At 67.4% G+C, this 57,671-nt stretch carries 44 protein-coding genes, 1 tRNA gene and 1 riboswitch; of the genes, 14 read left to right on the top strand and 31 right to left on the bottom strand.

What is annotated here, in order from left to right; all coding sequences use genetic code 11:
* Positions 1–59 precede the first annotated feature (59 nt).
* The 10 genes from recJ to FPV16_RS02340 form a co-directional block, all read right to left on the bottom strand.
* Positions 60–1,859 carry a single-stranded-DNA-specific exonuclease RecJ gene (gene recJ, locus FPV16_RS02385; RefSeq protein WP_227435853.1) on the bottom strand — a complete coding sequence of 600 codons (1,800 nt, stop codon included), beginning with the start codon at positions 1,857–1,859 and terminating at the stop codon, positions 60–62.
* A gap of 41 nt (positions 1,860–1,900) precedes the next feature.
* The gene (locus FPV16_RS02380; RefSeq protein WP_227435852.1) at positions 1,901–2,692 is read right to left on the bottom strand and encodes a VOC family protein; all 792 of its coding nucleotides are present in this window, start codon (positions 2,690–2,692) and stop codon (positions 1,901–1,903) included.
* Positions 2,693–2,945: 253 nt separating this feature from the next.
* Positions 2,946–4,343, bottom strand: a complete 1,398-nt coding sequence (locus tag FPV16_RS02375; RefSeq protein WP_227435851.1) for an NAD(P)(+) transhydrogenase (Re/Si-specific) subunit beta — start codon at positions 4,341–4,343, stop codon at positions 2,946–2,948.
* 4 nt (positions 4,344–4,347) lie between these two features.
* A complete protein-coding gene (locus FPV16_RS02370) occupies positions 4,348–4,788 on the bottom strand; it encodes a proton-translocating transhydrogenase family protein (protein WP_018044342.1) in 441 nt (146 codons plus the stop codon).
* Positions 4,789–4,805: 17 nt separating this feature from the next.
* On the bottom strand, positions 4,806–5,948 hold the full coding sequence (locus FPV16_RS02365) for a Re/Si-specific NAD(P)(+) transhydrogenase subunit alpha (RefSeq protein ID WP_227435850.1): 1,143 nt from the start codon (positions 5,946–5,948) through the stop codon (positions 4,806–4,808).
* Between the two features lie 94 nt (positions 5,949–6,042).
* A complete protein-coding gene (locus FPV16_RS02360) occupies positions 6,043–6,336 on the bottom strand; it encodes an aa3-type cytochrome c oxidase subunit IV (protein WP_018044344.1) in 294 nt (97 codons plus the stop codon).
* 170 nt (positions 6,337–6,506) lie between these two features.
* Entirely contained in the window at positions 6,507–7,871 is a 1,365-nt protein-coding gene (locus tag FPV16_RS02355; protein ID WP_227435849.1) for an ABC1 kinase family protein, read from the bottom strand.
* Between the two features lie 121 nt (positions 7,872–7,992).
* Positions 7,993–8,379 (bottom strand): type II toxin-antitoxin system death-on-curing family toxin, encoded by a 387-nt coding sequence (locus tag FPV16_RS02350; protein WP_227435847.1) that lies wholly within the window; start codon positions 8,377–8,379, stop codon positions 7,993–7,995.
* The gene (locus FPV16_RS02345) at positions 8,376–8,600 is read right to left on the bottom strand and encodes an AbrB/MazE/SpoVT family DNA-binding domain-containing protein (protein WP_027172933.1); all 225 of its coding nucleotides are present in this window, start codon (positions 8,598–8,600) and stop codon (positions 8,376–8,378) included. The genes FPV16_RS02350 and FPV16_RS02345 overlap by 4 nt, the downstream gene beginning before the upstream one ends.
* A gap of 60 nt (positions 8,601–8,660) precedes the next feature.
* Complete coding sequence (locus FPV16_RS02340) at positions 8,661–10,502, bottom strand: M3 family oligoendopeptidase (RefSeq protein ID WP_413629160.1); 1,842 nt, start codon at positions 10,500–10,502, stop codon at positions 8,661–8,663.
* Between the two features lie 330 nt (positions 10,503–10,832).
* On the opposite strand from FPV16_RS02340, the gene FPV16_RS02335 reads away from it, so the two are divergent.
* From FPV16_RS02335 to FPV16_RS02320, 4 genes are all read left to right on the top strand, one after another.
* On the top strand, positions 10,833–12,326 hold the full coding sequence (locus FPV16_RS02335) for a sigma-54-dependent transcriptional regulator (protein WP_227435843.1): 1,494 nt from the start codon (positions 10,833–10,835) through the stop codon (positions 12,324–12,326).
* Positions 12,327–12,506: 180 nt separating this feature from the next.
* Positions 12,507–14,588, top strand: a complete 2,082-nt coding sequence (locus FPV16_RS02330) for a L,D-transpeptidase family protein (protein ID WP_227435841.1) — start codon at positions 12,507–12,509, stop codon at positions 14,586–14,588.
* 223 nt (positions 14,589–14,811) lie between these two features.
* Positions 14,812–16,365: a DUF882 domain-containing protein gene (locus tag FPV16_RS02325; protein ID WP_227436007.1), complete on the top strand. Its 1,554-nt coding sequence runs from the start codon at positions 14,812–14,814 to the stop codon at positions 16,363–16,365.
* 123 nt (positions 16,366–16,488) lie between these two features.
* Positions 16,489–16,560: riboswitch (Fluoride riboswitch) on the top strand.
* A 72-nt stretch (positions 16,561–16,632) separates the two neighbouring features.
* On the top strand, positions 16,633–17,925 hold the full coding sequence (locus FPV16_RS02320; RefSeq protein WP_227436005.1) for a voltage-gated chloride channel family protein: 1,293 nt from the start codon (positions 16,633–16,635) through the stop codon (positions 17,923–17,925).
* A gap of 37 nt (positions 17,926–17,962) precedes the next feature.
* On the opposite strand, the gene FPV16_RS02315 is transcribed toward FPV16_RS02320, so the two are convergent.
* The 3 genes from FPV16_RS02315 to FPV16_RS02305 all read right to left on the bottom strand — a co-directional run bounded on the left by FPV16_RS02315 (position 17,963) and on the right by FPV16_RS02305 (position 18,923).
* The gene (locus FPV16_RS02315) at positions 17,963–18,241 is read right to left on the bottom strand and encodes a hypothetical protein (protein ID WP_227435839.1); all 279 of its coding nucleotides are present in this window, start codon (positions 18,239–18,241) and stop codon (positions 17,963–17,965) included.
* A 24-nt stretch (positions 18,242–18,265) separates the two neighbouring features.
* Complete coding sequence (locus FPV16_RS02310; RefSeq protein ID WP_018044356.1) at positions 18,266–18,532, bottom strand: DUF2312 domain-containing protein; 267 nt, start codon at positions 18,530–18,532, stop codon at positions 18,266–18,268.
* Positions 18,533–18,614: 82 nt separating this feature from the next.
* Complete coding sequence (locus FPV16_RS02305; protein WP_227435837.1) at positions 18,615–18,923, bottom strand: DUF1244 domain-containing protein; 309 nt, start codon at positions 18,921–18,923, stop codon at positions 18,615–18,617.
* A 356-nt stretch (positions 18,924–19,279) separates the two neighbouring features.
* Here FPV16_RS02305 and FPV16_RS02300 point away from each other — a divergent pair, with 356 nt between their 5' ends.
* Positions 19,280–19,552, top strand: a complete 273-nt coding sequence (locus tag FPV16_RS02300; protein ID WP_227435836.1) for a hypothetical protein — start codon at positions 19,280–19,282, stop codon at positions 19,550–19,552.
* A gap of 84 nt (positions 19,553–19,636) precedes the next feature.
* Here the strand turns inward: FPV16_RS02300 and FPV16_RS02295 are convergent, their stop codons facing one another.
* Entirely contained in the window at positions 19,637–20,383 is a 747-nt protein-coding gene (locus tag FPV16_RS02295; RefSeq protein ID WP_227435833.1) for an N-formylglutamate amidohydrolase, read from the bottom strand.
* Positions 20,384–20,588: 205 nt separating this feature from the next.
* Between FPV16_RS02295 and FPV16_RS02290 the strand changes: the two genes are divergently transcribed.
* Positions 20,589–21,917, top strand: a complete 1,329-nt coding sequence (locus FPV16_RS02290) for a glycerate kinase (RefSeq protein ID WP_227435831.1) — start codon at positions 20,589–20,591, stop codon at positions 21,915–21,917.
* Between the two features lie 124 nt (positions 21,918–22,041).
* Positions 22,042–22,389, top strand: a complete 348-nt coding sequence (locus FPV16_RS02285) for a DUF1036 domain-containing protein (RefSeq protein WP_264483666.1) — start codon at positions 22,042–22,044, stop codon at positions 22,387–22,389.
* Here FPV16_RS02285 and FPV16_RS02280 read toward each other — a convergent pair.
* Positions 22,358–23,851: a glycosyltransferase family 61 protein gene (locus FPV16_RS02280; RefSeq protein ID WP_227435828.1), complete on the bottom strand. Its 1,494-nt coding sequence runs from the start codon at positions 23,849–23,851 to the stop codon at positions 22,358–22,360. The two genes, FPV16_RS02285 and FPV16_RS02280, sit on opposite strands and share 32 nt — an antisense overlap.
* Positions 23,852–24,410: 559 nt before the next feature.
* Between FPV16_RS02280 and pyk the strand changes: the two genes are divergently transcribed.
* Positions 24,411–25,847, top strand: coding sequence for a pyruvate kinase (gene pyk, locus FPV16_RS02275; protein WP_227435826.1), 1,437 nt, complete (start codon positions 24,411–24,413; stop codon positions 25,845–25,847).
* Positions 25,848–25,854: 7 nt separating this feature from the next.
* Here the strand turns inward: pyk and FPV16_RS02270 are convergent, their stop codons facing one another.
* The 5 genes from FPV16_RS02270 to FPV16_RS02250 form a co-directional block, all read right to left on the bottom strand.
* Entirely contained in the window at positions 25,855–26,868 is a 1,014-nt protein-coding gene (locus FPV16_RS02270; RefSeq protein WP_227435825.1) for an alpha/beta fold hydrolase, read from the bottom strand.
* Between the two features lie 6 nt (positions 26,869–26,874).
* Positions 26,875–27,501, bottom strand: a complete 627-nt coding sequence (locus FPV16_RS02265; RefSeq protein ID WP_227435823.1) for a hypothetical protein — start codon at positions 27,499–27,501, stop codon at positions 26,875–26,877.
* An 82-nt stretch (positions 27,502–27,583) separates the two neighbouring features.
* On the bottom strand, positions 27,584–27,709 hold the full coding sequence (gene ykgO / locus FPV16_RS02260) for a type B 50S ribosomal protein L36 (RefSeq protein WP_003601867.1): 126 nt from the start codon (positions 27,707–27,709) through the stop codon (positions 27,584–27,586).
* 231 nt (positions 27,710–27,940) lie between these two features.
* A complete protein-coding gene (locus FPV16_RS02255) occupies positions 27,941–29,284 on the bottom strand; it encodes an HlyD family type I secretion periplasmic adaptor subunit (RefSeq protein WP_227435822.1) in 1,344 nt (447 codons plus the stop codon).
* Positions 29,284–30,966 (bottom strand): type I secretion system permease/ATPase, encoded by a 1,683-nt coding sequence (locus FPV16_RS02250; protein ID WP_413629148.1) that lies wholly within the window; start codon positions 30,964–30,966, stop codon positions 29,284–29,286. The genes FPV16_RS02255 and FPV16_RS02250 overlap by 1 nt, the downstream gene beginning before the upstream one ends.
* A gap of 495 nt (positions 30,967–31,461) precedes the next feature.
* On the opposite strand from FPV16_RS02250, the gene FPV16_RS02245 reads away from it, so the two are divergent.
* Positions 31,462–31,875: a PilZ domain-containing protein gene (locus tag FPV16_RS02245; protein ID WP_227435819.1), complete on the top strand. Its 414-nt coding sequence runs from the start codon at positions 31,462–31,464 to the stop codon at positions 31,873–31,875.
* A 30-nt stretch (positions 31,876–31,905) separates the two neighbouring features.
* Here FPV16_RS02245 and FPV16_RS02240 read toward each other — a convergent pair whose 3' ends face one another.
* From FPV16_RS02240 to FPV16_RS02230, 3 genes are all read right to left on the bottom strand, one after another.
* On the bottom strand, positions 31,906–33,141 hold the full coding sequence (locus FPV16_RS02240) for a DUF1501 domain-containing protein (protein ID WP_227435818.1): 1,236 nt from the start codon (positions 33,139–33,141) through the stop codon (positions 31,906–31,908).
* Positions 33,142–33,163: 22 nt separating this feature from the next.
* Positions 33,164–34,606 carry a DUF1800 domain-containing protein gene (locus FPV16_RS02235; RefSeq protein ID WP_227435817.1) on the bottom strand — a complete coding sequence of 481 codons (1,443 nt, stop codon included), beginning with the start codon at positions 34,604–34,606 and terminating at the stop codon, positions 33,164–33,166.
* A gap of 295 nt (positions 34,607–34,901) precedes the next feature.
* Positions 34,902–34,976: transfer RNA gene (locus FPV16_RS02230), tRNA-Val, on the bottom strand.
* A 696-nt stretch (positions 34,977–35,672) separates the two neighbouring features.
* On the opposite strand from FPV16_RS02230, the gene FPV16_RS02225 reads away from it, so the two are divergent.
* Both FPV16_RS02225 and FPV16_RS02220 read left to right on the top strand, forming a co-directional pair.
* Complete coding sequence (locus FPV16_RS02225) at positions 35,673–43,079, top strand: type I polyketide synthase (RefSeq protein WP_227435816.1); 7,407 nt, start codon at positions 35,673–35,675, stop codon at positions 43,077–43,079.
* 55 nt (positions 43,080–43,134) lie between these two features.
* Entirely contained in the window at positions 43,135–44,508 is a 1,374-nt protein-coding gene (locus FPV16_RS02220) for an aminotransferase class I/II-fold pyridoxal phosphate-dependent enzyme (protein WP_227435815.1), read from the top strand.
* A 163-nt stretch (positions 44,509–44,671) separates the two neighbouring features.
* Here the strand turns inward: FPV16_RS02220 and FPV16_RS02215 are convergent, their stop codons facing one another.
* The 3 genes from FPV16_RS02215 to FPV16_RS02205 form a co-directional block, all read right to left on the bottom strand.
* Positions 44,672–45,841 carry a polysaccharide biosynthesis/export family protein gene (locus FPV16_RS02215; RefSeq protein WP_227435814.1) on the bottom strand — a complete coding sequence of 390 codons (1,170 nt, stop codon included), beginning with the start codon at positions 45,839–45,841 and terminating at the stop codon, positions 44,672–44,674.
* Between the two features lie 234 nt (positions 45,842–46,075).
* The gene (locus tag FPV16_RS02210; protein ID WP_227435813.1) at positions 46,076–47,569 is read right to left on the bottom strand and encodes an LTA synthase family protein; all 1,494 of its coding nucleotides are present in this window, start codon (positions 47,567–47,569) and stop codon (positions 46,076–46,078) included.
* Positions 47,566–49,089 (bottom strand): capsular biosynthesis protein, encoded by a 1,524-nt coding sequence (locus FPV16_RS02205; RefSeq protein ID WP_413629156.1) that lies wholly within the window; start codon positions 49,087–49,089, stop codon positions 47,566–47,568. The genes FPV16_RS02210 and FPV16_RS02205 overlap by 4 nt, the downstream gene beginning before the upstream one ends.
* A gap of 271 nt (positions 49,090–49,360) precedes the next feature.
* Between FPV16_RS02205 and FPV16_RS02200 the strand changes: the two genes are divergently transcribed.
* The 3 genes from FPV16_RS02200 (at position 49,361) to FPV16_RS02190 (ending at position 52,407) form a co-directional block, all read left to right on the top strand.
* The gene (locus tag FPV16_RS02200; RefSeq protein WP_227435812.1) at positions 49,361–50,668 is read left to right on the top strand and encodes a capsule biosynthesis protein; all 1,308 of its coding nucleotides are present in this window, start codon (positions 49,361–49,363) and stop codon (positions 50,666–50,668) included.
* Positions 50,669–50,785: 117 nt separating this feature from the next.
* Positions 50,786–51,556, top strand: a complete 771-nt coding sequence (locus tag FPV16_RS02195; protein WP_227435810.1) for an SDR family NAD(P)-dependent oxidoreductase — start codon at positions 50,786–50,788, stop codon at positions 51,554–51,556.
* Entirely contained in the window at positions 51,553–52,407 is an 855-nt protein-coding gene (locus FPV16_RS02190) for a formyltransferase family protein (protein WP_227435808.1), read from the top strand. Before FPV16_RS02195 ends, FPV16_RS02190 begins: the two co-directional genes overlap by 4 nt.
* Positions 52,408–52,537: 130 nt before the next feature.
* Here the strand turns inward: FPV16_RS02190 and FPV16_RS02185 are convergent, their stop codons facing one another.
* The 5 genes from FPV16_RS02185 to FPV16_RS02165 all read right to left on the bottom strand — a co-directional run bounded on the left by FPV16_RS02185 (position 52,538) and on the right by FPV16_RS02165 (position 57,244).
* On the bottom strand, positions 52,538–53,404 hold the full coding sequence (locus FPV16_RS02185; protein WP_227435806.1) for an outer membrane protein: 867 nt from the start codon (positions 53,402–53,404) through the stop codon (positions 52,538–52,540).
* Positions 53,405–53,796: 392 nt separating this feature from the next.
* Positions 53,797–55,449 (bottom strand): energy-dependent translational throttle protein EttA, encoded by a 1,653-nt coding sequence (gene ettA, locus FPV16_RS02180; protein ID WP_227435805.1) that lies wholly within the window; start codon positions 55,447–55,449, stop codon positions 53,797–53,799.
* A gap of 301 nt (positions 55,450–55,750) precedes the next feature.
* The gene (locus tag FPV16_RS02175; RefSeq protein ID WP_227435804.1) at positions 55,751–56,035 is read right to left on the bottom strand and encodes a hypothetical protein; all 285 of its coding nucleotides are present in this window, start codon (positions 56,033–56,035) and stop codon (positions 55,751–55,753) included.
* A gap of 19 nt (positions 56,036–56,054) precedes the next feature.
* The gene (locus tag FPV16_RS02170; protein WP_227435803.1) at positions 56,055–56,969 is read right to left on the bottom strand and encodes a DNA/RNA non-specific endonuclease; all 915 of its coding nucleotides are present in this window, start codon (positions 56,967–56,969) and stop codon (positions 56,055–56,057) included.
* Positions 56,966–57,244 (bottom strand): hypothetical protein, encoded by a 279-nt coding sequence (locus FPV16_RS02165; protein WP_227435802.1) that lies wholly within the window; start codon positions 57,242–57,244, stop codon positions 56,966–56,968. Before FPV16_RS02165 ends, FPV16_RS02170 begins: the two co-directional genes overlap by 4 nt.
* Positions 57,245–57,671 lie beyond the last annotated feature (427 nt).

The raw sequence follows: 57,671 nt of genomic DNA, 5'->3' as shown, positions 1-57,671 counted from the left end.
CCTTATGGTGAGGGCTTGCGCGGGTGTCAACACGTCCCGTGCAGGCACTCGCGCAAAGTTCAGGGTGTCGCGAGATCGCCGACGCGCAATTGCACCCGCTCGCCGCCGCGCCAGGTATCGATGGCGAGGGTTCCGGCCACATGGAATTCCTGCCCGATCCCGCCCAGCAGCGCCTGCCCCAGCGGCCCTTGAGCGGAGCGGAAGGCGATGGCGCCGATGGCTTGGCCGTCCCGGCTCCTGAAGCGCGCGCGGATATGGCCGTTGCCGACGATCGCCGCATCGACCAGCCGGTGATACGGCAGGGCGAAGACCGGTTCCGGTGCTCCGGCGCCGAACGGCCCGGCACGCTGGACGAGACGAACCACCTCCGCCGTGGCGCCGCCCGCATTCACGGTGCCGTCGATGAGCAAGGCCTCCACCGCCCTCGCCTCCGATACCGCCGAGGCGAGGGCGGCCGCCAGGAAGTCGCTCAGAGGCGTGGGATCGTGGCTCGGCAGCGTGGCGCCGGCCGCCATGGCGTGTCCGCCGCCCTTGACGAGGAGGCCGGCATCCACAGCCTCGCGCACCGCATGGCCGAGATCCACCCCCGCGACGGAGCGGCCCGACCCGGTGGCGGTCCCGTCCGGGCGCAGGGCGAAGGCGAAAGCCGGCCGGCCGAAACGCTCCTTCAGCCGCGCCGCTACGAGGCCGACCACTCCCGGATGCCAGGAGGCGGAGGCGGTCACCAGGATCGGGGTGTCGGGGGCGAGCGTCAGCGCACGATCCATCTCGGCTTCGGCTTCGAGCACCGCCTGTGCCTCGATGCCCTGACGCTCACGGTTGAGGAGGTCGAGTTCGGTGGCGATGCGGGTCGCCTCCGCCGGATCTGCGCTGGTGAGCAGGGCCGCGCCGAGCCCCGCATGGCCGATGCGCCCGCCGGCATTGATGCGCGGACCGAGGAGATAGCCGAGATGCCAGGATTCCGGCGGCTCGCTCAGGGATGCCGCGTCGAACAGGGCGGCGAGACCGATCCGGCCCCGGCCCCGCATGACCTTCAATCCCTGGACGACGAAGGCGCGGTTGAGGCCGGTCAGCGGCACCACGTCGGCCACCGTCGCCAGGGCCACCAGATCGAGGGCTTCGGCGAGATCCGGCAGATCCTCCCGCCCTCCCCGCCTCAGGCGGCGATTGAGGGCCACGAGGGTGAGGAAGACGACACCCGCCGCGCAGAGATGACCGAGGCCGGAGATGTCGTCGAGCCGGTTCGGGTTCACCAGTGCCGCGACCGAAGGCAGGATCTCCGGTGCGCCGTGATGGTCGAGGACGATCACGGCGAGCCCGCGCTCGGCCGCAGCCGCCAGGGGCTCATGGCCGCTCGTGCCGCAATCGACGCAGACGAGGAGCTTCGCCCCGCCCTCCGCGAGGGCCGTCACCGCCGCCACGTTGGGTCCGTAGCCTTCCGTGATCCGGTCCGGGATGTGGATGTCGACCGTCAGGCCGAGAGCTCGCAGGTAGCCGGCCATCAACGCCGCGCTCGCAGCGCCGTCGACATCGTAATCCCCGAACACGGCGACGCGTTCGCCGGTCTCGACGGCATGGGCGAGCCGTTCGGCCGCCGCCTCCATGTCCACGAGGCGGGACGGATCCGGCATCAGGTCGCGCAGGCGCGGTTCGAGATAGGCCGCCGCCTCGTCCGGACGGACGCCGCGTGAGGCGAGGACGCGGGAAAGAAGATCGGGCAGGCCATGGGCCTGCACCATCGTCGCGGCATAGGCCTGGGCGGCGGGGTCGCCGCAGCGGTCACGCCAGGGCCGCCCTATGACGGACCGGGTGACGCCGAGGAAGGCGCGGGATGGGGCAAGGATCGGGGCGGCTGACACCTGGCCAGTCTACCCGCTCCCGGCCGTCCGACGCTACCGCGTTACGCGCTCGCCCGCGGACCGACGAGGGCGAACAGTGCACCTTGCGGGTCGAGGGCCTGGATGGTCCAGGCGCCGCCGGGCACCTGATGCGGGCCGGAGACGATCCGGCCGCCGCCCGCAATGATCCTCGATCCCGCAGCGTCGATGTCCTCGACAGTGACGTAGTAGAGCCAGAACGGGGCCGGCACCTGCGGGTTCGTCATCATGCCGCCGGTATGAATTCCAGAGCAGCCGGCATCGGGGCCCGGGGCGCCGAAAAGCTGGTAGGTTCCCATGGGGCCCATATCCACCACTTCGGTCTTCACCCAGCCGAAGAGGGACGCGTAGAAAACGAAGGCCTCCTCCCAGTCGCGGGCGTGCAATTCGTGCCAGCCGAAATGCCCGGGCGTATTGGGCGGGGGTGCCGGCGGCAGTGGCCCGTCGCCACGGAAAAGCACGAACACCGCGCCCTGCGGATCGGCGGCGACGCAGAAGCGGCCGATCCCCGGATTGTCGGCAGGTGCCCGGTGGATCGTGCCGCCGGCCTCGCTGACCTCCGCCGAGGCGGCGTCGACATCGGCCACGGCGACGTAACCCATCCAGCCGGCGCGGCCCCCCTGGGCACGGACCTCCTCGGGGAGCGTCATCATCCCGCCCACCGGTACCTGGCCGAGGCGGGCCAGGGAGTAGTCGGTCCCCGGCATGCCGGCCTCCGCGATGGCCCAGCCGGTGACATGACCGTAGAAAGTCCGTGCGGCGGGAAGATCCGTGGTCATCAGATCGTACCAGACGAAACGACCGGTCTCGCTCATTGCCCTCTCCCTGAACCGTGCCAACCGGCACGAACGATCCCTCGCGAAGACGCATCGTGCCTTTATGACGCCGGATCGCGGAGAGTGCCACATGCGGCTGCGGGGATGGCTCCGCGCGCCTGTCGTACCGGCTGGAAGCCGCGACCGGGACGTGACGACACGAGGTTCGGTCGTACCGAACGAAGAAGGGGCCGGCGCGTGATGCGCCGGCCCCTTCCTTGTGAGCGTCGTCGAGGATGGAAGGCCCCGAGTCTCAGAGGTTCTTGACGATCGAGTCCACGACCTTCTTGGCGTCGCCGAACAGCATCATCGTGTTGTCGCGGAAGAACACCTCGTTCTCCACGCCGGCATAGCCGGAGCCCATGCCGCGCTTGATGAAGAGAACCGTCTTGGCCTTCTCCACGTCGAGGATCGGCATGCCGTAGATCGGCGAGGTCTTGTCGGTCTTGGCGGCCGGATTGGTCACGTCGTTGGCGCCGATGACGAAGGCCACGTCGGCCTGCGGGAAGTCGCCGTTGATGTCCTCCAACTCGTGCACCTCGTCGTAGGGCACGTTGGCCTCGGCGAGCAGCACGTTCATGTGACCCGGCATGCGGCCGGCGACGGGATGGATGGCGTATTTCACGTCGACGCCCTCCTTCTTGAGCATGTCCACCATCTCGCGCAGCGAGTGCTGGGCCTGTGCCACCGCCATGCCGTAGCCGGGGACGATGATGACGCGCTCGGCGTTCTTCAGGATGTAGGCCGCGTCGTCCGCGGAGCCCTGCTTGACCGGTCGGGTCTCCACCGCGCCGCCTCCGGCCGCCGCGACATCGCCGCCGAATCCGCCGAGGATGACCGATATGAAGGACCGGTTCATCGCCTTGCACATGATGTAGGACAGGATCGCGCCGGATGAACCGACGAGGGCGCCGGTCATGATGAGTGCGAGGTTGCCCAGGGTGAAGCCGATGCCGGCCGCCGCCCAACCCGAATAGGAGTTCAGCATCGACACGACGACGGGCATGTCCGCGCCGCCGATCGGGATGATCAGCAGGCCGCCGAGCACGAAGGACAGCACCACGATCAGCCAGAAGATCGCCTTGCTCTCGGTGCCGATGAACACCGCGATCAGACCGATGAGGGCGATGCCCAAGGCGATGTTGATCGCATGGCGCTGCGGCAGCATGATCGGCTTGCCGGACATCCGTCCGTCGAGCTTGGCGAAGGCGATGACCGAGCCGGTGAAGGTGATCGCGCCGATGGCGACGCCGAGCGCCATCTCGAACAGCGATTCCTTATGGATATGACCGTTCTCGAGGATGCCCACCGCCTGCGGAGCGTAGAGCGTGCCCGCCGCGCCGGCCACGGCGGCGAGGCCGACGAGGGAGTGAAAGGCGGCCACGAGCTGCGGCATGGCCGTCATCGGCACCCGCTTGGCGATGACCGCACCGGCGCCACCGCCGATGCCGAGGCCGAGGAGGACGATGATCCAGGCGCCGAAACCGGCCGGCGGATGGCCGACCAGAGTGGTGAGGACGGCGAGCCCCATGCCGATCATGCCGTACAGGTTGCCCTGCCGCGACGTGGTCGGATGCGAGAGCCCCCGCAGCGCCATGATGAACAGGACGCCGGAGACGATGTAGAGGAGGGCGGAGACGTTCTGGGACATCGTCTCAGGCCTTCTTCTTGTACATGCCGAGCATGCGCTGGGTAACGAGGAAGCCGCCGAAGATGTTGACGCTGGCGAGGACGATGCCGACGAAGCCGAAGAAGCGCGCCCAGCCGGTGCCCTTCTCGATCAGTGGGACGCCGGCGGCGAGGAGCGCGCCGACGATGATGACGGAGGAGATCGCGTTGGTGACGGACATCAGGGGGGTGTGGAGCGCCGGGGTCACCGACCACACCACGTAGTACCCGACGAAGATCGCGAGCACGAAGATCGCGAGCTGGAAGACGGTGGGGTCGACCGCGCCGTGGGTGGCGGCGGCGATGCCGTGGCTGATGCCTTGACCGAGGCTGTCGGCGAGGCTCTGCGCCTGTTCGGCGGCGGTGCGCGCGGTCGCGGCGGCGGCGCGCGCCTGTTCGGCGGCCTGTTCGGGAGGAAGGGTTGCCATCTGTCTCTCCGTCGCGATCAGGCTGCTGTGGACTGGAAGGACGGGTGGACCACCTGTCCGTCCCGCGTCAGGTTCGTCGCCTTCACCAGTTCGTCGTCCCACTTGACGGCGAGGGCCTTGGACTCCTTGTCGATCAGGGTCTCGACAAAGGCGAACAGGTTGCGGGCGTAGAGGCTCGACGCGGTTGCCGCGAGGCGGCCGGCGACATTGACGTGGCCGACGATCTTGACCCCGTTCTCGGTGGCGACGATCTCGCCGGCCTTGGCGCCGGCGACGTTGCCGCCGCGCTCGACCGCGAGATCGATGAGCACCGAGCCGGGCTTCATCGAGGCGACCATCGCCTCCGAGACGAGCTTCGGAGCCGGGCGGCCGGGGATGAGCGCCGTGGTGATGACGATGTCCTGCTTGGCGATGTGCGTCGCCACCAGATCGGCCTGCTTCTTCTGGTATTCCGCCGACATTTCCTTGGCATAGCCGCCGGAGGTCTCGGCCTGCTTGAACTCGTCGTCTTCCACCGCCACGAACTTGGCGCCGAGGGATTCGACCTGTTCCTTGGTGGCGGGGCGCACGTCGGTGGCGGTCACCACGGCGCCCATGCGGCGGGCGGTGGCGATGGCCTGGAGGCCGGCGACGCCGACGCCCATCACGAAGACGCGGGCGGCGGGTACGGTGCCGGCGGCCGTCATCATCATCGGCATGGCGCGGCCATATTCGGCAGCGCCGTCGATCACGGCGCGGTAGCCGGCGAGGTTGGCCTGGGAGGACAGTACGTCCATGACCTGGGCGCGGGTGATGCGCGGCATCAGCTCCATGGAGAAGGCGCTGATCCCCGCATCGGCCATGGCCTTCAGCGCGGTCTCGTTGCCGTAGGGATCCATGATGGCGACGACGGTGGCGCCGGACTTCAGGAGCTTGAGCTCGTCCTCGTTGGGACGGCGAACCTTGAGGACGAGGTCGGCCTCCGTTGCGGCCTCCGCCGCCGTGGCGGCGATGGCGGCGCCCGCCGCCTCGTAATCCGCATCGGGAACGCCGGCCTTCAGGCCGGCCCCGGACTGGATCGTCACGTCGACCCCGAGGCCTTTGAATTTCTTGATCGTCTCGGGCACCGCCGCCACCCGCGGCTCGGCGGGGTCCGACTCTGTCAATACAGCGATGCGCATTCAGGAGATCCCCCTCGGCGATCGTTCACGATCGCCGTAGCTTAGCAGGAATATAGAGCCCGGACCCCTGGTATGCCAGCGGTCCGTGGCTACGTCACGCGAAGAAGAGGTACAGAAGCAGAAGAACGGCGACCGCAGCGGGCGCTTTCCAGCCGACGACCGGCGACAGCGCGCCCACCGTGCCCGCCACGCCCGACAGCAGGACGCCGAAGATCGCGGTCAGCCAAGCCTCGCGAATGCCACCCACGGCCAACGCGAGCACCCAACAGATCACTACGAAGGTGCCGATTTCCACGAACCGTACAAACCCACGGTAGGTCTGTTCATGGGTCTTCTCGTCCATCGCCGGGCTGTAACGTACGCCGGTCACGGTCTTCGCATCGGCCATCTTGTCGTCGTCCCCTTGGGTATCATCTTGATTGGTTCCAAGCGGATTTAGCGCATGCCTCTGTCACCCGCAATCGAGATACCGACTCGCGAAAATATGGAAAGCCGGTTTTAACCCGGAGAATGACAGTCGATCCCCGCTTGTCATGCACAGGCGGGGAATCCCCCCGATTACTCGGGAGAGGGAAGTCCCGCCGCGGCCAGCGCCGCGCCCTGCCGTTCGGTCAGAGTCTCGAGGGAGAAGCGCTCGATTTCCGCCTCGAACAGGCGATGGTAGTTCAGCTCGGAGCGCAGGTGCAGGAACACCGCGCCGAGCCCCACGGCCGCGCGGTCCATGAAGACGAATTCCTGCGGCACGGTCACGGGCCCGCGCTGCTTGAGGGCCTGATGCACCTCGAAGGCCTGGCGCCGGCCGTATTCGCCGGGCTTGACGCCATCCGCCACCGTCCTCGTGCGGTCCTCCAGGATCGGGCCGTAGATGAAGCGGGCCCAGATGTTGAGGATCTCGATCAGCTCCTTGTTCAGGTTCTTGAATCCCCACACCTCGTAGGCGTGGACGATCCGGGCGTGGTCGTTCTCTAGGAGACCACGATAGAGATCGACCACGCCGCCGACGAAGCGGGGGTGGAAGATGCGGACGCAGCCGTAATCGAGCAGGTTGATCCCGCGCGCCTCGCCGTCCTCGGAGAAGACCGTGTAGTTGCCGAGATGCGGATCGCCGTGGATCACGGCGGCTCGGCTGAACGGGTGCCACCACGCCTTGAACATCGCCCGCGCCAGCCGATTGCGGACCTCGAGGGGCTGGTCCGAGAAGCTGAGGATCCTGTCGCCTTCGAGCCACCCGAGGGTGAGGAGACGCTTGGTGGAAAGGTCGGTATGGATGGCGGGCACCCTCACCTCGGCGATGTCCTGCAGGACGGCCCCGTAGAGGGCGGCGTGCTTGGCCTCGCGCTCGTAGTCGAGCTCCTCGCGCACGCGGGCGCCGATCTCCTTGGCGATCTCGCGGGTGTCGAGCCAGGAACTGAGGCGACGGTGCAGGGCGAAAGCGATTTCGAGCTGCTTCAGGTCGGCCTCCACGGCCGATTGCATGTCGGGATACTGGAGCTTGCAGGCGAAGGGCGTTCCGTCGAGGCCGGTCGCACGATGGACCTGGCCGAGGGAAGCGGCAGCGGCGGGCTTGAGATCGAAGGAGCCGAACCGCTTCTGCCAGTCGGGGCCGAGTTCGGCCATCATCCGGCGCTTGACGAAGGCCGCACCCATCGGCGGGGCGTCGGCCTGGAGTTTCTGCAGTTCGGTCGCGTATTCCGGCGGCAGCAGGTCCGGCACGGTGGCGAGGAGCTGCGCCACCTTCATGATCGGGCCTTTCAGCCCGCCGAGCGCCTGGGCCAGAGCGGCCGCGTTGGTGGGCGCTTCTCCCTTTCCGAACAGCTTGGCGCCGGCCATCCGCGCGGCGACTCCTCCGACATTGGCGCCGACACGGGCATAGCGGCTGGCGCGTGCCGAGAAGCGGTTGGCTTCGTTGTCGTAATCGGCCATCGGGTCCATTCTGCGCGACGAAGAGGTATCATCACGAGATAGGCGCCTTCCCCGAGGGTACCAGGGCCATGGGCCCATGGGTCGCGGAACTTGGCTCGCGGAACTTGCGCAGCGGAAGGGGTTACGCCGCCGGCCAGTTGTCGCGGATCCAGCGCGTGAGGCCGTCCTCGTCGATCTCGCTCGCGGCGAGGTTCCGGATCATGACGACGGCTTCTGCCTCGTCCGCGAGGAAATCGATCCCGTTGAGACCCAGGAACGTTACGAGCGCGAGCAGTGCCGCACGCTTGTTTCCGTCGATGAAGGGATGGTTCTTCGCGATGCCAAAGGCGTAGGCAGCAGCCAATTCGGCCAAATCCACCTCGCCGTAGGCTGCCCGGTTCATGGGCCGGCCGAGAGCCGATTCGAGCGCTCCTTCGTCCCGCAACCCTGGCGGGCCCCCGAACAACTTGAGCTGACGGGCATGGATGGCCTGGACGAGATCGTTCGTCAGCCAGACGACCGTCGTCATTTCGCGAGTTCGGAAAGCGCGTTGCGGTAGGTCTTCATCGCCTTCTCGGCGATTTCCATCCCCTTCTCGAAAGTCGGATCGAGGGGCGAAAGCCGCACCGAGCCATCCGCGTTCTCCGTCACCGAAAGCCAATCACCCTGTGAGAGGTTCAGCTTACCCAGCAGTTCCCGCGGCAGGATGAGCCCGGTGGAATTGCCGATCTTCTTGACTTCGAGCTTCATGACGGTCCGGCCTTTCGTTGTACGTTATGTACAACGAAAGGCCGCCGGCGCAAAGGAGGTCTACCCCTCCATCGCCTCCAGTTCGACGATCATCCCCTCGATCATGTTGAGGCCGATCTGCCAGAAGGCGGGGTCGCTGGCATTGAGGCCGAAGGGGGCGAGGAGTTCGCCGTAGGGCTTGGCCCCGCCTGCCGAGAGCAGGGCGAAGTAGCGGTCGACGAAACCCTCTTCGGCATTGGCATAGACGCCGTAGAGCGAGTTCACGAGGCAGTCGCCGAACGCATAGGCGTAGACGTAGAACGGAGAGTGGATGAAGTGCGGGATATAGGCCCAGAACGGCTCGTAGCCGGCGTCGAGCGAGATCGCCGGGCCGAAGCTCTCCGCCTGCACCGACATCCAGAGGCCGTTGATCTGCTCGGCGGTGAGCTCGCCCTTGGCCCGAGCGAGATGGACCTTCCGCTCGAACAGGTAGAACGCGATCTGGCGCACCACCGTGTTGATCATGTCCTCGACCTTGGCGGCCAGCATCGCCCGGCGCTGAACCGTATCGGTGGTGGCGGCGAGCAGGCGCCGGAACGTGAGCATCTCGCCAAACACGCTCGCGGTCTCGGCCAGCGTCAGGGGCGTCGGCGCCATCAGCGCACCGTTATGCGAGGCGAGAACCTGATGGACCCCGTGGCCGAGTTCGTGCGCGAGGGTCATCACGTCGCGCGGCTTGCCCTGGTAGTTCACCAGCACATAGGGATGCGCCGAGGGCACGGTGGGATGGGCGAACGCGCCCGGCGCCTTGCCGGGCCGCGTCGGCGCATCGATCCAACGGCGGTCGAAGAACGTCTTGGCGATGTCGGCCATGCGCGGCGAGAACGCGCCATAGGCGTCGAGCACCATGTCGCGCGCCTCCGTCCAGGGAATGGTGCGCTGCTCGACTCGCGGCAGCGGCGCGTTGCGGTCCCAATAGGGCAGGACGTCGACCCCGAACCACTTGGCCTTCAGTTTGTAGTAGCGGTGCGACAGGCGCGGATAGGCGGCCTGCACGGCGTCCACCAGGGCCGCCACCACCTCGGGCTCGACCCGGTTGGAGAGGTGCCGATCGTCGGCGACGTCCTTGAAGCCGCGCCAGCGGTCGGAAATCTCCTTGTCCTTGGCCAGGGTGTTGGTGATGAGGGCGAAGGTCCGCAGATTGGCGCGGAACACGTCGCCCAGGGCCCCGGCCGCTTCCTTGCGAACCGCCCCGTCCGGGTCCTGCAGCTTGTTGAGCGTCGGTTCCAAGGTGAGCATCTCGCCCTGGAGCGGGAAACGCAGGGACGCGATCGTGCCGTCGAACAGCCGGTTCCAGGCGGAACGCCCGGTCACCGACTTCTCGAGGAACAGCTTCTCGGTGCGGTCGTCGAGCTGGAACGGCTTCTCCCGGCGCAGATCCTCGATCCAGGGGCGGTAATGCGCGAGGGGGCCCTCCGCCATGGCGGCGTCCATCACGGCGTCGTCGACCCGATTGATCTCGAGGGCGAAGAATAGCAGGTGGCCCGAGGCCGTGGTCAGGCGTTCCTGGGTGTCGCCGTAGAACTTCTGGCGCCGCTCGTCCGTGGTGTCGCCGGAATAGACGAGACCGGCGAAGGACATCAGACGGCCGAGCCGATCCTCGATCGCCTCATAGGCCGCCACCGCCTCGGCGAGGCGAGCGGACGCGTCGGGTCCGCCGGCGATCTCGGCAATGACGCCGCCGTAGCGCTCTGAGAACGCACTGCATTCGCCTTCCGCCCGGATCAGGTCGGCGCGGAAGTCCGGCGAGTCGATCCCGGAATAGAGGTCGCTCAAATCCCATTCGGGAAGCGAGCCGAGGTCGAGGGCGAGAGCGGCTGCCCGCGCGACGTTCGTCCCTTCCGATCGTTGCCCGGCCGGCATCCGGGCGGCGCTTGAGAGGCTGGCATGGACGACGGCACGACTCGACATGATGTCTTTGATCCTGAACCGGCGTTTCCCCGCCGTTTCCGCTGATATCGAGCGGTGAGGCCCCGTGATCAACCGATTCGGCCCATTCCGCCGCAACGAATCTCCGGCATGGCCCTCGTTCGCCCCGGGAGTGGACCATCAGGGAAGAAAGTGGGATCGTCGTTAAGAGCAGCTTTACGCTCTTCGCTCACCTTACGGATCGAAACGAAACACCGGCGGCCGACTCGCGGACACTATCCCTGGGACAATCGCCTTTCTCAGCACACGGTCGAGGCACTCCGCATGTCGACAACGATCCTCATCGTCGACGACGATCCCGTCCAGCGCCGGCTCGCCGAAGCGATGGTGCGTCGTCTCGGCTTCGAAGTGAAGGTCGCCGAGAGCGGCGAGGACGGATTGTCCGTGCTGCGTTCGGGCGAACCCATCGACGTCGTGCTCCTCGATCTGGTGATGCCCGGCGGCCTCGACGGTCTCGCCGTCATGGCGCAGATGCGCCAGTCGGGTCTCGACACCCCCGTCATCGTCCAGACGTCCAACGGCTCCATCGATGCCGTGGTCAACGCCATGCGGGCCGGCGCCACCGATTTCGTGGTGAAGCCCGCCGGTGCCGAACGGCTCCAGGTGTCCATCAAGAACGCCCTCAAGGTCGACCAGCTCGAGGAGGAAGTCCGGCGCATGCGGCGGCGGGCCTCCGGCTCGCTGACCTTCAAGGACCTGTCCTCGCGCAGCCCCGACATGGAGCGCGTGATCCGGCTGGCCGAGCGTTCGGCCAAGTCCAACATCCCGGTATTGATCGAAGGCGAGTCCGGTGTCGGCAAGGAGGTGCTGGCGCGCGCGATCCAAGGGTCGGGCGACCGGCGCGGCAAGGCCTTCGTCACGGTCAATTGCGGGGCGATTCCCGACAACCTCGTCGAATCGACCCTGTTCGGGCACGAGAAGGGCGCCTTCACCGGCGCCACCGAGCGCCATGTGGGCAAGTTCGTCGAGGCGTCGGGCGGTACGCTGTTCCTCGACGAGATCGGCGAACTGCCCCTCGACGCCCAGGTGAAGCTCCTGCGCGCCCTGCAGGAGGGGGAAGTCGATCCGGTGGGCGCCAAGCGCAGTGTCCGAATTGACATCCGGCTCATCTCGGCCACGAACCGGTCGCTCCTCGACCTCGTGAAGCAGGGCCGCTTCCGCGAAGACCTGTATTACCGCCTCAACGTCTTCCCGATGACCCTGCCCCCCCTGCGGGCGCGCCGAGAGGATATCCCGGATCTGGTGCGTTCGTTCTGTGCGCGCTTTGCGGCCGAGGAAGGCAAGCGCGTCCGCGCGATCACGCCGGAGGCGATGTCCCTGCTCAGCCGCTACGGCTGGCCCGGCAATGTCCGCCAGCTCGAAAACGCCCTGTTCCGCGCGGTGGTGCTCGCCGATAGCGACGAGCTCACGGTGGCCGAGTTCCCGCAGATCGCCGCCCAGGTCGAAGGGTTCGACGTGCGCATTCCGGCCGCCCCGGTCCAGCCCATGGTCCATGCCGGGACCCCGGAGCCGGTACGCGAGATCGTCCGCGTGGAGGTCCGCGACCCCCACGCTATGACCCTCGTCACCGAGGAATCCGGCGAGATGAAACCGATGGACGAGCTCGAGGCGGAGATCATCCGCTTCGCCCTTCAATACTACCGGGGTCGCATGTCCGAAGTGTCGAGGCGCCTCGGCATCGGCCGCTCGACCCTCTACCGCAAGCTGAAGGACCTCGGTCTCGACGGCGACGAAAAAGGCGACGAAGCCGCGGCCTGAGACACGCGACCGTCCCTTTGGCTTCGCGCTGATTGGGGTGTGCGCCACGGCACTGCGTTTCCAGCTTCCGGCGCATGCCGGGCCCTCACTGTTGCCCCTACGCCGTTGCAAGCGGTGGTGTGAGCAGCGATTGTTTTGAGCTCAAACACGGCCGTGATGGCCGGTTCCGGGAGTTTCATCATGGGCGCTTCGCGCTCCGCCTCCGTCGCACTGGCTGCCCTGATGGCGGGGTGTGTCGGCTATGCGGTAAATGCCGAGCCCCGGCTCGATCCGGCTCCGTCCGTGGTGCAGAGCACTGCCGCACCGTCGGTCTCGCCCGAGCAGGGTCAAGGCGACACGGTGGCGACCGGGGCGATCTCTGCGTCGGTATCACCCTCCCCGGACCCGGTGAAGCCCGCTGCAGCGGGAGAGGCCGTCCAAGCCCCTGCGAGCCCACCCGAGACAGGCAAGGCGGAGACTACGAACGCCGAGGCCGGCTCCGAACCCGCCGGAGCTGTGGCCGCCGCTCCGATGCCGACCGATCCGATGGGGGCGGCACTCGCCGCCCGCCTTGCCGATCCGGCGCCTCTCCTCGCGCGCCTGAGCACCCGGGACCGGGAGGCGATGCAAGCCTTCTACGGGCTCGGCGCCTTCAAGCCGGTCTGGGTGGTCGATGGCGCCTTCACGGCTGCCGCCAAGGCCGCCGCGTCCCGTCTGTCCCTCGCGGCCGAGGACGGCCTCAACGTCCAGGCCTATCCGGTGCCCGTCATCGGCACGCAGGGACTGACTGAGGCCCAGACCGCCGAGATCGAGCTGAAACTCTCGGCGGCCATCGTGCTCTACGCCAAGGATGCACGCGGGGGGCGCATCAACCTGTCCGCCATATCCCGCCTGATCACGCCCACCCTCGACATTCCCGGCGCGGATGCCGTCCTGACGCGCGTCGCCAGCGCCGGGCCGCAAGCCGGTACCGTGCTGCAGGGCTACAACCCGGCGCAGGCCGGCTACCTCGCTCTGAAGGCGCGGCTCGCCAGCCTGCGCAATCTCCACGGCGCGCCCATGGCGGTATCGCCCGTCACGATTCCCGCCGGGCCGGTGCTCCAGGTCGGCATGCACGACCCCCGCGTCCCCGCGCTACGCCGTCATTTCGGCTTGCCGACCCGGACCGCCGGCACCCTCGACGCCGCCTCCGGTGAGCCGGATGCGTTCGATGCGAACGTGTCCGCGGCCGTGGCGAAGTTCCAGCGCGGCCGCGGCCTGCCGGCCACCGGCACGCTCACGCCGCAGACCGTCGCCGCCCTGGGTCGGACCGAGGCCTCCTCGCGCGTCGGCGACGAGGAGGCGACCGTCCTCGTCAACATGGAGCGCTGGCGCTGGCTGCCGAGCGATCTCGGTCGTGACTACGTCCTGGTCAACATCCCCGAATTCCGCCTGCGCGTGGTCCGTAACGGCATTCAGCGCGACGAGACCCGCGTCATCGTCGGCAAGGCCGAGACGCCGACGCCGGTCTTTTCGGGGATGATGGAATACGCCGTCGTCAACCCGTCCTGGAACGTGCCGCCCTCGATCCTCAAGAACGAGTTCCTGCCCGCCCTGGCCCGCGACCCGAACTACGCGGCCCGTCGCGGCTACGAGGTCGTCTATCGCAACGGCAACATCTCGGTGCGCCAGCCGCCGGGGGAGCGGAATGCGCTCGGATTCATCAAGTTCCTGTTCCCCAACAACCATGCCGTCTATCTGCACGACACGCCCAACCGCTCCCTGTTCTCCGCGTCCCAGCGGGCGATGAGCCATGGTTGCGTGCGCGTGGACGACCCGTTCCGGTTCGCCGATTCGGTCCTGCCCGAAGCATGGTCGAGCGAGCGGCTGAAGAAGCTCATCGGCAAGGGAGAGCGCACGATCCGCCTGCCCGAAAAGCTGCCGGTGCATCTGGCCTATTTCACCCTCGATGCGGACGAGCGCGGGTCCCTGCGCTCGCATCCGGATCTCTACGGTCACGATGCGCGGATGAAGATCGCCCTCGGCCTCGTACCAGGCAGCCTGCTCGTCGCCAAGGCGCCGGTGAAAGCGCCGGCCAAGGTCGCGGCACGGCCGGCGACAACGGCGCCGAGCGTGGCCGGGCCTTCGTCTCAGATTCGCCGCGCCGCGTCGCACCCCGCCGCTCCCGGCGCCAATCCCGTGCGGGCGGTCAGGGCACCGGCCGCCAGATCCGCCGAGGCGGCCCCCGTCGATCCCTGGGGGCCGGCACCGGCCCCAGCCCCGGTCTCCCGCGGCTGGTGGTAGCGCGCAGCCGTTGACGTGGCGCAAATGTCACGCGGCGGGGAATGTGCGACACCGCTCTTGCCGATGCCCAATCATGCCGGCGCGCCGGCACGATTTCGCCACGGTTGAAACCTAGCCGTTGTGTCGACCGGCGAATGGCTGAGGATCCGAGAACCTTTCGTTTACGGTTTTCGGTAACCTTGTGTTCACCATGATCCGCGCGACAACGCGTGGTCTGGCAGAGGTGAGGACGATCGTGGGCATTCCGCTGCGTGAAGAGGCCCAGCCGGCCGACCGATCCATCCAGCCGGTCTCCCGCCTTCGGGGCTATCTCCGCGACGCCTTCTCCCATCCCCGCCTGCGCCGTTCGATCGTCGTGGCGTCGGGCATCGCCCTGGCGCTCGGCGCGGGCACGCGAGGGACGCAGGACGCGATCGCCAATGGCGATACCCGCACTCTCTCGATCTACCATACCCATACGAAGGAGAGCGCCACGATCACGTTCAAGCGTGACGGGCGCTACGACCGGGCGGCGCTGGAGCAGCTCAACTGGATGCTGCGCGACTGGCGCATGGACGAGCCCACCAAGATGGACCCCCGCCTGTTCGATACGGTGTGGGAGGCCTACCGGTCGGTGGGCTCGCAGGAGCCGATCACCGTGGTCTCGGCCTATCGTTCGCCCGGCACCAACGCCATGCTGCGCCGCCGGTCGCGCGCGGTGGCCGAGTACAGCCAGCACATGCTCGGCAAGGCGATGGATTTCTACCTGCCGGATGTCTCCATCGATCAGCTGCGCGCGGTCGGCATGCGGATGCAGCGCGGCGGCGTCGGCTGGTATCCCCATGCCGGGTCGCCCTTCGTCCATCTCGATGTCGGCTCCGTCCGCTCCTGGCCGCGCATGAGCCACGACCAGCTGGCCCGCCTGTTTCCCGACGGCAAGACCGTGCATCTGCCCGCCGACAACCGCCCCTTGCCTGGCTACGAGCTCGCCCGCGCGGAGGTGCTCGCCCGTGGCGGCACCGTGCTCGGCGTGACCCAGGTCGCGATGATGGACGAGGATGACGGCCCGAGCATCAAGGGCTTCTTCGCCAGTCTCTTCGGCGGCGGCGCGAAGGCGCCCGCGGCTCAGCCGGAAGCTCCGGCCCGCGCCCGGGCAAAGCCCACCGTTCTCGTGGCCAGCGCCGATCCGGACGACCAGTCCGGCACCCGCGAGGCCCTGGCCTATGCGGCGCCGGCCGCGTCCGATGCCCTCAAGGGCGCTCTCCTGCGCCGTGACGGACGCGATGCCCAGAGCCTCCTGACCCAGGACGTATCCAAGACCCCGGACATTGCCAAGCCGGCGATCGCCGCCGAGGCGGAATCGAGTTCGATCGACGTGCCGCTGCCGCCGCGCCGGCCATCGGAATTCGCCGCCGTCGCCGCCGCCCTCACCATGCCGCTGCCGCCGCCGCGTCCCGCCATTCAGGTGGCGAGCCTCGGTCCCACCGGAATGGCCGCGACGCCGCCCGTCACCGCGACGCCCACCCGCTTCGCCCGGCCCGTCGCCGCGGATGCCGATGCACGCACGCAGCTGCGCGCCCTGTTCGAGGTCGCCGCCGCGGAGACCGCGCCGGCAAGCCGCGCCTCACCCGTTCACGTCGCCCCGGCCCGCGCCCGCGCCGATGCCGCGCCGGCCGGCTTCGTCGCCCAGGCGGAGAGCGGCGTGCGCAGCCGGTTCTCGGGACGCAGCCCCGGCGACGACCTCACCGCCGCGCGCTTCACCGGCTCGTCCACCCGCGCGGTGGCTGCCGGGCGCTGACCCTCACTCATGTGATGGTCTTCGACATGCGTCGAGGCCGACGCCACGGCGGCGGCAATGGGTTGGGTATCGTCGGACACGAGCTTTTGCCACGGGCTTGACGCGTTGCCCGCCACGCGACACGAAGGCTGCGGCAATGGATTCTGCCGGGCGCAAAGCCGAACCGCCATAAGGGCTGATGATTCCTACCCTTTTGCCACGCAGCAAGACGGTGGAACGATGCCTGTCTCTCTCAAGAACCGGATCGCCCACCTGAAGCGCGCCACGATGGTCCGCGTGGCCTCAGCGATCGCGTTCGCCCGCTGGGCGGTGATCCTCGTGCCGATGGCGGCCGTGGTGGGCTCTCTCTGCGCGGCCTTTCTCTGGTGCCTCGACGTCGCCACGAACGCCCGCTTCGCGCATCCCTGGCTGCTGTTCCTGCTGCCGGCGGGCGGCTTTGCCATCGGCCTGCTCTACCACCGTGTCGGGCGCGGCGTGGAGGGCGGCAACAACCTCGTCGTCGATCAGATCCACGAGCCCGGCGGCGGCGTTCCCCTGCGCATGGCGCCCCTGATCTTCCTCGGCACCGTGGTGACCCATCTCTTCGGCGGCTCCGCCGGCCGTGAAGGCACGGCGGTGCAGCTCGGCGCCAGCCTCGCCAGCGCCATCGGGCGCCTGGCCAGGCTCGATCCGGCAGGTACGCGCATCGTGCTGATGGCGGGTGTGGCGGCGGGGTTCGGGGCGGTGTTCGGCACGCCCATCGCCGGGGCCGTCTTCGCCCTCGAAGTCCTGGCCATCGGTCGGGTGGAATATGCCGCTCTGATCCCCTGCCTGCTCGCGGCCGTCATCGGCGATTGGGCCTGCCAAGCCTGGGGCATCCACCATTCGCTGTTCCGCATTGCCTATCTGGCGGATGCGACCGGTCCCATCGCCCTCGATCCGATCCTGCTGGCGAAAGTCGCCGTCGCCGGCATCGCCTTCGGGCTCGTGGCCCTCGTCTTCGCCGAGGCCAACCACATCCTCGGCGGGTGGTTGAAGCGCCTGGTTCCCTACCCTCCCCTGCGCCCTTTCCTCGGCGGCTTGGCGGTGATCGGCCTCGTCTATGCGCTGGGCACCCGTGACTATCTCGGCCTCGGCGTCACCGCGCCGGACGCGGCAGGCTTGAGCATCGCGAGCTTCTTTGGCCCGGAGGTCCATCCCTGGTCCTGGACCTGGAAGATCCTCTTCACCGTCGTCACCCTGGCCTCGGGCTTCAAGGGCGGCGAGGTGACACCGCTGTTCTTCATCGGCGCCGCCCTCGGCAATGCCCTTGGCGGTCTGATGGGCGCGCCCCTCGACCTGATGGCGGCTCTCGGTTTCGTGGCGGTTTTCGCGGGAGCGGCCAACACGCCGCTCGCCTGCACGCTGATGGGAATCGAGCTGTTCGGGGCGACGCATGGTGTCGCCATGGCGGTCGCTTGCTTTGCCGCCTATGCCTGTTCGGGCCATCACGGCATCTACCTGTCGCAGCGCATCGCCGTCTCGAAGGGCGGCGCCGTCGAGCCGGGTTCCACCCTGCGTGAGGCGCGGACCCGGCGTTGAAGCGGCGGAAGGCGGCCTCGCACCTCCCGCCCGATTGCTATTTCTTGTCGTGGCTATGGCCGTGTGCGTGGCCGTCCTTGTCGGAATGCAGCGGCTTCCCGTCACGCCCAACCTCCTTCGATTCCTGCACGCGCGGGGCGTCGCGATGGGCAGGGCCGCCCGATACGGTCCCGGTGTTCGGGGCCGAGACGGAGGGGTTGCTGGCGTTGCCGTGCCCGTCGATGGCCAGGGCCGGCGCTGCGTCGTACCGGCGAGCGAGGGCGTCTCGAGGGGCTGAGGCATCGTCGCTATCGCCCTGCCCTATGCTCGAGCGCATGGGCCGGCAGGTCGCGATGTCGGCCTACACCATGCCGAGGGCCTGCATGTAGAGCTCCAGGATCGCCTCTTCCTCCTGGCGCTCGGCATGGTCCTTCTTGCGCAGGGAAATGATCTTGCGCAGGGCCTTCACGTCGAAGCCGGTGCCCTTGGCCTCGGCATAGACGTCCTTGATGTCGCCGGCGAGGCCGGCCTTCTCCTCCTCCAGGCGCTCGATGCGCTCGATGAAGCTCTTGAGCTGGTCGGCGGCAACCGAGGAGGCATCGACGGCGGGTGCGGCGGAAGCGGCCATGAGCGTCTCAATTCCTGATCTGACGCGCATCGGGTCGGATGCGCCGGAGGAGGCTGGTTAAGCGATCACGCTTACCGGAAGCTTAGTGCGGCTCGGCTTGCGCTTTCGAGAACGCCGCCTGTTGCTCTGGCGTGGCCTCGGCCTGGTTCAGCCGCTTCCACTCCTCATAGGGCATTCCGTAGACGCGTTCGCGGCTCTCGTCCTTGGTGAGGCCGAGGCCGCGCTCGTCGGCGGCGTCCTTCATCCAGTTCGACAGGCAGTTGCGGCAGAAGCCGGCCATGTTCATGAGGTCGATGTTCTGCACGTCGCCGCGGTTCTGCAGATGCGCCACCAGGCGGCGGAAGACCGCTGCTTCGAGTTCGGTCCGGGTGGCGGGGTCGATCTCGGACATAGGGGGGGATCCTCTTCATGGGGCTGGCGGTGAGGCACCGCCGCGTCCGCTGCAGACTACACCATCGCTCATCTGCGGTCCCGTTTTCGTCCGGTGGCGATCGTGGCCCTCGGGCCGGCAGAACGGCGCCATCACCCGCGTCAAACGCCTGCCGTCGATGGCCACGGCGGTCCCGGTCGACGCTGCGTGCATTCCGTGCAGGGCGAGGCGTCTCATAGGTGCTGGCCAGTCGCCTCGTGCATGGGGGTGCCAAACCGCACGACATTGCGACGGTGGTCGTCCTACATCAGGCCTACACAAGAACTCACGGCCCACCGCCCTATGACGGAGACCGCGAAACCTAATAGGACTCAGTCATGAACACCCGTCTTGCTTCCGCCGTCGCTGCCGTCGTTTTGAGTGCGGCTGCCGTTGCTTCTCCCGCTCTTGCCCAGAGCTACACGGCGCCTGCCGGTATCTCGGCCCATGCGGCTCCCGGCTATGCGGGTCGGCAGACCGTCGTGGACGACGATCTGACCACGGGCTCGATCGTCGCCCGGCGCGACAGCGACTCCGCTCGGGAAGGCAATGCCGAGCAGAACAGCTTCCCGGTCTGGCAGTACGGCCGCACCTCGGGCGGCCCCCGCTAGACCCGGCACCACGGCGATGACGAAGGCGGCGGGGCGTGAGCTCCGCCGCTTTCGTTTGTGGTCCCTGTCGCTTCCCGACGAAGGTCAGCCGCGTATCGGTATCAACGGCCGAAGCAGCTTGGCGAAGCGTGCAGCCCATTCGATCTGGCCCGGCTCCAGGGCGATGAGGTCCTGCCGGATCTCCACGAGGGCGTTGGGCAGGCCGCGCGCGATGGCGTGGCGGTCGATCGTATCGCCCGGCAGGCCGCCGCCATAGGGTTCGTTGTCGCCCACCGTCAGCCCGGCGGGATCGGCGCGCAAGCCGGCGATGAGCGGCGCGCTCATCCGGTCGTCGCCGTCCCACAGGATGCCCACGTGCCAGGGCCGCAGGTAGCCGCGCCACGACGCGGTGAAGCTGTGCATGGTGACGATGATGGGCGGTGCGCCCGCCTCCGTGGCCTGCGCGACGGCCGCATTCACCGCCTCGTCGAACGGCACGTAGAATCGGCGGATGCGCTCGTCCTTGCCGGCCTCGTCGATGCGGGCGTTGCCCGGCACCACGGCGCCATCCGACAGGCGCATGACCAGGGTCGGGTCCTCGCGCCCCCGGTTGGGATCGATGACGAGGCGCGAGAACCGCGTGAGGATGGCCGGCGCGCCGAGATGCGCCGCCAGACGTCGCGTCACTTCGGCCGCGCCGATATCGTAGGCGATGTGCCGCGCGAATTCCCGCTCGGGCACCCCGAGCTGTGCCAGATCCTCCGGGACGTGATTCGAGGCGTGCTCGCAGATGAGGAGGAGTCCGGAGGCGGGATCGCCTGGGATCGTCTCGACGGGATGCGGCGGAAACATGAGGCGGGCACGGTCCTTCGGGGCCGATGGGGAGACAATCCCCCTGGGCAGGCAGGAAACACGCCGCCGGTCGCGTCATCGCACGCTTGCCGAGGCGGCAGGGCTCGGGCACAGCACGTATAGGCGATCGCGCCGCCACGGCAATAATCCGGCGGACAAGCAATCCGGCCCGCGCGATCGGACCTTGATGAGACACGGACACGCCATGACCGCGCCTTCACACGCCTCGCCCGATTCTTCTCCTTCGTCCCACGATGCCGCTCGCGGCCTTCTTCTCGGTTTCCTCGACGAGGCGATCGCCGCCGCGCATCCGTCCCGCTGTCTGGTGCCACACCTGCCCGCCCCCGGAACCGGACGGCTGATTATCCTCGGTGCCGGCAAGGCCGGCGGCAGCATGGCCGCCGTGGCGAGCCGGTTCTACCGGGAGCAGCACGGTGTCGATGAGAGCCGCATCGTCGGCCTGGCGGTGGCCCGCCACGGCTACGGCGAGGATGCCCCGATGATCCGCATGGTCGAGGCCGGGCACCCGGTGCCAGACCAGGCCGGCATCGACGCCACCATCGACGCCCTGAAGATCGCGGCCGATGCCGGTCCGGAGGACGACGTGCTGGTGCTTCTGTCGGGCGGCGGCTCGGCCAACTGGATCGCGCCCGCCGGCGACCTCACCCTCACCGAGAAACAGGCGGTCACCAAGGCGCTGCTGCGCTCGGGCGCGCCGATCAACGAGATCAATGCGGTGCGCAAGCACCTCTCCCGGATCAAGGGCGGACGTCTCGCCATGATGGCCCGCAACGCCCGCTCGATCCTGACGCTGGCCATCTCTGACGTGCCGCACGACGATCCGGCGGTGATCGCGTCCGGCCCCACTGTGCCCGATCCCTCGACGCTCGCCGACGCGCGCGAGATCTGCGAGCGCCGCAACATTCCCCTGCCGGAGGCCGCCAAGGCGCTCCTCAACGATCCGGCCAACGAGACCCCGAAGGCGGGCGACCCCTCCTTCGCCCGCGCCGAGTACCGCATCATCGCCCGTCCGATCGACGCCCTGAACGCGGCGTCCGAAGCGGCCAAGCGCGCCGGCTACGAGGTCGTGATGCTCGGCCCCGACGTGGAGGGCGAGGCCCGCGAGGTGGCCGCGGAACACGCCGCTCTCGCCAAGGAGATGAAGGCGGCCGGCCGCAAGGTGGCGATCATCTCGGGCGGCGAGCTCACCGTCACCATCGTCGGCGAGGGCCATGGCGGTCCGAACCAGGAATACGCCCTCGCTCTCGCCATCGGTCTCGACGGCGAATCCGGCATCCTCGGCATCGCCGCCGATACCGACGGCACCGATGGCGGACGCGGCGAGGCCACCGATCCGGCCGGCGGTCTCGTCGATCCGACGACGCTGGCGCGTGCCCGTGCCGCCGGCCTCGATCCCGCTGCGATGCTCGCGGACAATGATTCGACGAAGTTCTTCGCCACGATCGGCGATCTCGTCCAGCCGGGTCCCACGCGCACCAATGTCAACGATTGCCGCATCATCCTCGTCGGTTAACGGCGTGATCCGTCACCGTACGGCCCCCTCCCCGCTGCGCGCGGGGAGGGGGAAGGTTCTCTGGCTCGCCTCCCCGCTGGTCGCCCTCTTTCTCACCGCCTCGCCCGCCCACGCCGATCTGCGGATGTGCAACCAGACCGCAAGCAAGGTCGGCATCTCGCTGGGATATCGCGATACGCAGGGCTGGGTGACGGAAGGGTGGTGGGACGTGGCGCCCAAAGGCTGCGAAACCCTGTTGCGCGGCGCCCTGGCGGCGCGGTTCTATTATGTCTACGCGGTCGACTATACCCGCGGCGGCGAGTGGAACGGCCGCTCGCTGATGTGCACCCGCGACACCGAATTCACGATTCGCGGCGTCGAGGATTGTCTCGCGCGAGGCTACGACCGCAACGGCTTCTACGAGGTCGATACCGGCGAGCAGAAGAGCTGGACGATCCAGCTCACCGACCCGAGCCAGCCTGCGGGGCCTTGAGAGTCTTCTTGAGGAACGTCGTGAAGGCCGGCATATCGACTGTCCATGCATCGAAGCCAGGATGTTGGGGTTCGAGCCACGCAGAATATCGATGGCCCTTGACGATCGAAAGTCGAGCGTAATTGAAACGCAGTTGGTACGTCCCATCCATGATTGGAAGGATTTCGATCACTTGAAGGCCGGGTTTCGCGACAATGATGTGAGATAGTCCAGCGCCGTGAGGGGACATGATGACCGAGGCATGCCGGGCGATAGCGAATTGGTGCCAGAGAGGGATCTTGGAGAACTCCATCACTGTGAATCCGAGCTTTCTTGCTACGGCTTCCACATCGGCTTCATTCTTCATCACACGCCGGGCGGCGTCTCGTCGTGTCACGTAGACACGATCTGGTAGTTCAGCGTTGTTGCTTGCGGCCAAGGTGCTCGCGCGTTCACCAAGTTCTTCGTAGATGCTATCTAGATGGCGCCATCCTGACATGCCACGGAAACCGACCCGCGCGACCAACAGGCGTTCGACGAAGACCGATCTGTCTAGCTTTTGAACTGCATTTCCAATATCGAGCATCTCAAGAGTATCTTGCTCGAAGCCGGACCGCGCAGCGTTAAGAAGGATCTTGCACCCCTCATTTTCGATCAAACCACTGCTTTTGAGCCATGCTAGTCTCGGAAGATAATCAATGAGCCAATGATATATTCCGCGGCTTCCACGATTGAGACCAAGCGCGAGCGGTATGTTCTCCGTCTGGGTCCTGTCGGTGACATCGAGGGGGAACCCCTTCGAGACGACGATCGCTTTATTCTCGGTCCAAATTTGCCCGGATGGATGGGTAAAAACGTTCTTGTACTCGGAAACTGTGGGTTTCAGGGGGCGTGCAATGAGTCGAATGAATACTGCAACTTCGCGTTTCAAGCCCTTGAGGTGATGCGCATCAGTGTTGGATGAAGCAACGAGCTTGACGCTGCCGAAAACTTCCTGAACGGGCTGAGGAGCGAAAGTCAGTTCGGATACCGTTGGTTTTATCGACGACCCGCCTCCACTCACCTTCGCAACCAGATCAAGAAGCTCGCGTTTGAGCGTGGCGTCACGCAGGTGCTTAAAAACGAGGCCAGTCGACTTGAGGAAACGTGTCGTATCGTGAAGGGATGGCGTGTCCATGAGCAGGCGGGCCGCCAGATGTGCGCGCTTGTTAACAGCAAGTTGCCTCGCAGTCGCAAACTTTACCGCTTGCGGAAGCGCTGAGTTGGGAAGATCTTTTAACATGCAGCCGATAATATCGTCGTCGGCAAGGATGAAAGCAGCCTGCAAGCGTTGAAGAAGCAGCTGCGGTTGTTGTGTGATCAGTTCGGAATTGTCAGTAATCGCTATTACTTGTTCCCAGCGATTGGCTGCCGCCTCTTCGCGGCAGATCCTTACTGCATCTCGTGCGCGGCTAATAAGTGTGGAAGGGGCGCCAAATAGCACTGATCACTAATCCTGTTCTTAACCGAAGGTTTAGCCGAGGAAATTCAGGATTTTCCTGCATCTGATGTGCGGCTAGCAATACGCTTCTGTTTCCGTTCCGCCTTCCGAGTCTCAATGTGAGAGTCCTTGCGCACCTTTATGCGGGCCTGGCGCTTCATTTGGGCTTTTTCCGAACGAGGAGGGGTATGCTGCTCGTTCATCGAACTCACTCCTGTCAAATCTCGACCCAAACCCGATCGGGCGACCGGCCTCGCACATGCGAGGTACAGCATGCCGGACAATTCTGTAACCCCGAACACCTTCGCGCAGCAGGTGATTTTGCGTTGGCAAGATTCGAGTGTGGAGCTCATGATTCCTGGGTATCGTCTCCCAGCTTGCGAAGCTGGCGACCGTGCCCTTCACTCACATTGGCTTCATAGGCGGCAACCACCCCCTCGGTTGGGCCTGAGAGAACAAGTCTCAGCAGCTTGACGTGTATGCCGTCGCAGTGCTTCTGGCCCCCTACCCACAATCGGCCGTTCGAATCCGACGGGTATCCTCGGAAAAACTGGAGACCGGAGTGAAACGCTCGCGCCGCACGAAGATCATTGCCACCCTCGGTCCGGCTTCCGACACGCCGGAGATGATCGAGAAGCTGTTCCGCGCCGGTGCGGACGTGTTCCGGCTCAACATGAGCCACCTTCCGCGCGAGAAATTGCCCGAGAAGATCGAGGTGATCCGCACCATCGAGCGTGAGTTGCGCCGGCCCATCGCGGTCCTGGTGGATCTCCAGGGGCCGAAATTGCGGGTCGCCGCCTTTGCCGAGGGCAGCGCCATCCTCGAGAACGGCGCCTCCTTCGTCCTCGATTCGGATCCGACGCCGGGCGACAGCCATCGTGTCTACCTGCCGCATCCCGAGATTCTCTCCGCGCTGGAGCCCGGCCACGTCGTCATCATCGATGACGGAAAGCTGCGCCTCGTCGTGACCGATGTCTCCGAAGGACGCGCGGTGACCGAGGTCGTCATCGGCGGCAGGATTTCCAACCGCAAGGGCGTGTCCCTACCCGACACCGTGATCCCGGTGGCGGCGATGACCGAGAAGGATCGCGGCGATCTCGAAGCCGGATTGAATGCCGGGGCGGACTGGATCGCGGTCTCCTTCGTCCAGCGCCCCGAGGACGTGGCCGAGGTGAAGAAAGTCGCCGCCGGCCGCGCCCTGGTCATGGCCAAGATCGAGAAGCCGCAGGCCCTCACCCGCCTCGACGAGATCATCGAGATCTCCGACGGGATCATGGTCGCGCGTGGCGATCTCGGCGTGGAGATGCCGCTGGAGCAGGTGCCCGGCGTGCAGAAGCGGATCACCCGTGGTGCCCGGCGTCTCGGCAAGCCCGTCGTCGTCGCGACGCAGATGCTCGAATCGATGATCACCGCACCGGTCCCGACGCGCGCCGAGGTCTCGGACGTGGCGACCGCCGTCTACGAGGGCGCCGATGCGGTGATGCTGTCGGCCGAGAGCGCGTCCGGCGCCTTCCCGATCGAGGCGATCTCGATGATGAGCCGCATCGCCGAGCAGGTGGAGCGCGACGCCCTGTACTGGACGATCCTCACGGCGCAGCGTTCGGAGCCCGACGCCACCGCATCGGACGCCATCGCGGCGGCCGCCCATCAGATGGTCGACGCCCTCGGCCTCACCGCCATCATGGCCTGGACGCATTCGGGATCGACGGCCCTGCGGCTCGCCCGCTCGCGGCCCAACGCCACGATCATCGCGCTGACCCCGAAGCGCGAGACCGCCCGGCGCCTGGCGATGTGCTGGGGCACGCACCCGATCGTCACCAACGACGCCAGCGATGTGGACGACATGGCCTTCCGCGCGGCGAAATTCGCCGTGCGCGAGCGCTTCGCCGAGATCGGTGATCGCGTCATCGTGGTGGCCGGCGTGCCGTTCGGGACACCGGGAGCCACCAACCTCGTGCGGATCGCCTTCGTCACCCGCGATCACGCCGCGAGAGCCTGACCGACCGTCAGGGCGCGACGGGCTCATGTCCTGTCGCGTCGATCCGGCTGGCGAGGCCCTCGACGGCATCCACCAGCGCGTCCGTCGCCATGTAGGGCACCATGTGGCCGATGCCGGGCAGGAGGACGAGGCTGGCGCCGGGAATGGCTTTCGCGAGGGGGATCGCGTGACGCGTTGCCGGAACGGCGGCATCCGCATCGCCGGAGACGATCACCGTCGGCGTGGCGATCGTCCCGTAGCGCAGAGCCTGAGCCGCCAGGGCGGCGGGCAGGCCGATCAGGTCTTCGAGATTCGCAAGCATCGTCGAAGGGCGCAGCACCAGGGCTGAGCGGCTCCGCTCGAGATAGTCCCCGGGGATTTCCTGCGGCCGGAAGGCCGCACGGCCCGCGCGTTCCAGATAGTAGAGGCCGATCGGCGTCGCGACGGTGCGGCTGAGCAGCCATGCGACCGGGGGCTTCAGCGCGACACGGTAGTACCATGGCAGAGGCGCCATGGCGGGAAACGGCATCGCCACCGGCGCCACCAGCACCAAGCCCGAGACCACCTCCGGATGGTCGAGGGCGATGGCACTGGCCAGGGCGCCGGACCAGGAATGGCCGAGCAGGATCACGGGGCCGGTCCCCATCCGCGCGATCGCCTGCGCGATCACGTGGCCCTGCGCCGCCGGGCTCGCCCCATCACGGCCGCCGAGGCGGTCGCTCCAGCCGTATCCGGGCCTGTCGAAGGCGATGACGCGAAAGCCGTTCTCGGCGAGCCTGCGGCCGACGCCTTCCATCGGGTCGGCCGCGTTGGCGGAGGCTCCGTGCAGGAGCACGACGGTCCCCTTCGGCGACGTCTCCGGGCCCGCCTCAATGGTGGCGAGCTGTCCGCCGTCCACCTCGATGAAAGGCCCTTGCGGTGGGAACCGGGTGCTGACCCGCAAAGTGACGATCAGGGTCACGAGGGCTCCGGCTGCGAGCACGCTGACGATCAACCCGAGCATCGCGCCCGCGATCAGTCCTAGCCAATGCAGAATTATCATGTCCGGCTAGAGATCCCGCCCGTCGATCTCCGGCGCCAGCCGATCGATGGCGCTCTGAAGCTTCTCCATGCGCGGATAGATGGCGGAGGCGCGGCGGAAGGCGTCCAGCGCGCGACGCTTGTCATCCATGGACAGGTAGATCCGCCCCAGCGCGGCCCAGGCCTCGTAATGTCGTGGTTCCAGCACCAGCGTCCGCTGCAGATCGGCGACGGCGTTGGTCTGGTCGGTGAGCAGCCAGAACACCGTAGCCCGACGGTTCCATCCCTCCGCCCATTGCGGTTCGAGATGGGTGGCGCGGTCCATCAGCTCGACGGCGAGGGCATAGTCGCGGCCCGACATCGCCTGACGGGCACGTTCGGTGAGGAGATCCGCCGTGGCGCTGCCGGAGCGGCCGAGGCGCTGCTCGATCAGGCGGGAGATGCCCTTGGCCTCGGCATCGTCCTCGGACGCCTTCAGCCTCGCATAGAGATCCTCGAGGCTCGGCGCCTGCACCTTCTTGGGTGCATCCTTGCCGTTTTCCCCGCCCTGGCTCGGGGGCGGCAGGGCGTCGGCTGACGACACCCCAAACGAAAAAACCGCCGCGCTCAGGAGCGCAGCGTTGAACAGAATGCCGAGGTGCCGGGACAGCGTCATGATAGCGAGCTTCCTCGCCCTTCATGCCGCCGTCAACAGGCAGGCTTGACGCGGCTGCCCGTGTTCCGGGCAGCCCGCAATCTCAGCCCTGGCGGGCCTTGAAGCGCTTCTGCGTCTTGTTGATGACGTAGACGCGGCCCTTGCGGCGCACGAGCTGGTTGTCGCGGTGACGGCCACGGAGGGACTTGAGGGAGTTGCGAATCTTCATCGGTCTCACGTCGGCCGGGTTTGAGCCCGCCGCCTGTCCATAGGGTCTCGGGGACGAGGCACCTTGGAAAGGCGTCCTCGGCGATGGCAGTTCACGCATCGCGGAAAGGCGGTTGCCATATCAGGCTTGAGCGCCTGAAGGCAAGGTGCAACCGACCTGCCAGGGATGCGGATTCTTCAAACTCCCGCCCCGGCGCATGGCCGGGGCCTTGTCGTCCGCCGTTCGAAGCCCTCAGCGTTCGCGCCAGGCCTTGGCGATCTGGTCCGTCAGGGGCTTCGTCAGGTAGGAGAGGACCGAGCGGTCCCCGAGCTGCATGTACGCCTCCACGGGCATGCCGGGCACGAGCTGGACTTTGCCGAGGCGCTCCACCTGATCCTCCGTCATGCGGATGCGCGCGGTGTAGTAGGTCATGCCGCTCTTGGGATCCTGGGACACGTCCGCCGAAACCCGGCTCACGATCCCGTCGATCTCGGGCGTCACCCGCTGGTTGAAGGCCGGGAAGCGCAGGACGGCGCGCTGATCCACACGCACGTTGTCGATGTCCTGCGGCTGGATCCTGACCTCGACGATCAGCTTGTCCGCATCGGGCACGATGAGCATCGCCGGCTCGCTGGGAACCACCAGGCCGCCGATCGTATGCACCGTCAACTGGTGGACCGTACCGTTCTGGGGCGAGCGCATGTCGATCCGCTTGAGCTGATCCTCGGCGGCGATGCGCTTCTCCACATACTCCGACCAGCGGCCACGGATCTCAGCGAGCTCCTTGCCGGTCTCGGTGCGCATGTCCTGGTCGATCTGGAAGATCTGCAGCTCGATCTCGGTGATCTTGCCCTTGGCCGATGCGGTGGAGGCAATGAGCTGCCCGCGCTCGCCCTGCAGCCGGGCGCCGTCCCGTTCCAGGGCAGTGACGCGCGAGAGCGGCACCAGGTTCTTGCCGTAGAGCTCGCGCACGCCCTTCAGCTCGGTTCCGATCAGGGCCGTTTCCCGCTCCTTGGCGGCGGCCTGTTCGGTGAGACCCTTGATCTCCTCGCCGAGCTGGGAGACGCGCTCGCGCAGCTGCGCCTTCTGGCCCTCGCGGCCGGCGACGCGGGCTTGGAACAGGCGGGTTTCGCTCTCGACCAGATGGGCGACGGACGGATCCTGTGCCTTGCGGGCCAGGAGATCCGGCGGGAACGTGATCTCGGACGCGCCGTCGCGCTCGGCCTCGTCACGCGCCCGACGGGCCGCGAACTCATCGAGCGCCTTCAGGATGATGTCGAGATTGGCGCGGGTCTGGGTCTCGTCCAGGCGAATCAGGATGTCGCCGGCTTTCACCCGCGCGCCTTCCTTCACCCGCAACTCGCCGACGACTCCGCCGGTGGGGTGCTGGACCTTCTTTACGTCCGATTCGACCATGAGCTGGCCCGGCGCGATCACGGCCCCCGAAATCATCGTGAAGGTGGCCCAGCCGCCAACCCCGATGACGAGGACGGCGCCGACTCCGATCGCCGCGGCGAGATGACGGCGGATCGACCCGTTGGCGGTGGGGCGGATTTGAGCCGCGGGGAGTCCGGTGGGCGACAGTGCGATGGCCATCACGCGCTCTCCTGCAGGGTGGCGACGTTCGCGCCGGTTCGTTGTGCGGCGACGGGCTCGGCGGCGGGAGCCGGCGTCGACCGGAGGACGCGCTTGAGCACCTCGTCCTTGGGGCCGAAGGCCTGGGCACGCCCGTCGGCCATCATCAGGATCATGTCGACGGCCGCCAGAGCGCTGGGGCGGTGCGCCACGACGATGCAGATGCCGCCGCGCTGCCGCACCCCGACGATGGCCTGGGTCAGGGCGTTCTCGCCCTCCCCGTCCAGATTCGAGTTCGGTTCGTCGAGCACCACGAGGAAGGGGTCGCCATAGAGCGCCCTTGCCAGTCCGACCCGCTGGCGTTGACCCGCCGACAAGCCCGCCCCGCCCTCTCCGATCCGGGTGTCGTAGCCTTCCGCCAGGCGCAGGATCATCTCGTGGATGCCCGCTGCCTTGGCGGCCGCGATGACCGCGCCGGACTGGGCATTGGGATCGAACCGGGCGATGTTCTCGGCGATGGTGCCGGCAAACAGCTCCACCTCCTGCGGCAGGAAGCCGATATGCGGCCCGAGATCGGCGCTCGACCATTGGTCGATGGCCGCGCCGTCGATCCTGACCTTGCCGCGCACGGGCGGCCAGACGCCGACGATGGCGCGGACGAGGCTCGACTTGCCCGAGGCGCTCGGTCCGATGATTCCGAGCCCCTGCCCCCGCTGCAGGGACAGGCTGACATCCTGCACGACGATGCGCTGGGTTCCCGGCGGTGCGAGGGTGACGTTCTCGGCGACGAGGCTCTGCGAGGGAGCGGGCAGAGCATGGGGCTGTTCGACGGCGGGCAGGCGGGCGAACAGCTCCGAGAGCCGTGCCCAGCTCTGGCGCGCCTGAACGAATCCCTTCCAGTTGGCGATGGCGAGTTCCGCCGGAGCCAGCGCCCGGGCGACGAGGATCGACGAGGCGATGATGACGCCGGCCGAGGCGAGGTTGTTGATGACGAGCCAGGCGCCGAGAGCGAGCACGCCCGATTGCAGCGCCATGCGGAACACTTTCGAGCCTGCGCCGAACCCGCCCGCGACGTCCGAGACGGTCATCTGGGACTGCATGTAATCGCGGTTGGCACCACCCCAGCGATCGGCGAAGCGCCCCTGCATCCCCATGGCGGCCAGCACCTCGGCGTTGCGGCGCCCGGCTTCCGCCAGGCCGTTGCGACGCATGCCGTGGGCGGTCGCGGTCTGGGTCGGGGCGCGGGTCGACCGATCCGTGGTTAGCGCCAGGACCGCCAGGACCGCCGCGCCCACGAGGGCCGCGATCCCGATGAGGGGGTGGAACAGGAAGCAGATGAAGACATAGATCGGCATCCACGGCAGATCGAAGAAGGCCGAGGGACCCGTGCCGCCGAGGAAGGCGCGCAACTGGTCGAGGTCGCGCAGGGGCAGCAGCCCGTCGCCCGGAGTGGCGCCCTTCAGGGGAGCCCGCACGACGATGTCGAACACCCGCGCAGAGAGGGCCTCGTCCAGCGACGCGCCGACGCGCGCGAGGATACGTGAGCGGATCGTCTCAAGGACGCCCTGAAATCCGTAGAGGACAAGGGCGAGGATGACGAGGCCGACCAGTGTCGGCACGCTTCGGCTCGGAATGACGCGGTCGTAGACTTCTAGCATGAAGAATGAACCGGTCAGATACAGGATGTTCACCAGCCCGCTCATCACCGCGACGCCAATGAACGCCGTTCGGCAACTTGCCAATGCCGAAATGATCTCGGCCGATTCCCGCCCCTTAGCCACTGCCGCCCCCGCCGTCGCGTTCGATTGTCAAGTTTAGTTCGAATGGTAGTCTGCGATACCGTTTGGGAACGGCGGCCCGACACTCGCCTCCTTTATAAGAAAAGCGTGAAGTCGAGAACTCGAAAACACGCTGCTGCGGTTGGATTATGGCCGCTCGTGTCCGACGGGTCCGTCTCTCGGTGCGGTTGCCCCCGGTTCTCGCGCCCTCGAGGGGGCGATGAACCGTTTCATCGGCCCGGGACAGGGCGTTCGTATTCGGAATAGGACACTGATGCGGTCGGCACGGGTGGGTGGCCGATGACTGGCCTGCGTGGGGCGGCTGCTGAGTCCCCGTGAAGAAACCCTGAGCAAGCATGGTCCGTAAACGTTCTCGGCTTATGCCGGTGTGAGAAACGGTGAAGCACCGGAGCATCTTACGTGCGGTCGGACAAAGAAACTGATGAGGCACCAGAGCCGGTATCACGGCGCGAGGACCGGAACTCGACCAACTGGATTGCCAACATCCGGCTTCCCGATGGCCAAGAGATCCCGTGCACCGTAAAGGACGTCTCGAAATCCGGCGCCAAGCTCGGTATCCCGGACTACCACGCGTTGCCCGACTCGTTCCTGCTCCGCATCATTGGCCGGGACTTCGTCTGCATGGTGAAACTCGCCTGGAGGCGCGGCAACTATGCCGGCGTCAGGATCGAGCGCGTCGGCAAGGTGGCGCCACCGCGCGTCCAGGTCGCGGCGCCGCAGCCGGTCGCAGCCTCCCTGGACCAGCCGCAGACGATCGACGCGTCAGGCGGCGTCGGTATTCCTTCGCGCAGGCGGAAACCATCGCCCTTCTGACATGGAACCGACGCGGTCTCCGTGATCGCGTCAGGCCCGGATCAGGTCCCTCATGCCGGGCGCCTTTTCGCTGCCGGGGAAAACCTTCTCGGAGAGGACCTTCTCCTCGAAGCCGAACTGGTCGATCAGCAGCCCCTTCATCACGGCGCGCAGATCCAGCGTCGGCGCGAGGTCGCGGCCTTCGAACAGAGCGCTCTCCTTGAGGCTCGGCCAGTCGGCAATCACCCGTCCCCCGGCCACAGCTCCTCCGACGAGGAAGGCCACCGTTGCCGTGCCGTGATCCGTGCCGGAGGAGCCGTTCACATGCACGGTGCGGCCGAATTCCGTGACGATCAGAACGGAGGTCTGTGCCCAGGAGGCGCCGAGTCCCTCCTTGATCGCCGCCATACCGGCATCGAGGGAGGCCAGGTTCTTGGCGAGACGTCCCTCATAGGGGCCCTGGGACGAGTGGGTGTCCCAGCCGTCGAAATTCATCACGGCGATGCGGGGACCGGTCACCGGGGCCATGAGCGAAGCCGCGGAGCGGGCGGCCGAGGCGAAGCTGTTGGGGCCCCTCAACGGCTGTTTGCCCATCGCCGCCATGCTCGGATCGGAGGCGATGAAATCATCGACCTGCACGCCCTCGCGCAGGGCATTGGCCAGGGCCTGGTCCTTGTCGTCGTAGAGCGCCTGGAGGCGCATCAGCGTATCGGCCGCCGCGTAGGGCAACGTCTGCGGCTGCCATGTCTCCACCTGCGCCGGACCACGCAGGATCAGGGGCGTCGTCGCGCTGACGGACAGGGCCTTGGCCGGCCGCAACTCGATGCCCTTGGCCTTGGGGATGAGGGAGAGCGCCCGATTGAGCCAGCCGGTATCGATCCTGGAACTGGCGCTCGCCATCCCGTTCTCGAGAACCTGCTGCGCGTCGAAATGCGAGCGGGCGCGGTAGGGAGTGGCGACGGCGTGGAACAGCGTGGCCTCGCGCTTGGCATAGAGGTCCGCCAGGTTCGGCATCGCCGGGTTGAGCGAGAACAGCGGGTCGAGCCGGAACGGCGTATGCGTCGGGGATAGCTTGAAGTCGGAGCGGATCGCGGCGAATTGCGGATCGCCCACCGGCATCACCGCCGAGAGGCCGTCGAGGCCGCCGCGCAAAACCACGACGAGAAAGCGCGGGTCGCGGCCGGAGGCGGCCCAGACCTTGGGCACATAGGGCCATGCGAAGAGGGCGCCGGCACCGAGCAGCAGGTTGCGGCGCGTCGGCAGGTGGGCGTGTTCCTGAGGGTTCATGGGGTCATCGCCTCTCGACCGGCTAGCGCCGCTGGAATTCCGGGCTGAGCAACAGCAGGGCCAAGGCCTGTTCGGGGCTTTCCCCCTGCCGGATCACGCGCCGCGTCTCGTCCGAAAAATAACTGCCGATCCGGTCGTCCACGAGCTTGCGGATGTCGACGTGATCCCCGTTGAGCGTCGCGCATTGCTGGGCCCAGTCGATCCGGCTCTTGATTCCGTCCGAGGTCACCCAGGCATCGTCCTCCTCGGCCCACCCCTTCGGCGACGGGGCGGCTAGAAACGGCTGGCCCATCGCCAAGAGAGAGGCGTTCGGCGAGGGCTTGACCGGAGCCTGCCCCAGAATACGGCCGGTCGCTGCGAGGAACTCCATCGGGGGGCGCAGCTTCACGGGGTCGGCGGTCCAGGCCTCGTCGCTCTGGACCAGAGCGGCGGTCACAGCCTTCAGGTCGCCGTCACTGTCCTTGAAAGCCTTGGCGAGGCTCTTCTGCAGCGAGTCCGACGCCTTTTCCGAGACGAAGGCGCGTGCCATCCGCCGTGTCACGTAACGTGCCGTGGATGGGTGACGGGCGAGGTCGGTCAGGACGGCGAGGAACTCATCGGCTCCCGCCTCGGCATAGCGCTTGCCGAGGATGGTCTTGGGCCCCGGCTGATGCTGGCGTTCGCGGAACACCACTTTGCCGAAGGTGTCGGAATGCGGCTTGAGATCGACGGTCCAGCCCGTGAGGACGGAGGCCAGCGCCGTGACGTCGGCCTGACGGTAGCCGCCATCGACGCCGAGGGTGTGAAGTTCGAGGACTTCGCGCCCGAGATTCTCGTTGAGGCCGGATTTCTTGATGCGGCCGACCCTGGACTCGGGGCCCGTCGAGGCCGTGTTGTCCAGGTAGTAGAGCATCGAGGGGTGCAGGATCGCCGCTTTGGCCATGTCGTGGAAGCGGCCAAGAATGAACGGCCGGATCGCTTCGCGCTGGAATGCCCCGGCGGTGAGGCTCCCCTTGCCTTTGCCGGTCGATACCGTGAAGTGGTTGCTCCAATGCAGAAATAGCCGCTCCTGCAAGGGGGCTTTCGTCGTCGCGGCCAGCCTCAGCCAGGCGATCAGTTCGTCGGGATTCTTCGTGACCGGACCCAGCGTCACCTGGCTCTCGCCCTCGTTCTCCATCATGCCGCCGCTCATCGACGGTTCAGCGCGGGGCGCCATGGCCATGGCGCCATCCTCCATCGCGCCGCCCTGCTTCACCTTGGCGCCGCCGGATCCGGCATCCGCCATCGCCTCGCGACGCTGCCGCGCGATCTGACGGCGTTGCATCAATGCCTGCAGCTGGTCGCTGCTGGACATCAGTTTGGCCTCGAACGCCGTCAGCGGCAGGTCGAGTTGTGCTCGAACGTAGCCCCGCGGATCGTCGACGGCCGGTAGATCGATGGCGCCGCATCCGAGACCGAACCGTCCGACCGCATTCGAGAATGCCAAGTTTCGGCTCATCATCATCTCCGGCATTCGGGACCGCTGGCCGAGATGCCCGCTGCCGAATGAACGCGCTCGTCTTACACGATCTGTCTGAGGCGGTTCTGTGACCGGGCCGGTGGCTCACGCAAGCGTGACGGTGGCGTGCAGACGGCTGCGACCATTCGCCGGTAAGGGGGCGTTGGGCGAGGGGGCTCTCTTGAACAAGCAAGCCGTGCACGAAAGCCGAGGGTCTGCCACAACGAGAAAAGGCTCCGTTTCCGGAGCCTTTGTTCTCTCATCCATTCTACCGAAAGGAGAATGGTGGGCGCGACAGGGATCGAACCTGTGACCCCTACCATGTCAAGGTAGTGCTCTCCCGCTGAGCTACGCGCCCCGGCTGAAGCGTTTCCGCTGCAGCGAGGAGCGGCGTATAGCTTTCGGCTTGAACGGGCGTCAAGGGCTTTTCGTCGGAAAGCGTGCGTTCCGTTCGCTCAAACCCTTGTTAGTCCTGGCGTCCATGTTGCGCTGCAGCGACGCAGTGCCAAAAAGCGGCGGGCTCGGTGGGAAGATGAAGCCGGGCCTGATGGCTTGAAGGTTCGAAAACAGAGTATAAAAATTATTCTTGGGCATAGATCAATGCGATTTACAAATATTATTGTCAAATACCATGTATTTTTGTAGATAATAATGGGTTATTATAAGTATATTAACAAATTGTGATGTGAGTAGACTTTAGTATGGCAGACAAATCAATCAGAAATTTTGTTTTCGAATAAAACGCGTTAACTGATGGCGGGATATATCTGGTCTTTTGGTGAAAAATTTGTATCGAACAAAATATTTCTGAGATCATTCTTGGATGTGTATGAATAAAAGCAGTGATATTGGGTGGTCAGGGTATGTGTTGGCTTGCCAGCTGTGAATTGCGACGGCATCCGGGACTGCCATTGGTGAGAAACTCGGCCCGTCTTCGTGCTGCAGCAAAGCTGCCACGGGTTGGACACGGTTCCGGCTGCATACTATGCATCTTAGGGTCGCCCGTTCGCTGCAGGACGGTGGTTCCTCGATCAAGAGCGTGTGCGAATCGAACGTGATCAAGCGTACAGACATAGCGATCGTCGGCCGTTCGTGCCGGTTACCCGGCGCTGCCAGCGTCGATGGCCTCTGGCAGCTTCTGAGCGAGGGACGGTGCGCCGTTGGTCGCATCCCTGAAGATCGCTGGTCGCTGGAACGGTTCGGTCACCCGCGCGCTCAGGAGCGTGGCAAGAGTTACACTTGGTCGGCGGGCGTTCTCGACGACATCTGGTCGTTCGATCCCGGCGTGTTCGGCATCTCGCCACGCGAGGCCGAGCAGATGGACCCGCAGCAGCGGCTTCTCCTCGAACTGACCTGGGAGGCCCTGGAGGATGCGGGCCTGCGTCCCTCCGCCGTGGCCGGGTCGCAGATTGGCGTGTTCGTGGGCGCTTCGTCCCTCGATTACGGCAACCTGCGCGTCCTTGATACGTCCTCGGGCGATGCCTATGCCGCGACCGGCAACACGCTCTCGATCCTGTCCAACCGGATCTCCTACATCTACGACCTGAAGGGGCCGAGCTTCACCGTCGATACCGCCTGCTCGTCCTCTCTCGTGGCGCTCGATGCCGCCGTCGCGGCGATCGACAGCGGCCGGATCGATACCGCGGTGGTGGCGGGCGTGAACCTGCTCGCGAGCCCGTTCAATTTCATCTGCTTCTCCAACGCGCAGATGCTGTCGCGCACCGGGCTTTGCCAGGCCTTCTCGGCCAATGCCGACGGCTATGTCCGGTCCGAGGGCGGTGTCGTTCTCGTACTGAAATCGGCGCGTCAAGCGGCCCGCGACGGCGATACCGTACGCGGCGTCATCGCGGCGAGCGGCGTGAATTCCGACGGCCGGACCACCGGCATCTCCCTGCCCTCCGGCTACGCGCAGGGCGCCCTGCTCGAACAGGTCTATCGCGAGGCCGAGATCGATTTCGACGCGGTGGCCTTCGTGGAGGCGCACGGCACCGGCACGGCTGTGGGGGATCCGATCGAGGCCAGCGCCATCGGCGGCAAGATCGGACGGCCCCGCAAGGAGCCCCTGCCGATCGGCTCGATCAAGAGCAATATCGGCCATACCGAGCCGGTCTCGGGCCTCGCCGGCCTGCTTAAGGCGAGTCTCGCCCTGGAGCACGATCTGCTGCCGCCCTCGCTGCATGCGGAAGTGCTCAATCCCGATATCCCCTTCAGCAAGCTCAATCTCTCGGTGGTCACCGCACCGCTGGCGCTCGCGCGTGGTCGCGGCGAGCGTTTCGCCGGCGTCAACTCGTTCGGTTTTGGCGGCACCAACGCCCATATCGTCCTCACCGACGGAATGCCGGCCCTCGCCGCGAGCGATGCCGGGCGTGCTCCCGAACTGCTGCTCCTCTCGGCCCAGAGCCGCGCTGCCCTCAACGAACTCGCCCTCGATTACGCCGAGCGGTTCGAGCAGGCCGATGAGGCCCAGACCGTGCGCATCGCCGCCGCCGCCGCTCATCGGCGCGAGCGACTGTCCACCCGGCTCGCCATGCCCCTCGATGCCGACCTGCCCGCGACCTTGCGCGCGGTCGCCGATGCCGAGGAGACCGACATTGCCCGGGTCGGCACTGCCGTCGACCGCAATGCGGAGGTCGCCTTCGTCTATTCCGGCAATGGCAGCCAATGGGTCGGGATGGGCCGCGAGGCGTATGAGCGCAGCGCCGCGTTCCAATCGGCCTTCGACCGGATCGACGTCCTGTTCGCCGCGATCTCCGGCTGGTCGCTGAAGGAAGCCCTGTTCGCCGAGGATCTCGCCGAGCGCATGGTCCTCACCCGGGTCTCGCAGCCGCTGATCTTCGCGATCTCCAGCGCCTCGACCACGGCCCTGAAGGCCGCCGGCCTCGTCCCCTCCTTCGTCCTCGGCCACAGCGTCGGAGAGATCGCGGCCGCCGAGGGGGCCGGCATCCTGAGCCTGGAACAGGCGGTGAAGGTCATCTTCTACCGCAGCCAGCACCAGGAGACGACGCGGGGCCTCGGCACCATGGCGGTGCTGCTGGCGCCGGTCGAGGAGATCGAGATCTTCCTCAAGGATTATCCGAGCCTCGACATCGCCGCCTACAACAGCCCGAAGGCCGTCACCGTGGCGGGCCCCGTCGCCGATATCGATGCGGCGATGAAGGCGCTGGCGCGCAAGCGCCGCCGCGGCCGCAAGCTCGACCTCGCCTACCCCTTCCACGGTCGGCTGATGAACCCAACCGAGAAGCCGCTGCTGCGCGATCTCGCCGGGCTCAAGCCCCATCCCGGCGCCATCGCCATGGTGTCCACCGTGACCGGCACCGTGCTGCCGGGCGGGGAGTTCGACGCCGGCTATTGGTGGCGCAACATCCGCGAGCCGGTGCGCTTCTCCGATGCGGTCCAGGAAGCGACCCGCAAGGGCGCCCGGATCTTCGTCGAGGTGGGTCCGCGGGCGACCCTGCTGCCGCATATCGGCGATTGCATCGAGCCCCTCGGCATCGAGAACGCCACGGTGGGCGTCCTCACCAACAAGCCCGTCGGTGCCGACCCGTTCGCCCGCGCCCTCGCCTCGGCCCTCGTCCACGGTGCCGCCGTCGACGAGGCGGTGGTCTTCGGCGAGAATCCGATGGGCGACGTCGCCCTGCCCTCGTATCCCTGGCAGCGTCGTCCTTTCCGCCTGTCCGAGACGTCGGAGGGCGTCGGCGCGGCGACCGCCCGTGCCTATCACCCGCTCTACGGTTCGCGGCTGTCGCCGGACGGGCTCGAATGGCTCGGCCATGTGGACATCGCCACGGTGCCCGACCTCGACGATCACCGTATCGACGGCCAGGCGATCCTGCCGGGTGCGGCCTTCATCGAGATGGCGCTGGGCGTCGCCCGCGAAGCCATGCGCAGCGACGACGTGGTGCTGGCCGAGTTCGAGATCCAGTCTCCGATGGTCTTCGCCGAGGAGGCCCTCCGCGAGGTCGCCGTCCGGCTCTCCGGCAGCGGCAACCAGATCCAGATCCTGAGCCGCCCGCGCCTGACCCAGGCGGGCTGGCAGCTGCACGCCTCCGCCAAGGTCGTGGATGGCACCTTCGCGGCCCGTCCGCGACAGGACATCGAAATTCCGGCCGAGAACGCCGTGGAGGGGGCCGGGCTCTATCGCCTCGCCGCCGCTTCCGGCCTCGATTTCGGGCCGAGCTTCCGGCAGGTCGCACTCAGTGCACGCGTCGACGAGACGACCATCGTCTCGCAATTGAAGCCGGCCGAGGCCGACCCACGCTTCGGCCTCGTGCCGGCCCGGCTGGACGCCTGTTTCCATGGCCTGATCCTGCTCTTCGCCGACCTGATGGGCGAGGGCTCGACCAAGGCCTACGTCCCGGTGCGCTTCGGCGAGATCAGGCTGATCCGTCCCGGCGCCGTCATCGCGCGGGCGATGATCCGCACCCGGCGCTGCAACGAGCGCAGCATCCTGGCGGACTTCACCCTGGTGGACGAGGCGGGCGAGGTGATCGCCACCCTGCGCGAAGGCCGCTTCCAGGCCCTGCGCACGAAGTCCGGTCAGGATCTCGCCGCCTATGCCATCGCGCAGCGGTCCGAACTCGCCACCGAACCCACCGCGATTCCCCTCGACCGGCGTGCCCGCATCGCCGATGCCGTCCGCCCCGGCATCAAGGCGGCTCTCGCCCCGGCGGATGCGGCCCTCTCGCCGGGCCATCTGCTTCTCGAAGGCTGGGCCACCTCGCTGGCCTACCGCATGGCCGAGGGGCTGCAGCGCTCCGGCAAAGTCGCCATTGACGAGCGCGTGCCGGAGGCCATGCGGCCCTGGCTGCTGAACGCCCTCTACGCCCTCGAGAGCAGCGGGCTCGCTACCCTCGACGGAACGCGATGGACCCTGCGCAAGGATGTCACCCTGCCCGCGCCCGACGAGATCATGCGCTGGATCGCGGCCGACCATCCCGAACTCTCCGCCGAACTGGTGCTCACGGCGGATCTCGGCGCCGTCGTCGCCCGCCTCCTGGCCGGTGACCTCGCGACCCTGCCGACCTTGTCGCAGAACGCCCTCGATGCCTTCGTCCTGCGTAGCGCCACCGCCCGCGCATCGTCCGACGTCATCGCGGCGATCTGCGAGGGAGCGCGTGCGGACCTGCCGAAGGACCGCGCGCTGCGCCTCCTCCAGGTCGGGTTCGGGCCGCTCTCGGCGCAGGCCGCCGCCATCGCCGACGGCATCGCCGCCCAGCTCACCGTGTTCGAGACCGATCGGCGCCTCGCCGAGCGCGCCCGCCTCGCCCTGCCCCGCGGCGTCACCGTGATCGAGGAGGAGGCGGACCTGACGGAGGGCGGCTTCGACGCGATCCTGGCGAGCAACGTCCTGCACCGGTCCGAGCGCGGACTCCTCGGCAAGGTCGCCGATGCCCTCGCCACCGGCGGCTTTCTCCTGGCAGTGGAGCCCGGCGCGTCGCTGTTCCGCGATCTCGTCTTCGGCCTGATGCCGGATTGGTTCGAGAGCGTGGACGGGATGCCGCTGGGGCGCCTCGACGACATCACCGGCTGGCAGCGTTCGCTCAGCGATACCGGCCTCGTCCGCATTGCCGTCGACCGGGCCGCCTCGGCCAATGGCGACGATCTTCTCTTCCTCGCCGAGGCGCCGGTGCGGGCCAAGGCCTCCACCGGCCAGACCTTCACCTTCATCATCGGCTCGCAGGATCCCTTCGCGGCCGAAACCGCCTCCTCGCTGGCAACGCTCCTCGTCGCCGCCGGCGTCCATGTCTCGATCATCCTCGATTCCGAGCAATCCCTGCTCGAACTCGAACGCGAGACCCCCGACACGGTCGTGTTCCTCGCCGGGGCTTTCGGCTCTGGCGGTGAAGCCGCCGACCGGCTGCGCGAGCGCTGCCTTGGCCTCAAGCGCTGTGTCGAGCATCTCGGGACGCGCCAGACCCGGCTCTGGGTCGTCTGTCCCGGCGCGACGCGCCACGACGGCGCGGGCGCGGTGGAAGCCGGTCTCTGGGCCTTCACCCGCACCCTCGCCAACGAGGTCGCCAATCTCGACATCCGCCGCATCGACCTCACCGAGGCGATGCCGACCAAGATTGCCTCCGAGCGCCTGCGCGACGTGATCCTGTCGGGAACCCCCGAGACGGAAATCGTCCTCGACGTCGATGCCACCCGCGTGATCCGGTTCGCGCCGGGACAGCTCTCGCGCCGCCCGGCCGTCGATGCCGTGGCCGCGCCGGCCGCGCAGCTGGAGCGCAGTGCCACGGGGGGCCTCAACGACATGCGTTGGGGACCGGCCGAGCGGCGCGTGCCCGGACGCGGGGAGGTGGAGATCGCGGTGGAGGCCACCGGCCTCAACTTCCGCGACGTGCTCTGGGCGCTGTCCATGCTCCCCGAGGAGATCCTCGAGGATGGCTTTGCCGGGCCGCGCCTGGGCCTCGAGGTCGCCGGCCGCGTGGTCTCGGTGGGCAACGGCGCCGCAGCGTTCAAGGTCGGCGATCGCGTCGTCGCCTTCGCTCAGTCGGGCTTCTCGACTCACATCGTCGTGCCCGAACTCGTCGTGGCGCCGAGCCCTCCCGGTCTCGATCCCCAGGCGGCGGCCACGGTGCCGGTCGCCTTCCTTACCGCCTATTACAGCCTCGTCAGCTGCGCCCGCCTGCGGCGCGGCGAATGGGTGCTGGTCCATGGCGGCGCCGGCGGCGTCGGGCTCGCCGCCCTGCAGATCGCCAAGCTGAAGGGCGCGCGCGTCATCGCCACCGCCGGCTCGCGCGAGAAGCGGGCGCTGGTGAAGGCGCTGGGGGCCGAGCACGTCCTCGATTCGCGCTCGCTGGCCTTCGTCGACGAGGTCCGCCGCATCACCGGCGACGGCGTCGGCGTGGTGCTGAACAGCCTGTTCGGCGAGGCGATGGAGCGCAGCCTGAACTGCCTGAAGCCGTTCGGCCGCTTCATCGAACTGGGCAAGCGCGACTACGTCGCCAACACCCATATCGGCCTGCGGCCGTTCCGCCGGAACCTCTCTTATTTCGGCGTCGATCTCGATCAGGTGCTCCAGCACCAGGGCGAGGATGGAGCACGCCTGTTCCGCGAAGTGATGGCCCTGTTCTCGGAGGGCGGCCTCAAGCCCTTGCCGTTCCAGCCCTTCACCGCCGACGAGGTCTCCGACGCGTTCCGGCTGATGCAGCAATCCGGACATGTTGGGAAGATCGTCATCGCGCCGCCGAAGCCCGGCAGCATCGTGGTCGAGCGCAAGTCCGATTTCCGGGTCTCGGCGGAGGGCGTGCACGTCATCACCGGCGGGCTCGGCGGCTTCGGCATCGAGGCTGCCCGGTGGCTCGCCGACCGGGGAGCCCATCACCTCGTCCTCGTCGGGCGAAAGGGCGCTTCGAGCCCGGAAGCCAAGCAGGTGGTGGCCGATCTCGCGGTCCGCGGCGTCAGCGTCGCCGCGATGGCCTGCGACATCACCAGCCGCCAGGCGGTGGACGACCTCCTCGAAGAGGTCGAGAGCGGCGGCCGCAAGCTCGCCGGGGTGATCCACGGGGCGATGGTGCTGCAAGACGGCCTCATCGCCAATCTCGACGCCGCCTCCCTCGACGCGGTGATCCGCCCGAAGGTCGTCGGGGCCGAGCATCTCGATGCCGCCACCCGCGGGCGGCAGCTCGATTACTTCGTCCTGTTCTCCTCGGCCACGACCTTCATCGGCAATCCAGGCCAGGGCGCCTACGTCGCCGCCAACGGCTTCATGGAGGGCCTCGCCCGCCGTCGCCGCGCGCTGGGACTGCCCGCCCTTGCGGTCGCCTGGGGCGCCATCGGCGATGTCGGCGTGCTCGCCCGCAACCGCGCGGTGATGGAGACCCTGGCAGGCCGCGTCGGCGTGACGCCGATGGATGCCCGCCGCTCCCTCGACCTCATGGCCGAGGCACTGGAAGGACAAGGCTCGTCACCCGACAACGCCGTCCTCGCCATCGCCTCAATGCACTGGGGCAAGGCGCGCGAGCGCCTCGCCACCATGCGCTCCCCGAGCTACGGCGACCTCGGTTCGGACCAGCAGGCGGAAGCCGGCACGGTGGCCACCATCGACATCGGCGGCCTGCTCAAGACCGAGGATCTCGATGCCGTGCGGAAAACCGTCTCCGACGCCATCGTCGAGGACATCGCCCGCATCCTGCGCCTGCCCAAGGACGATATCAGCCGCGTGCGCCATCTCTCCGAGATCGGCCTCGATTCGCTGATGGGCGTGGAACTGGGCGCCAGCCTGCAGGAGCGCTTCGCCCTCGACGCGCCGCCGTCGGGTATCTCCTCGGGATTGACCGTGGTCGAACTGGCGGAGACCTTGATCCAGTCCGTGGCCGCGCCCGTGGACGAAGCGTCGGCGGCGGTGATGAGCCTGGCCCAGCGCCATGCCAGCGAGGGCGTCGACGTGCGCACACTCGAGCCGTTCCACGAGCTCGTCGAGCAGAACAGCCTCCAGATCAAAGAGATCCTGCCGTAAGGGAGGGCTGGTTTTGACCAGCCCTCGTGATCCGCAACCGGAAGACTTTATCGGTATGTCCAACCCACCCCGACCCGACGGTGGCCGCGCGGCACTCGCGGGCTTCGTCACCAATCGTCTCGGCCGCAACGCCAGCCGGCCGGCCGCCCAGCGTCCGGAGGCGAAGGCGACAGACGCCTCGGTCCAGAAGTTCGAGTCCCTTCCCGGCTACCGGGAATTGCGGCTCCAGCGTTCGGCCGCCGACCTGATCGGCCTCGGCAATCCGTTCTTCCGGGTCCACGAGACCAGGGCCGGGGCCACCACGCGCATCGCCGGCAAGGGCTTCATCAACTTCTCGTCTTACGATTATCTCGGCCTCAACGGGCACCCGGACGTGAGCGAGGCGGCGCGCCGCGCCATCGACGAGTACGGGACGTCGTCCTCGGCGAGCCGAATCGTCGCGGGCGAGCGGCCCGGGCATCTCAGCCTCGAACAGGCGCTGGCCGACCATTACGAGACGGAAGCCTGCGTGGTGATGGTGAGCGGGCACGCCACCAACGTCACCACGATCGGCGCCCTGCTCGAACCCGGCGACGTGATCTTCCACGATGCGCTGAGCCACAACAGCATCGTCACCGGGGCGCAGCTCTCGGGAGCCCAGCGCCGCTCCTTCGCCCATAACGACCTCGACGCCCTGGAGACCCTCCTCGGCGCCACCCGGCATGAGCACCGCCGCGCGCTGATCGTTGTGGAGGGCCTCTACAGCATGGACGGCGACGCGCCGAATCTCGCCGGCCTCGTCGCCCTGAAGCAGCGCTACGATGCTTGGCTGATGGTGGATGACGCCCACGGGCTCGGCGTTCTCGGCCGGACCGGGATCGGCCTCGCCGAGCATTGCGACGTCGATCCGCGCCTCGTCGACATCTGGATGGGTACGCTATCGAAGACGCTGTCGTCCTGCGGCGGCTATATTGCCGGCCCGGCTGCGCTGATCGAGTATCTGAAATGCACGGCCGGCGGCTTCATTTACAGCGTCGGCCTGTCCCCGCCGCTGGCCGCCGCCGCCGAAGCCTCGCTCGCCCTGATGCATGCTGAGCCGCACCGGGTCGAGCGCCTGCGCCAGAACGGTCACCTGTTCCTGTCCTGCGCCAGGAAGCACGGGCTCGATACCGGCACGAGTCTCGGCCTCGCGGTCATTCCCGTCATCGTCGGGGATTCGCTGAAATCGGTGACCCTGTCGGACCGTCTGTACAAGCGCGGCATCAACGTTCAGCCGATCATCCACCCGGCAGTGCCGGAGCGCTCGTCGCGCCTGCGCTTCTTCATCACCTCCGAGCACACGCCCGAGCAGATCCGCGAGACCGTGGCGGCCGTCGCCGAGGAACTTGCCGAGATCGAGAAGGGCGGCTCGTTGATCGAGCAGCTCATGGCCAAGCGCGGCAAGCCCTGAGACCACCTTGCCCTGAGATTATCCTGCCGTCGCGGCCGAGCCGGTGGCGCGGCATCGCCCGCGATGAGTGCGATGCCGACGCCGCCGCCTCACGGGGGCCGCGCTGGACGATCGGGGCGATCCGCCGACTTGCCGCGATAGGCCCCCGGTCGTCTCTCCGCCCTCAGAAAGCGCCGCCCACGCGGATGCCGGTCGTGATCGGCTGGGACGCGGCGGCGAAGACCGAGAGGACTTTCTTGATCTCGGTGAACGGCGCATTCGAGACATAGATCATGTCGCGGTTGCGCATGCGGAACGCCTGGGTGAGGAACAGGCTGTTGGGGTCGCGCATGTCGAAGCGATAGACCACCGGTACCAGCGGCGTGCCGAGGAGCGGGCTTCCCGGCTTCAGGCGGCGCACCACCGGGGCTGGCTCGAAGCGGAACAGGAACGTGCCGGTGGGATCGGCGTCTGCGTCGCTCTGCCCGCGTGCCTTGGCGAGCGCCTGCGCCAGGGTGATGCCCTCGGCCTGGAACGGAATCTCGTTGGAGGTGCCCAGCGCGCCGATGGCCAGGAAGGTCTGGGGATCGCGCACCAGGGTGAGGTTGTCGTTGGGGCGCAGGTAGATGTTCTCTTTGGGGTTCGACACCACGGTCGTCAGCGGCACCGTCGCCGTCCTGCCGTTGCGCGACAGGCGCACGAAGGTCTCGCTGACCGGGGCCCGCAATCCACCTGCGGTGGCGATAACGTCGAGGATGCGATCGCCCTGGGTGCCGAGGGGAACGCGGGCGCCGCCCACCGCTTCCCCGCCCACGGAGACGGATTGGGAGACCGGCCGGGTCACCGTAACGATGACCTGGGGCTGGATCGCCTTGCCGGAGAGTTCGGTCTCGATCAGCGCCTGCACATCCTGGGCACGCCGTCCCGCGACCTTGACCCGGCCGGCATAGGGCACCGAGATGGCGCCATCGCGCGAGACGACCTGCTCGGGCAGTTGTGCGGCTTTCGAGCCCGCCGACATCGAATTGACCGTGAGCGGTCCTGAGTAGAGACCGCCTGAGCCCGCCTCGAACACGGAGACGGCGACGGCGTCGCCGATGCCGATCACCGGCTCGGCGGGCATGCGCCCATCGCCGAAGGATGAAAGCAGGCTGTCGAGGGGACGGCCGCGCAGGGCCTCGACCACGGCGGAATTCACCTCGATGAACTCATAGCGGGCGAAGGTCCCCTCGCTCGTCGCCTGGTCGCTCCCGTCCACCACGGCCGAGGTCGACGGACCGGCGGCGGGCAGGAAGGCGTTGCAGCCGGACACCGTAACGGCGATGGCGATGGCCAGCGTGGCTTTGGGAAACATCGAACTCTCCTCAGACCCGCCCCCACGACGAGTGTCTTGTCGGATCACGTGTCGGTCGGCGGATACGAACCGTCCGTCAGCGCCGGTCTCGGTCGCCAGCCGTGGCGGCCGGTGCGAGGCCGGTCGTCACGAACGGTCCACCCTTGATAGCGCCAAATCTCTTCGATCGTTTAACGATCGTTCCACTATCGCATTGTCGGAACGTTGCACGGGGTCGCCTCGGTCACGTTCGTGTCAGCACGATGGTGAGCCGATAGCCGATCTTGGCAGTTCTGCCGAGCACCCCGCGATGACTGACCGGAGGAAACGACCGAGCTCGGGGGCGGCGGCATCGGCCCGGTGGGGATCGTTCCTGAAAGTCCCGAACCCGAAGACGGCATAGTCCGTGGCCGTGTCGCCGAAGCCCGGCCGGCAGTTGGGCAGGGACGGGGCGTGATCGCCATAGACGCACAGGATCGCATCGCGCCCCTCGAGGCCGGCGATCAGGCGTTCGACGGCGCGGCCGGTATGGGCGACATGGTGAAGATACTGCGCCAGCGGCTCGTCGATGCCGTCGAGCCGGCCGGGCTTCCACGGGCCATGGTTCTCCATCGTCACCGCGAAGACGAAGACGGGTGTCGGTGCCGCCTCGACCTCCGCGAGGATGCGCGCCGCGAGGGCCTCGTCGCCGACATACGGCCCGATGCGCGGGGCACCGGCGAAATCCTCCTCCATCACCAGGCGCGTGAAGCCGAACCGCCGCATCACCTCGGCGCGATGGAAGAAGTCGCGATGGAAGGGATGCACGAACACGGTGGCGTATCCCGCAGCCATGGCCCGCCGGGCGATGCTTGCCGGCTCATCGCCGCCGTTGCTGAGGTAGGGATCGTAGCGCCCGAACCCGAGGCTTTCCGGCTCTCTCCCGGTGAGCACCGCATGTTCCGTCCGCATCGTGTAGGCACCGTGCGCCGAGACCGTCAGCCGGCCGTGGCGCGAGGCACGGGTCCGGATCATCTCCATCAAAGGAATGTCCGGACCGCCGAGCCGGGTCGGGTCGATGAAGGATTCGAGCTGAACGACCACCACAACCGGTGCTGCACCGGATTGCCCGAGCGAGACGTCGTCGCTGGTCTCCGGCGGCGGTGGTTCGCGTCTCCAGCGCAGGGCATAGGCGATGATCGTGGCCGGCAGCCCGTAGCGCGCGCAATCCGCGTCGAGATCGGGCCGGGGAAACCGGGCCGCGAGCCAGGGCGCCGGACTTCCGCTGGTGAGGGCGGAGGCCAGCCCGACGAGGAGGCAGGGCAGGCTGATCACGGCGACGACGGCCACGCTCGGCTCTTCGGGCAGCGCGCTGGGCTCGATCCAGTACCAGAGGGCGACGACGACGAGACTCGCCCCGAGGGGGATGGCCACGCGCGGGTCGGTGAGGGGCCGCGTGTAATAGAGGTCGGGATGGCGCGGCACCTGCCGCAGCAGGGCGAAATCACTGAACACCAGCGGCTCGCCGATCACCGCCTGTTTCAACCGGCTGACGACGACGAGGATCGCGACGGTGAGCAGGCAGGAGAAGGCCGCGAGCCAGGGGCGCCACGAGAAGCAGAACCAGAAAACCGTGAGCAGCGCATAGCCAGTGAGGCGCAGGGCCAGCTCGGCAGGGCGTCGTCCGATGGGCCGGCGATCCGCACCGTCCCACGCCTCGATGGCGAGGGAGCCGACGAGCGCCAAGGTGAGAGCGGCGAGGATGATCATGCCTTGTCGCCGCCTCTGCCGATCCCCCGCCGCGCCCGGATCAGGCGGACGATGGGATTCAGCACGGCGTAGCGCAGGCGCATGACGATCTGTGCCCGGCGGCTGAGGGCGAGCTTCGAGGGCGGCGCGGCCTCGCGGCTCTCGCTCAGCCGGTCGAGAAGCTGTTCGGGCGTGCACGGCTTCATCGCCACGGGGTCGAGATAGAGCGGGTAGACGAGGAGCGCGCCGGCCACGAGTTCGTCGAGGGCGAGCCGCCGGCCCCTGTCGGCGCCGGGTGCGAGATCCTCGGTGAGCCCCCAGCCGGCATAGAACGGGCGACCATGGACCGTCACGCTCAGGCCCCGGATCAGGGCCTCGAACCCCGCGAGCGACGTCATCGTCTCCACATGGTGTGCCCGGTCGAGGAGATCGACGATGGAGAGGCCGGCCACGACCCGGTCGGCCAGGGCCTGAACCTCAGCCTCCGGGATCACGCCGGGCCGGAACCCGGCCTCCACGTCGGGATGCGGCTTGTAGAGCAGGAAAGCCCTCGGATTGCGGGCGCGGGCCGCACGCAGGAGTTCGAGATTCGAGCGGACATGCGGTGAGCCGTGCCGTACCGAGGCATCGTCCTCGACCTGGCCCGGCACCAGCACGATGCGCCGGTTTTCGGGCCAACCCGATGCGTCTCCCGCGAGACCGACATTGTACTTCGTCAGGCGCCGTTCGACCACGAGCCGGCGCAGGGCCGCTGCCCGGGCCAGGAGTTCGGGCGAGAAATCCTCGTTCTTCAGAATGCGCGCGAGCCGGCTCTCGGTGCGCGGGTCGTAATAGATGCCGCTGTCGTCCACCACGATGGAGGCGCCCGGCTGCAGGCTTGCTCCGAGGCCGACCGAACGCAGGAACCCGTCCTCGATCCGCGCGAGGGGAAGGCCCTGTTCCGCGCAGAGCGCCGGCAGTCGCTCAGGCATCCGCGTCGCCCAGGCGAGGATGCGGGCATTTCCAGCCCTGGCCTTCGCCACGGCATCCTCGGCGTTCATGGCATGGACGGGCTTGCCGGACGGGCCGCTGACGAAGACATCGAGGGCCGGCCGTTTCCAACGGGAAATGCCGACGAGGACGGTGGGGCGGTGGTTGTCCCGGAACCGGCCCTCCAGCCATGCCACCTTGTCCCGGCATTCCTCGAACGGAATCGGCCGCCGCGTCCACGGGTCGAAGGCGTGGATCCCGGCCTCCCCACCGAACGGAATGCCGTCAAGGGTGAGACGCAGGGTCGACAGGCCCGTCGCCGGCGAATCGTAGGGGCTGAGCAGAGGCCCAGGTTCGACGGCGAGGATCGCGCGACCGGCCAGGCGCAGGCTCGATGCGGCCAGGCCGCCCCGCCCCCAGACCACGCCGATCGCCTCCGGCCTCCACGCCCGGCCGAAGCCGAGGCCCGTCACGGCTTCGATTTCCGCTCGCAGGGCCTGGATGGGCCGGCTCGCGGCGAGCAGCGATCGTGTGGCGATCGATGCGGCCGAGGGAGATGGCGTCGAAGGAATGGACAACGGAGCTCGCTGATCCGGGTGTGGGAGGCTGCAGCCATACGACGATCCGCGCCGTCAGGCGATCCGATCTCGTCCACCGGCGGACGATGGGGACCCGATCTCGAAGGGACCGACAAGGTGCCTTGTTGCCGACACATCACGCCCCCAGGAATTCCGTTAACAAGGCCGTGCTACGCAATTGCCGCGTTGCACCATCCGTGCGATCAGGGCGGTGTACGTGCCCATTCGACACGCCCTTCCTGGGCGCAGGAGCAAGCACTTCCGCATGTTGCCGACACGCGTAGACACCACACGCGAGAGGCCTGCGACCTTCCTGTTTCTGCAGGGGATCGCCTCGCCGTTCTTCGCCGATCTGGGCCAGGCGCTGCTCAAGCGCGGCCATCAGGTGCGACGTATCAACTTCTCCTCGGGTGACTGGTTGTTCTGGCGACTCGGCTCGGACAATTATCGCGGCCCTCGCGAGGGCTGGGACGCCTACATCGCCGGCTACATCGTCGACCACGGCGTGACCGATATCGTCCTGTTCGGCGATTGCCGGCCCTATCATGTGGCTGCGCGCGAAGCCGCCGAGCCCCTCGGCATCCGCATCCACGTGTTCGAAGAGGGCTATCTGCGGCCGAACTGGGTTACGTGTGAGCTCGGCGGCGTCAACGGCCATTCCTCGCTGCCTCGCAGCCCCGACGAGATCCGCGCCATCGCCCGCCGCCTGCCGCGGGCCGGGCGCGCGATGCCGGCGAGCGGCGACATGGCCCGCCGCAGCCTGTGGGACGTGGCCTACAACATCGCCAATATCGGGTTTCCCTACTTCTTCCCGCATTTCCGCAGCCATCGACCGATCCATGTCGCGGCCGAATATGTGGGTTGGATCAAGAAGTTCGCCGGCCGGAGCCGCACACGGCGCCAGGCACGGGAACTCAGCGAGATCTATGCGGCGCGCAAGGAGGAGTACTTCCTGCTGCCGCTGCAACTCGACAGCGATTATCAGATCCGCGTCCACTCGCCCTTCCTCGGGGTGGAAGGGTTCATGGATCGTGTCATCGCGTCCTTTGCCGCCCATGCGTCCGCTACGTCGAGGCTGCTGATCAAGCTCCACCCGCTCGACAGCGGTCTGGTGAACTGGCGCAAGCATGCCCGTAATTCGGCCCGGCGCCACGGCGTGGACGAGCGGCTCGATTTCATCGACGGCGGCGACCTGCCCAACCTCATCGCTGGCAGCCGGGGCGTGGTGCTTGTGAACAGCACCGTGGGGATGCTGTCCCTCGAACTCGGACGCCCGACCGCCGCTGCGGGCGAGGCGATCTACAATCTGCCCGGCCTCACCCATCAGGGCGGCCTCGACACGTTCTGGACGAAGCCCGAAGCTCCGGACATGGCACTGATGGCGGATTTTCGCCGCGTCGTCCTTCACCGGACCCAGGTGAATGGCGGTTTCTTCTCTCGCCCGTCCATCGACCGGGCTGTGGCGGGCAGCGTCCTGCGGATGGAATCCAGGCTTCCCGCCCCGGCCCTGGCCGCGGCTCAGGCGATCCGCGAACGCTCGACGAGAACCCCGGAACTCGCTCCCGTCTACTGATCGGGCGCCGCGCCTCGGTTCGTTCCAGGCGGGCCGCTGCGTCCCGTTATCGGTCCGGCATGATCTCCTCCGAGAACCGGTTCCCGCTTGCCGGAATGATGCTCTAGAACAGGCCCCATGCCCGTCATTCTCATCACCGGTGCCTCGAGCGGTATCGGCGCGGCCCTTGCCCGGCATTACGCCGCGCCCGGCACGCACCTCGTTCTCAATGCGCGCGGCATCGATCGGCTGGACGCCGTAGCCCTCGAGTGCCGCGCAAGGGGCGCGTCCGTGGCGACCCGTTCCCTCGACGTGCGCGACAGGCCGGCCGTGGCCGAATGGCTGCGCGAGACGCACGCGGCCTCGCCCCTCGATCTCGTCATCGTCAATGCCGGCATCAATGGCGGCCATCCAGGCGGTGAGATCGAGACCGAGGCGATGGCGTTCGAGACCGTGGACGTGAATCTGAACGGCGCCTTGAACGTCGCCCTGCCCTGCGTCACCCTGATGCTGGCGCGCGGGAGCGGCCAGATCGCCCTGATCTCGTCGCTCGCCGCCTTCGCACCGCTGCCCGACGCGCCGGCCTATAGCGGCACCAAGGCGGCTCTGCTCGCCCATGGACTGGCGCTGCGCGCCAAGCTCGCCCCCCGCGGCGTCAAGATGAACGTGGTGACGCCCGGCTATGTGAAGACCACCATGGGCGGGGATTACGAAGGCTGGCGCCCGATGGAGATGAGCGCCGAGGAGGCGGCTGCCCGCATCGCGCGTGGCCTGGCGCGTGACCTCGACATCATCGCCTTTCCCGAGCCCCTCGCCTCCCTGGCGCGCGGATCGGCCCTGCTGCCGGAAGGCTTGCGCCGCCGCTCCATGCGCGGCTTCCGGTTCAAGGTCGGACGCAGCAAGCGATGACCCGTCCACGCATCGCGCTCTTCGTGCTGGAAGCCCTGCCGAATGCCCGTGCGGTGCGCCGGTTCGTGCAGGATCACGTTGGGGAGATCGCTTTCGTCGGCTTGTCGAACGCGGAGCGTCCGAGTTCCGGCGGTCTCACCGGTCAGGTCCGGCGCCACCTCGCCCGTTCCGGCCCGGCATTCCTTCCCTATCTCGCGGTGAATTTCGGCCTGCCCGATCTGCTGGCCCCGGCATCCGGGATGCTGCGGCGCCTGACTGGGGCTGGAGACGCGGCCACGGCGACGCCGCTCAAGGCGTTATGCCGGACACTCGGCATTCCGACCCTGCGCATCGACGACGTCAACGGACCGGACGCCGCCCAGGCCTTCGCGACCTATGTGCCGGATCTCATCGTCGCGTTCCATTTCGATCAGATTTTTTCGGCCGCGACCCTGTCGCTGGCGCCGCTCGGAGGACTCAACGTCCATCCCGGCCTGCTGCCGCGCCATCGCGGGCCGGTGCCGACGATCCACGCACTGGCGGACGAGAATCCCGCCTTCGGCGTCACGATCCATCGCCTGACGCCCGCCATCGACGCGGGGGCGATCCTCGCTCAAGAGGCATCGGACCTACCGTCCGGCACCACCGCCACCCGTGCCGCGATCCTGCTGCACGAAAGGGGGCGGGTCCTCCTCGACCGGGTGCTCGGTGATCTCGCCTCCGGTACCCTCGGCGCAGGCGTGGTGGCCGAAACCCTGCCCTACTGCCCGTTCCCCGATCGGGCCCTGCTGGCGGGTCTCGCGGGTCGAGGCCGAAAGCTCGTCGATGGCGCCGACTTGCGTGCCGCGCTGAGTGTGAACGCGGCGACCTGAACCCGCGGACCGGCCGGCGCAGCGAGATCGTCTTTAAACACGAACGGCCCGGTCCTGGGGACCGGGCCGTCTGAGTGCCGTCGCCGCCATCATGCTGCCGAAGCGAGAACCGCTCCGGCAGGAGACGATGTCAGAGGCCGCCGAACTTGTAGTTGAAGCCGGCCTTGATCAGGTTGCCCTCGGTGCTGAAGCGCGAGGTGTAGGAGCCGGTGGAGGGAGCGCCGAGGCCGGTGTTGTTCACCACCACGTTGCGGCTGCCGAGGTCGTAATGCAGGTACTCGGCCTTCAGCGTGATAGCGCTGGCGCCGATGAAGCTGCCGATGAAGTTGAAGCGGTTGAGGAAGCTGTCGGTGGGGATCGCCCACTCGATGCCGCCGCCATAGGCGTAGCCGGTTTCCATGTCGTTGTAGCGGCCGGCATAGGCCAGAGCGCCGGCGCCGTTGAAGAAGTTGGCGCCGTAATTGACGTTACCGTAGGCGAAGCCGCCGGTGCCGTAGACAAGGACCGTGTCGAAGGCGTAGCCGATACGGCCCTGGACGGTGCCGAGATAGTCGAGGCGCTGACGCAGGTTGGCGGGATTGAGGGGGCCGCCGACAGTGCTGCTGGGGCCGAAATAGGCGTAGCTCTTGCTGATGTCGGTCCAGGTCACGTCGGCATTGACGCCGAGGACGAAGCCCGAGCCGGGGGTGAGCTGGTAGTTGTAGCCGATGCCGCCGCCGACATTGCCGATGCCGTCCTGCTCGGAGCGGAAGGTGCCGGGGCGACGGTCCAGGCGCACGTTCTCGCGCGTGTTGAATTCGTTGCCGGTGGTGCGGATCGTCTGGTTGTCGCTCCAGGCGTAGGAGCTATGGGTGCCAAGGTAGAAGCCGGTCCAGGTGAAGACCGGGATGGGCGAGAACACCGCCGGGGGGGCGACGCGGCGCGGAAGATCCGCGGCCGAAGCGGCGCCGGCGAGAAGTACGGAGGCGGTGCCGGCGAGAAGAAGCTTCGCGATCATGATGAGGATGTCCGTGGGGGCTGACCTTGAGGTCAAATTAGCCCCTCCCCCACGGCTCGCCTATGACCCGCGAGCCACACCCTAACGTAGAAACGCCTGCTATCGGCCGATCTCCATCGAAACGGCAGCGCGGCCCTTCATAAATCTCGTTCGGCACGGCGAAAGGCCGAAGACATCGAGATCGGTAACGTTTCGATTACCTTTGCTTCAACGTCGGGCCTTCTAGCGAGATCGTGCCGGTCGGTGCGAAGACCGGACGAAGTCTCCGTAAGCCGTTGCAAAAACGATGCCGTCATTCACTCGATAGGGTGCGGCATCGTCCGCTCGGCCTTCCGCCCGGCCCATGAGCCGGACCTACGAAAACGGCCCGGCTTTAGGGCCGGGCCGCGTCGTCAGCGCGAGAACTTCTTGTACTTGATCTTCTTCGGCATCAGGGAATCGGCGCCGAGGCGGCGCTTCTTGTCCTCCTCGTAATCCGAGAAGTTGCCCTCGAACCATTCCACGTGGCTCTCGCCCTCGAAGGCGAGGATGTGGGTCGCGATACGGTTCAGGAACCAGCGATCGTGGCTGATGATGACGGCGCAGCCGGCGTAATCCTCCAGCGCCTCTTCGAGCGCCCGCAGGGTCTCCATGTCGAGGTCGTTGGTGGGCTCGTCGAGGAGCAGCACGTTGGCACCGCCCTTGAGCGTGCGGGCGAGATGCACGCGGTTGCGCTCACCGCCCGACAGGGTGCCGACCTTCTTCTGCTGGTCGGAGCCCTTGAAGGCGAAGGCCGCGCAATAGGCGCGGGAATTGATCTCGCGCTTGTTGAAATAGATGATGTCGTTGCCGCCCGAGACTTCCTGCCAGACCGTGGCGCCGGGATCGAGGGCATCGCGCGACTGGTCGACATAGCCGAGATGCACGGTCTCGCCGACGGCGATGGTTCCGCCGTCGGGCTTCTCCTGGCCGGTGATCATCTTGAACAAAGTCGTCTTGCCGGCCCCGTTGGGGCCGATGACGCCGACGATGCCGCCGGGTGGCAGCTTGAACGACAGATCCTCGATCAGCAGCCGGTCGCCGAACGCCTTGTTGAGGTGGTCGAACTCGATGACGTTGTTGCCGAGCCGCTCGTCGATGGGGATGACGATCTGGGCCGAAGCGTCGATCTTGTCGTTCTGCTTCGCCACCAGTTCGTCGTAGCGGGTGATGCGGGCCTTCGACTTCGACTGGCGCGCCTTGGGCGAGGCCGAGATCCATTCCTGCTCGCGGTTGATGGCGCGCTGGCGGGCCATGTCCTCACGGCCTTCCTGGGCGAGGCGCTTCTGCTTCTGGATGAGCCAGGCCGAGTAGTTGCCTTCGTAAGGGTAGCCGCGGGTGCGGTCGAGCTCGAGGATCCAGCCGGTGACGTTGTCGAGGAAGTAGCGATCGTGGGTCACGATCAGGATCGCGCCGGGATACTGCTTCAGATGGCCTTCGAGCCAGTTCACCGTCTCGGCGTCGAGATGGTTGGTGGGCTCGTCGAGGAGGAGCAGTTCCGGCTCCCAGAGCAGCAGCTTGCAGAGCGCCACGCGGCGGCGCTCGCCGCCCGACAGGGTGGCGACGGGCTGCTCGTCGCTGGGGCAGCCCAAGGCCTCCATGGCCTGATTGACCTTGGAATCGAGCTCCCACAGGTCCTTGGCCTCGATCTGGTCCTGGAGGGCGGTCATCTCGTCCGCCGTTTCCTCGGAATAGTTCATGGCGAGTTCGTTGTAGCGGTCGAGCAGCGCCTGCTTCTCGGCGACGCCCTCCATCACGTTCTCGCGCACCGACTTGTTCGGGTCGAGCTGCGGCTCCTGTGGCAGGTAGCCGACCCGGGCGCCCTGCGCGACGAAGCCTTCGCCGGTCCATTCCGTGTCGATGCCGGCCATGATTTTGAGCAGGGTCGACTTGCCCGAGCCGTTGATGCCGAGCACGCCGATCTTGGCGTCCGGATAGAACGACAGATTGACGTTGTCTAAGATCTTCTTGCCGCCGGTATAGGTCTTGGTCAGACCCTTCATGTGGTAGATGAATTCGCGCGCCATAAGCGTCCGGTATCCCTGATTGTTACTTGGCGGCTTGGCGCGGGGGCGCTGGATCGGCCGCCGGAAATGGCGTGGGTGGGCCTTGCCGCGGAGGTCGCGCGCCATGAAAAGCGGCGCGCGTTGCTCCGGTCTGCCCGGTCCGTCCCGCGTGCGGCGGCGTCGAACGGCGGCGAGCCGTCCTCGAAACCGCACCGCGTCGGACGATGGCTGGAAGTATCAGGGCGGCGGGTCAGCGGCAAGAACGGGTATGGTGCAGGAGCGGGCGACGGCCGGTCTTTCCGAAGCCCGCCCCGTCGTCGGGTCACGCGAAGGGATTCTCGACCGTCCGGGAGTTCGATGCCGTGCGCGGCGCCTCGTCCGGCAGGTCGCTGGCTTCGAGCGCGGCCACGATCGCGTCGGCGACCGCCTTGAGCTTGCGCGCGCGATCCAGTCCCATCCTGTCGCGCGGCAGGTCGAGGCTGCCGTGAACGGCAATCGACCCCGATCCGTTCTCCACGGCGAGCCCCCCGATGGTCGCGACGGTGGCGTCGTCCGCGAAGGGGGTGAAGGTCGGGGCGGGCGCCTCGGTCTCGGCCGTCTTCTTCATGTCCGTCTTCCCCGAATCATCAGAAGATCGATCTCAGCAGCTCGCGGAGGAGGCGCCGCGCGATGCGGTGAAGCGCGGCGAGCGCCCATTCGCCGAAGCTCGGTTCTTCGCGCATGCGCCCCTTCGGACGCTCGCCGGCCGTGTCGCCTCTGGAATAGGTGCGCGGCTCGGGCAGGTCCATCGCCGTCGCCACGAGGCCGGGAAAGACGTCGATGCCCGACAGGGTGGTCAGTTCGCCGAGGGGGACCGAGCGCCATTCCGCATCGGCCCGGTTCGCCACGAGATAGGCCGCCGCTTCCCGACGCCCGGGATCGTAGACCGCCTTGAACAGGGATGTCGGCACGAGGACGCGGCCGTCGAGGGAGTCGATGGTGCTGCCCGCGTAGATCGTCCCGGTGACGACGAAGAGGCGTTCCCGCGCGACCGCGAGGCGGCGGACGCTCTCCTCGATCGCCGCCCACAGGCCCCGGTTCAGGGTGCGGTCCTGGGGCACGACATTGGCGAGGCTGAACGACTCGGCTTGCGCCGCAGCGCTCGGCATATCTCCGGCCGGCGCCATGTGGCCCCGGTCGAAGCCGCTCCGGACGTAGTCGTCGAGCCGGGCGCGGACCGCTTTCGGCAGACGGTCCTCCTCGTGGAAGGAATCCGTCCGGTCGACGGTGCGCGCCTTGGCGATGCTCGCCCGCGTCAGGAGTTCGGAGGCGTAGACGGGGGTGCGCGACACGCCCGAATGCAGCACCGCGAAGGCCTCGTAGCAGAGGCTCGTCGTCTCGCGGGCGAGCTTGCGGTTGATGAGAGCCGGGGCCTGTCCATTCGCGAAGCTCGAGGCGCAGGCAAACTCCGCCCTGCCCTCGCTCGCCGGCCACGCGACGCCGACGAGAAGAAGGCATGCAGCAGCCGTGCGCCGCCCGCTCCGCCGAACCGGGACGGTCAATGGCAGATCCGTACCTTGCGCGTGCCCGAGGGCGTCGGGCGCCAGCGATAGGCGCAGGGCCGGCCGAGGGTGCCGCCGAATGGCTCGACCCGGCGGTCGGGTTGTTGCGCCGAGCCGGGATTCCGGCAGCCGTCGAGCCTGTCGCAGGGCAGCCTCAATTCGAGGACGGGCGCCGGGATCGAGAGCGGCAAGGCCGACGCAGGTTCAGGACAAAGCGTCACACAGGCTGAAAGCCCCATCGACAGCAGCGCGGACAGGCGGCGAAAGCAGGTCATCTCGGCTCGCGGCGAAGTCATCGATGGCGGAAAAGCCATTCTTCGACATTGATCGATCGGCCGCAAATCCTTACCTCCCGTGGTCATTCGAACGCTCAAAAGCTTGGGAAGCGGTCAGCGGACCTGCAACGTCGGCGTGGTATTGACCGATAGTGGCGTTATAGTGCGCAACGGGTGTAATGACCTCGCGGCGCGGAATGTTGTCATCACCAGGATCGTCGGCCCCTGGCCCGAAGCCGATAGCGGCAGGTGGGGCGCCCTGTCGATCCGTTGTTCGATTCAAAGAAGTGAGTGAGCCATTGTCACGGATAGAAACCTCGATCCTCGACGGGCTTGACGAGACGTCGGCTCTGCGCGCGCTTCCCGAGAGCCAGCTTCAGGCTGTGGCGGACGCGGTGCGTCAGGAGATGATCGACGCGGTGTCGGT

Source organism: Methylobacterium sp. W2 (assembly GCF_020662345.1).
Lineage (GTDB): Bacteria > Pseudomonadota > Alphaproteobacteria > Rhizobiales > Beijerinckiaceae > Methylobacterium.
Note: the sequence above shows the minus strand (reverse complement) of the source record. Positions and strands in the feature narration are given on the sequence as shown.

Coding starts and splice junctions, on each gene's coding strand:
- FPV16_RS02165 (WP_227435802.1), bottom strand. CDS start 57,244: ATGACCTGCTTTCGCCGCCTGTCCGCGCTGCTGTCGATGGGGCTTTCA.
- FPV16_RS02285 (WP_264483666.1), top strand. CDS start 22,042: ATGTGCAACCAGACCGCAAGCAAGGTCGGCATCTCGCTGGGATATCGC.
- ettA (WP_227435805.1), bottom strand. CDS start 55,449: ATGGCGCGCGAATTCATCTACCACATGAAGGGTCTGACCAAGACCTAT.
- FPV16_RS02305 (WP_227435837.1), bottom strand. CDS start 18,923: ATGTCCGAGATCGACCCCGCCACCCGGACCGAACTCGAAGCAGCGGTC.
- FPV16_RS02350 (WP_227435847.1), bottom strand. CDS start 8,379: ATGACGACGGTCGTCTGGCTGACGAACGATCTCGTCCAGGCCATCCAT.
- FPV16_RS02265 (WP_227435823.1), bottom strand. CDS start 27,501: ATGACGCTGTCCCGGCACCTCGGCATTCTGTTCAACGCTGCGCTCCTG.
- FPV16_RS02335 (WP_227435843.1), top strand. CDS start 10,833: ATGTCGACAACGATCCTCATCGTCGACGACGATCCCGTCCAGCGCCGG.
- FPV16_RS02195 (WP_227435810.1), top strand. CDS start 50,786: ATGCCCGTCATTCTCATCACCGGTGCCTCGAGCGGTATCGGCGCGGCC.
- FPV16_RS02380 (WP_227435852.1), bottom strand. CDS start 2,692: ATGAGCGAGACCGGTCGTTTCGTCTGGTACGATCTGATGACCACGGAT.
- FPV16_RS02250 (WP_413629148.1), bottom strand. CDS start 30,966: ATGAGCGGGCTGGTGAACATCCTGTATCTGACCGGTTCATTCTTCATG.
- FPV16_RS02215 (WP_227435814.1), bottom strand. CDS start 45,841: ATGTTTCCCAAAGCCACGCTGGCCATCGCCATCGCCGTTACGGTGTCC.
- FPV16_RS02185 (WP_227435806.1), bottom strand. CDS start 53,404: ATGATCGCGAAGCTTCTTCTCGCCGGCACCGCCTCCGTACTTCTCGCC.
- FPV16_RS02375 (WP_227435851.1), bottom strand. CDS start 4,343: ATGTCCCAGAACGTCTCCGCCCTCCTCTACATCGTCTCCGGCGTCCTG.
- FPV16_RS02300 (WP_227435836.1), top strand. CDS start 19,280: ATGAACACCCGTCTTGCTTCCGCCGTCGCTGCCGTCGTTTTGAGTGCG.
- FPV16_RS02200 (WP_227435812.1), top strand. CDS start 49,361: ATGTTGCCGACACGCGTAGACACCACACGCGAGAGGCCTGCGACCTTC.
- FPV16_RS02210 (WP_227435813.1), bottom strand. CDS start 47,569: ATGATCATCCTCGCCGCTCTCACCTTGGCGCTCGTCGGCTCCCTCGCC.
- FPV16_RS02340 (WP_413629160.1), bottom strand. CDS start 10,502: ATGCCGGCCGGGCAACGATCGGAAGGGACGAACGTCGCGCGGGCAGCC.
- FPV16_RS02290 (WP_227435831.1), top strand. CDS start 20,589: ATGACCGCGCCTTCACACGCCTCGCCCGATTCTTCTCCTTCGTCCCAC.
- ykgO (WP_003601867.1), bottom strand. CDS start 27,709: ATGAAGATTCGCAACTCCCTCAAGTCCCTCCGTGGCCGTCACCGCGAC.
- FPV16_RS02270 (WP_227435825.1), bottom strand. CDS start 26,868: ATGATAATTCTGCATTGGCTAGGACTGATCGCGGGCGCGATGCTCGGG.
- FPV16_RS02255 (WP_227435822.1), bottom strand. CDS start 29,284: ATGGCCATCGCACTGTCGCCCACCGGACTCCCCGCGGCTCAAATCCGC.
- FPV16_RS02315 (WP_227435839.1), bottom strand. CDS start 18,241: ATGCGCTCGAGCATAGGGCAGGGCGATAGCGACGATGCCTCAGCCCCT.
- FPV16_RS02355 (WP_227435849.1), bottom strand. CDS start 7,871: ATGGCCGATTACGACAACGAAGCCAACCGCTTCTCGGCACGCGCCAGC.
- FPV16_RS02220 (WP_227435815.1), top strand. CDS start 43,135: ATGTCCAACCCACCCCGACCCGACGGTGGCCGCGCGGCACTCGCGGGC.
- FPV16_RS02190 (WP_227435808.1), top strand. CDS start 51,553: ATGACCCGTCCACGCATCGCGCTCTTCGTGCTGGAAGCCCTGCCGAAT.
- FPV16_RS02175 (WP_227435804.1), bottom strand. CDS start 56,035: ATGAAGAAGACGGCCGAGACCGAGGCGCCCGCCCCGACCTTCACCCCC.
- FPV16_RS02240 (WP_227435818.1), bottom strand. CDS start 33,141: ATGAACCCTCAGGAACACGCCCACCTGCCGACGCGCCGCAACCTGCTG.
- FPV16_RS02370 (WP_018044342.1), bottom strand. CDS start 4,788: ATGGCAACCCTTCCTCCCGAACAGGCCGCCGAACAGGCGCGCGCCGCC.
- FPV16_RS02310 (WP_018044356.1), bottom strand. CDS start 18,532: ATGGCCGCTTCCGCCGCACCCGCCGTCGATGCCTCCTCGGTTGCCGCC.
- FPV16_RS02295 (WP_227435833.1), bottom strand. CDS start 20,383: ATGTTTCCGCCGCATCCCGTCGAGACGATCCCAGGCGATCCCGCCTCC.
- FPV16_RS02330 (WP_227435841.1), top strand. CDS start 12,507: ATGGGCGCTTCGCGCTCCGCCTCCGTCGCACTGGCTGCCCTGATGGCG.
- FPV16_RS02365 (WP_227435850.1), bottom strand. CDS start 5,948: ATGCGCATCGCTGTATTGACAGAGTCGGACCCCGCCGAGCCGCGGGTG.
- FPV16_RS02320 (WP_227436005.1), top strand. CDS start 16,633: ATGGTCCGCGTGGCCTCAGCGATCGCGTTCGCCCGCTGGGCGGTGATC.
- FPV16_RS02345 (WP_027172933.1), bottom strand. CDS start 8,600: ATGAAGCTCGAAGTCAAGAAGATCGGCAATTCCACCGGGCTCATCCTG.
- FPV16_RS02360 (WP_018044344.1), bottom strand. CDS start 6,336: ATGGCCGATGCGAAGACCGTGACCGGCGTACGTTACAGCCCGGCGATG.